We start from the raw sequence: 54,642 nt of genomic DNA, 5'->3' as shown, positions 1-54,642 counted from the left end.
GGGGATGGAATGAAGCTGTGGGGTGGCAAAGGCCGTCGGAAGCCTTCTCCCAAAAAGATCGAAAGCCAAAAGGAACCTTTTGAGATCGATTGGGAGCAGGTGTGGGAGCGGGAAGAGCAGGAAAGAAAAGAACGGCTGACCGGCCACCCGGCATCAAAGGGCAACAAGCAGGGGAAGAAGGCCGGAAAGAAAAAGGGGCGGTTTTGGAAAAGGAGCCTTGTGGCTTTGTTCCTTCTGGCCGGGCTTTACTGTGTGGCGGTGTTTTCGCCCATCCCCTTCATCGCCAAATGGCGGGCCATCTACATTGAAACGGCTATGGGCACCATGACCCACCAGTGGCTGGCCACCGCTTTCATCCCTTCCTTTGTCATCGATGATGTGATGGGGCAGCGGGAACAGGTGGAGAAGGAACAGCAGGGGCTGGAAAGCCAGTGGAAGGAAGAGGGCTTCGGTGAGAGCCAGGCTACGCCCTGGGACAAGCTGCGGGAGGACTTTTTCCAGCAGTATCCCCAGATCGATCAGGCTTCCTTTGAGGAATATATGAAGGAGCATGGGGAGGAGGCTGTTGACGAAGAGGGCTATCTTCTCATCGACAAAGCGGGGCTGGAGGACGAGGACACCGGGATCCGCACCAAAAAGGGAGATCCGGTGCTGGCGGTGGATACCCGCCATGGCATCATTATCTGTAAGGTGACCGGGGAAGGCTATGTGGGACGGCTGGCTCTGGTGCGGGACCCTTCCCAGGTGGGAGTGGCCCTGGCCCCCAGCTACGGCAGCGTGGGGTCTCTGGCGGCAGACATCGCCGAGAAGCGGGATGCGGTGCTTCTGACCAATGCCAGCGGCTTTTATGACCCGGATGGCCACGGCAATGGAGGGGCGGCTCACGGCCTTGTGATCTCCGGGGGTGAAAAGAAAAACAACGCCGTAGGCGGCACTTATAAGACCATCGGCATTGATGAGGAGAACCGGCTGCACATCGGCGCCTCGGAGAGCACTTACCGGGATGCGGTGGAGTTCAAGCCGGCGCTGATTGTCAATGGGGAGCAGGTGGTGGAGGGCAGCGCCGGTTGGGGCGTGCAGCCCCGGACGGCCATCGGCCAGACCCAGGAAGGAACCATGCTGCTTTTGGTGGTGGACGGCCGGGCACCGGGGTATTCCATCGGCTGCACCGTGGGAGACTGCGCCCAGATCCTGGGCCGTTATGGGGCCGTGCAGGCCTGCAACCTGGATGGCGGCTCCTCCAGCATCATGGTCTATCGGGGAAGAGAGATCTCCCGGCCCTCGGCGGCCAACAAGACCCAGGGCCGCCACATCCCCAACGGCATCGCCGTCTATGGAGACTGAAAACCGGCCCTTTTCCCGGGCAATGCCCGGGAAAAGGGCAATGTGCCAGAAATTTTGAAAAAATTTTTGTACAATCTATTGACACAAAGCTGAAAATGATGTATTCTAGTTAAGCGCCTGGAAGAGAATATCGCCCTGGCGTGAACATATATAATGCGATGAAGCTGGAGATTGCCGCCTTTGGCGGGTAACTTTGGTGGAGTATGTCCGACAATCGGGCGGCTGGGAAACAAACAGCACGCGAGTATCCGCGGATGGGAACTGCCTGCATCGTGCAGGAAAGCCCTTTCGGGAAACCAACGGGTGCATAAAATGCCGGAAGATTGCGTCTATGCAGCCGGCTTCTTTCATGCCCAAAGCGAGATACACACGGAAGCGTTGCGAAATTTCCCGCCGAACGCGGTCAACAAAATTTGATTACGTTCGCAAGTCAAGGAGGAACACACAGTGGCAAACACAGAGAAAATCAGAATTCGCTTGAAGGCCTACGATCATCAGGTGATCGATCAGGCGGCGGAGAAGATCGTTGAGACAGCCAAGCGCACCGGCGTGGAAGTCTCCGGCCCCATCCCCCTGCCTACCGAGAAAGAGATCGTGACCATCCTGCGGGCCGTCCATAAATATAAGGACAGCCGTGAGCAGTTCGAGCGCCGCACCCACAAGCGCCTTATCGATATCCTGAAGCCCTCGCAGAAAACCATGGAGGCTCTGACCAACCTGGATCTGCCCGCCGGCGTCGAGATAGAAATCAAGCTCTAAACCAAAAAGAGCGAGGAAGAAAACGCGCAGTACCCGAAATGCCCGCTTTCCGGCGGGAGGGTCAAGTTAAGGGCAGGACCCCCTTAACCAATAACCTGTAAGGAGGAAATACAATGCAGAAAGCCATCATTGGCAAGAAGGTCGGCATGACGCAGATCTTCGATGAAACCGGCAAGGTCATCCCTGTCACTGTCATCGAAGCCGGCCCCTGCACCGTTGTGCAGAAAAAGACTGTGGACAAAGAAGGCTTCGATTCCATCCAGCTGGGCTTTTCCGATGTCCAGGAGAAGAAGCTGACCAAGGCTGAAGCCGGTCACCTGAAAAAGGCCGGTGTCAGCATGAAGAAATACCTGAAAGAGTTCCGTCTGGACGATATCTCTTCTTACAATGTGGGCGATATCGTTTACGCCGATGTGTTCGCCGAAGGCGACAAGGTGGATGTCACCGGTATCAGCAAAGGTAAGGGCTACGCCGGTATCATCAAGCGCTGGAACGCCCATTCCCAGGAACACACCCACGGCGTGGGCCCTGTGCACCGCTCCGTCGGCTCCATGGGCGCCAACACCGATCCTTCCCGGGTCTTCCCCGGCAAGAAGATGGCCGGTCACCTGGGCTGCGAGCAGGTCACCATCCAGAACCTGGACATCGCCAAGGTGGACAAGGAACTGAACCTCATCGCCATCCGCGGCGCAGTCCCCGGCCCCAAGGGCGGCATCGTGTTCATCAAGAACACCGTCAAGGCGTAAGGTCGAGGGAAGGAGGAAGAGACAATGGCTAAAACAAATGTTTACGATATGAGCGGCAAGGTCGTGGGCGAGATCGAGCTGAGCGATGCTGTGTTCGGCATCGAGCCCAACACCGCCGTCATGCACGAGGCCGTGAAGAACTACCTGGCCAACCAGCGGCAGGGCACTCAGAGCACCCTGACCCGGGCCGAAGTTCGCGGCGGCGGCCGCAAGCCCTGGCGCCAGAAGGGCACCGGTCGGGCCCGTCAGGGTTCCACCCGCGCTCCCCAGTGGATCCACGGCGGTATCGCCCTGGGCCCCAAGCCCCGGGATTACGGCTATCATATGAATAAGAAGTCCCGCCAGCTGGCCATCAAGAGCGCCCTGAGCGCCAAGGCGGCCGCCGGCAACATCATGGTCATCGAGAACCTGGATCTGAGCGAAGTGAAGACCAAGAACTTCGTCAAGTTCCTCAGCGATGTGGGCGCCACCGGCAAGTCCCTGGTGGTCACTCCTGAAGTGCGCCGGAATGTGGTGCTCTCCGCCCGGAATATCCCCGGCGTGCGTACCACCATCTCCAGCATCATCAGCGTCTATGACATCCTGCGGGCCGACAAGTTCATCGTCGACAAAGCCGCGGTGGCCAAGATCGAGGAGGTATACGCATAATGAAAACTGCATACGACGTGATCCTCCGCCCGGTCATCACCGAAAAGAGCATGGCTGGCATCGCCGACAAGAAGTATGTCTTTGAGGTGGCCACCGATTCCAACAAGGTGGAGATCCGCAAGGCGATCGAGGAGATCTTCAAGGTAAAGGTCCTGAGCGTCAACACCATCAATGTTCGGGGCAAGGAAAAGAGAGTGGGCGTCCACACCGGCTACACTGCGAAAAAGAAGAAGGCCATTGTGCGTCTGACCGAAGATTCCAAGGGCATTGAGATCTTCGAGGGCATGTTCTAAATAAAGAACGGCCTGGGGAACATTTCCCCTTCTGAATGTATGCCGCTTATGGCGGCGCAAAACAAAAAGACAATAAGGAGTGAAACACAGTGGCTATCAAGACCTTCAACCCGACGACTCCGTCCAGAAGAAACATGACGGTGATCGACTACTCGGGCCTGAGCAAGGTTAAGCCGGAGAAGAGCCTCCTGGAGACTCTGAAGAAAAATTCCGGCCGTAACAGCTATGGCAGAATCACTGTTCGTCACCGCGGTGGCGGCAACAAGAAAAAATACAGAATCATCGACTTCAAGCGGGACAAGATGGACATGGCTGCCACCGTCCTGACTCTGGAATACGATCCCAACCGCAGCGCCAACATCGCCCTCGTGGAATATGAGGACAAAGAGCGCCGCTACATCATCGCTCCCAACGGCCTGAAGGTGGGCGATGTGGTCTATTCCTCCGCCAACGCCGATATCAAGCCGGGCAACTGCCTGCCCATCGCCAACATCCCCCTGGGTACCATCATCCACAACATCGAGCTGTATCCCGGCCGCGGCGCCCAGCTGGTGCGCTCCGCTGGCGGCGCTGCTCAGCTGATGGCCAAAGAGGGCGAAGCCGCTCAGGTTCGTCTGCCTTCCGGCGAAGTGCGGTACATCCGCATGAACTGCAAGGCCACCATCGGCCAGGTTGGCAACATCGATTATGAGAATGTTCAGATCGGTAAGGCCGGCCGTACCCGCCACAAGGGCTTCCGTCCCACCGTGCGCGGCTCGGTCATGAACCCCTGCGACCACCCCCACGGCGGCGGCGAAGGCAAGAGCCCCATCGGCCGTCCCAGCCCGGTGACTCCCTGGGGCAAGCCCACTATGGGTTACAAGACCCGTAAGACCAAGAACCGCACTGACAAGCAGATCGTCAGACGCCGCAACGGCAAATAAAGAAAGGAGACACAACTTATGGGCAGAAGCGTTAAGAAGGGCCCCTTTGTGGCTCCCGAGCTGATCAAAAGGGTCAACGAAATGAACAAGACTGGCGAGAAGAGAGTGCTCAAGACCTGGTCCAGAGCCTCCACCATCTTCCCCCAGTTCGTCGGGCACACCATTGCTGTCCATGACGGCAGAAAGCATGTGCCTGTGTATATCACAGAAGACATGGTCGGCCACAAGTTGGGCGAGTTTGCTCCCACCCGGACCTATCGGGGCCATGCGGGCAGCAAAACATCCAACAACGGCAAATAAGCCTTAGGAGGAAAGACAGATGGAAGCAAGAGCTTATTTGAAGCACGTCCGCATCTCTCCCCGGAAGGTCAAGATCGTTTGCGACCTGATCCGCGGTAAGGATGTCGGGGTTGCCGCTGCCATTTTGATGAACACTCCCAAGGCAGCCTGCGAACCCATGCTGAAGCTGCTCCGGAGTGCAGCAGCCAACGCTGAAAACAACCACAACATGAACACCGATCTGCTGTATGTGGATCAGGTCTTCGTTTGCCCTGGTCCTGTGATGAAGCGGGTCCGTCCCCGCGCTCAGGGCAGAGCGTTCCGCATCCTCAAAAGGACATCGCACATCACGATCGTCCTGAAAGAAAAAGAATAAGGTCAGGAGGTTAGTTATGGGCCAGAAAGTCAATCCCCACGGTCTTCGCGTGGGTGTCATCAAGGGTTGGGACTCCCGCTGGTATGCCAAAGACAACGCCTTCGGCGACCTGTTGGTAGAAGACTATAACATCAGAAAGTTCCTGAAGAAGAAGCTGTATGCTGCCGGTGTTCCTCAGATCGAAATCGAGCGCAACAGCAAGAATGTGAAGATCATCATCCATTGCGCCCGTCCCGGCATCATCGTGGGCAAGGGCGGCGCTGAGATCGAAAAGCTCCGCGTCGAGCTGGAAAAGATGATCGGCAAGAGCGTCAACATCAGCATCGTGGAAGTGAGAAGCCCTGACCTGAACGCTCAGCTGGTGGCCGAGAACATCGCCGCTCAGCTGGAGAAGCGCATCTCCTTCCGCCGGGCCATGAAGCAGTCCATCGGCCGGGCCATGAAGCTGGGCGCCAAGGGTATTAAGGTGTGCGTGTCCGGTCGTCTGGGCGGCGCTGAAATCGCCCGTACCGAGCACTATCACGAGGGCACCATTCCCCTGCAGACCCTGCGGGCCGACATCGACTACGGCTTTGCAGAGGCCAACACCACCTACGGCCGCATCGGCGTGAAGGTTTGGCTGTACAAGGGCGAGATCCTCACCGGCGGTCCTCGGACCACCGAAGTGGAAGCTCCCCGCCGTGACCGCCGTGACCGTCGGGATCGCCGGGATGGCGACCGCCGGGGCGGTGATCGCCGCAACTACAACAACAACCGGGGCTATAACAATAACCGCGGCCAGGGCGGCTACAACCGTCAGGGCGGTTACAACTCTAATCGCGGCCAGGGCGGCTACAACCGTCAGGGCGGCGCTTCGGCCCCCAGAGCTCCCAAAACGGAAGGAGGCGCCCAGTAATGCTTCTGCCTAAGAGAGTAAAATACCGCAGAGTGCACAGAGGCCGTATGAAGGGCAAGGCCACCAGAGGCAACTTTGTCTCCAATGGCGATTTCGGCCTGATGGCGACTGAGCCCGCCTGGATCACCAGCAACCAGATCGAGGCCGCTCGTATTGCCATGACCCGTTATATCAAGAGAGGCGGTCAGGTGTGGATCAAGATCTTCCCCGACAAGCCCGTGACAGAGAAACCCGCCGAGACCCGAATGGGTTCCGGTAAGGGCTCCCCGGAATACTGGGTTGCCGTGGTCAAGCCCGGCAGAGTGATGTTCGAGATCGGCGGCGTCAGCGAGGAAGTGGCTCGCGAGGCTATGCGCCTGGCTGGCTACAAGCTGCCCGTCAAGACAAAGTTTGTGAAGCGTGCGGACTTTGATGAGAAAACAGGTGGTGAAGTATGATGAAGGCAAATGAGATCCGTGAGCTGTCGGCCGAAGAGCTCAACGCAAAGCTCGGCGATCTGAAAAAAGATCTCTTTAATCTCAGACTTCAGCACGCTATCAACCAGTTGGATAACCCCAACAAGATCGCCGAAGTCAAAAGAGATATCGCGAAAGTCAAGACCATCATCCGCGAGCGCGAGCTTGCGGCCCGGTCCTAAGCGGTAAAGGAGGTAACGCAGGTGAGCGAGAGAGCTTTCCGCAAGACGAGGGTCGGCAAGGTCGTCTCCGATAAAATGGATAAGACCATCGTTGTTGCGATCGAAGACAGAGTGCAGCATCCGCTGTATAAGAAGTTCATCAACAGAACATATAAGCTGAAAGCCCATGACGAGAAAAACGAAGCTGGCGTGGGCGACCGCGTGAAGGTCATGGAAACAAGACCCCTGTCCCGGGACAAGAGATGGCGTCTTGTTGAGATCATTGAGAAAGCGAAGTAAGGAGGGTTTGCCGTGGTACAGCAGGAATCTTATCTGCGCGTTGCGGATAACACCGGCGCGAAAGAACTGAAATGCATCCGTGTTCTCGGCGGCTCTACCCGCAGATACGGTAACATCGGCGATGTGATCGTCGCTTCCGTCCGCAAGGCAGCTCCCGGTGGCATGGTGAAGAAGGGCGATGTGGTTCGCGCTGTCATCGTGCGCACCAAGAAGGGCCTGCGCCGTCAGGACGGTTCTTACATCCGCTTCGATGAGAATGCGGCTGTAATCATCAAGGAAGACAAAAACCCCAGAGGAACCCGTATTTTCGGGCCCGTGGCCAGAGAGCTGCGCGAGAAGGATTATATGAAGATCCTCTCCCTGGCTCCGGAAGTACTGTAAGGAGGACGCTATGAATACACTCAATGTGAAAAAGGGCGATACCGTCATAGTGCTTTCCGGCAAAGACAAGGGCAAGAAGGGCAAGGTCCTTTCCACCCATCCCGCCGCTGGCAAAGTGGTGGTGGAAGGCGTCAACTTCGCCACAAAGCATGTGAAACCCCGCAAGCAGGGCGATCCCTCCGGCATCATGAAGCAGGAGACCCCCATCCGCGCTTGCAAGGTGATGCGCGTTTGCCCCAAGTGCGATAAGCCCACCAGAGTCAAACATCAGATTCTTGCCTCCGGCGAGAAGGTCAGAGTCTGCGCAAAATGCGGCGAGACCATATAACGGGAGGAGGAAGAGACAATGGCTAATATCGCTGAGGAAAAGTATGTGCCCCGGCTGAAGGCAAAGTACCAGAGCGAAATCGCTCCGGCCCTGATGAAGAAATTCGCCTACAAGAGCCCCATGCAGATCCCCAAGCTGGATAAGATCACAGTGAATGTTGGCTGCGGCGAAGCCCGCGACAACTCCAAGGCTCTGGATGCTGTGTGCAACGATCTGGCCAAGATCACCGGTCAGAAGGCCCTGGTCACCAAGGCTAAGAAGTCTGTGGCTAACTTCAAACTGCGTGAAGGTATGCCCATCGGTGCCAAAGTCACCCTGCGTGGCGACCGCATGTGGGAGTTTTTGGATCGGTTCTTCAATGTGGCTCTGCCCCGTGTCCGCGACTTCCGCGGCATCAATGCCAACGGCTTCGACGGCCATGGCAACTATGCTGTGGGCGTGAAAGAGCAGCTGATCTTCCCGGAGATCGAGTATGACAAGATCGACAAGATCCGCGGCATGGACATCGTGTTTACCACAACCGCACAGAACGATGAAGAGGCAAGAGAGCTGCTCACACTGCTTGGCGCTCCCTTCGCCAGATAAGAGGGAGGATTGTTGGCATGGCTAAAAAGTCTATGGTTTTGAAGCAGCAGCGCGGCAGCAAGTTTTCCACCAGAAACTACAACAGATGCAAGATCTGCGGCCGCCCTCATGCCTATCTGCGCAACTACGGCATCTGCCGTATCTGCTTCCGTGAGCTGGCTTACAAGGGCCAGATCCCTGGCGTGCGCAAGGCCAGCTGGTAAAAAGCGAGGGGAATCCCCCGCCTGAATGTGAAAGGGGCCCCATGGCCCCGCCCAAAGAAAAGTGGAGATGGCAAGCCAATCTCTAACTTCTGCAAGGAGGATAATAAATGGTTATTACAGACCCTATTGCCGATATGCTGACGCGTATCCGCAACGCCACATCCGCCCGCCACAGCACTGTGGATGTGCCCACCTCGGGCATGAAGCGGGCTATCGCCCAGATCCTGCTGGACGAAGGCTACATCAAGGCCTTTGAGCTGGTGGATGACGGTGCCCAGGGCATGATTCATATCACTCTGAAGAGCAACAAGGAAAAAGCGATCTGCGGCCTGCGCCGCGTGTCCAAGCCCGGCCTGCGCGTCTATGCCGGCGCCGATGAGCTGCCCCGCGTGCTCAAGGGCCTGGGTATTGCGATCGTTTCCACATCCAAGGGCATCATGACCGACAAGAAAGCCCGCGAGCTGAATGTCGGCGGCGAAGTCCTGGCATTTGTCTGGTAAGGGAGGATAACGGAATATGTCCAGAATCGGAAGAATGCCCGTTAGCATCCCCGCCGGTGTCACCGTGGATGTGAAGGGCAATGTGGTGCATGTGAAGGGCCCCAAAGGGGAACTGACACAGGAAATGCACAAGGATATGCTCATCGCTGTGGAAGACGGCCAGGTGGTTGTCAACCGTCCCAGCGAAAACAAACTGCACAAATCGCTTCACGGCCTGACCCGCACCCTGATCGCCAACATGGTGGAAGGTGTGGAAAAAGGCTACAGCAAAGAGCTGGAAGTCAACGGCGTTGGTTATCGTGTTGCCAAGCAGGGCAAGCAGCTGGTGATGAACCTGGGTTATTCCCACCAGGTGATCATGGACGAGATCCCCGGTATCACCATCGATGTGCCCGCCCCCAACAAGATCATCATCTCTGGCCCCAACAAGCAGATGGTCGGCCAGTTCGCCGCTGAAGTGCGGGAAAAGAGACCGCCCGAACCCTATAAGGGCAAAGGCATCAAATATGCTACCGAGGTCGTGCGCCGCAAGGAAGGCAAGGCCGGCGGTAAGAAGAAATAAGGGGGGTGCGCATCAATGGTTAAGAAGATCGACAAGAACGCTCAGCGCCTGAAGCGGCACAAGAGAGTGCGCGCCAACATTTCCGGCACTGCCGAGAGACCCCGCCTGGATGTGTTCCGCAGCGCGAACCACATCTATGCGCAGGTCATCGATGATGCCAACGGTGTCACTCTTGTTTCTGCCTCCACCACCGAGAAGGACTTTGGTTCTTACGGCGGCAACAAGGAAGCGGCCAGAAAGGTCGGCCAGATCGTGGCCGAGCGCGCAAAAGCCAAGGGGATCAGCGTCGTGGTGTTCGACCGCGGCGGCTACCTCTATCACGGCCGCGTCAAGGAACTCGCAGAGGGCGCCCGCGAGGGCGGACTCCAGTTTTAATGGGAGGTAGAATATGGCTCGTATGATAGATGCAAGCACAATGGAGCTGCAGGAGAAAGTTGTCTCCCTGAATCGTGTTTCCAAAACCGTGAAGGGCGGCCGTATCTTCAAGTTCGCGGCTCTGGTTGTGGTTGGTGACCAGAACGGCATCGTGGGCTACGGCCTGGGCAAGGCTTCCGAAGTGCCCGATGCCATCCGCAAGGGCATCGAAGATGCCAAAAAGAACCTCGTCCGCATCTCCCTGGAGGGCACAACCATCCCCCACGAGGTGCTGGGCACCTTCGGCGCCGGCAAGGTGCTGATGAAGCCTGCCGCTCCCGGTACCGGCGTGATCGCCGGCGGCGCTGTTCGTGCCGTTGTGGAAATGGCCGGTATCAAGGATATCCGTACCAAGAGCCTGCGGAGCAACAACCCGCAGAATGTCGTGGCCGCCACCATGGAAGGCCTGAAGTCGCTCCGGGATGCGGAACAGGTGGCTGCTGCCCGTGGAATCCCCACTGAGCAGCTGGCGAAATAAGGAGGGGAATCTGAATGGATAATCTGAAGATCACTCTCAAAAAGAGTCTGTCCGGCAGACTGCAGAAGCATATCGCCACAGCCAACTCCCTGGGCCTCAAGCGCCCCGGGGATGTGACTGTGCAGCCCAATAACGCTCAGACACAGGGAAAGATCGCCCTCATCGGCTACCTGCTCTCTGTGGAGACTTGCGAATAGGAGGTGCGCCCCATGAAATTGCATGAACTCTCTCCGGCGCCCGGTTCCAATCAGGAGCCCAAGCGCAAGGGCCGGGGCATCGGCACCGGCAACGGCAAGACTGCCGGCCGGGGTCATAAAGGCCAGTGGGCCAGAAGCGGCGGCGGCGTGCGCCCCGGGTTTGAAGGCGGCCAGATGCCGCTGGCCCGGCGTCTGCCCAAGCGCGGCTTCAACAACAAGGTGTTTGCCAAGCATTATGCTGAAGTGAATGTGGCAGCCCTCAACGCCTTTGAAGACGGCGAGACCATCTGCGTGGTGGCCATGCTGGAAAAGGGCCTGATCGGCAAAGCCTGCGACGGCGTGAAAGTGCTGGGCAACGGCGAACTGAAAAAGAAGCTGACCGTCAAGGCCGCCGGCTTCAGCAAATCCGCCAAGGAGAAGATCGAAGCAGCCGGAGGCAAGGCGGAGGTGGTATAAGCCATGATAGAAACCATTAAAAATGCGTGGAAGATCCCCGATCTGCGGCGGAAGCTGCTGTTTGTGGTCTTTGCGCTGGTGATCTTTCGGTTTGGCTATGCCATTTATGTGCCTTATGTAGATACCGAGGCCCTGGCCGATGTGTTCAAACAGTACAGCGATACTTTGCTGGGCTATTTCAACACCCTGTCCGGCGGCGGTTTTTCCCAGGCTTCTATCTTTGCCCTGTCGGTATATCCCTATATTAACTCTTCCATCATCATGCAGCTTCTGCAGGTAGCCATTCCGGCCCTGGAGCGTATGGTGAAGGATGGCGGTGAGGAAGGCCGGAAAAAACTGGCTTCCATCACCCGCTATGTGACCATCGCCCTGTCTCTGCTCATGGGTTGGACCTATTATATTATGCTGCGCACCAGCGGCGTTCTGACCCGCACCGATCTGTGGAGCGCCATCGTTATCATCCTGACCTTCACAGCCGGTTCCAGCTTCATTATGTGGCTGGGTGAGCAGATCAACTCCAAAGGCGTGGGCAACGGCATCTCCCTCATTCTGTTCGCTTCCATCGTTTCCCGCGGTCCTTCCGCTGTGATGGGGATCATCAACGGTCTGAAGAGCGGCAGCATGAATGTGATTTCTGTCATCGTCATTCTGGTGGTGGCTGTGGCCATGATCGCCTTTATCGTGTTTATCACAAACGCCGAGCGGCGCATCCCCATCCAGTATGCAAAGCGGATGGTGGGCCGCAAGATGTACGGCGGTCAGTCCACCCATCTGCCCATGAAGGTGAATATGTCCGGCGTGATGCCTGTCATCTTCGCTTCTTCCATCGTCACCTTCCCGGGCACCATCATCCAGTTCCTCAATCCGGAGGAAGGCTCCTTCTGGAGCAATTTCGGCAAGGCTTTCAGCCAGGGCAGTCTGGCCTATATCATCGTTTACGCCTTGCTCATCGTGGGTTTTGCTTATTTCTATGCCACCATTCAGTTCAACCCCATCGAGGTCAGCAACAACCTCAAGCGCAATGGCGGCTTTATCCCCGGCTTCCGTCCGGGCAAACCCACCACCGATTTCATTGCCAAAGTGCTGGGTAAGATCACCCTCATGGGCGCTCTGTTCCTGGGCATCGTGGCCATCCTGCCCCTGATCATGAGCAACATCAAGGGTCTGGGCGGTCTGGCCATCGGCGGCACTTCGGTGCTGATCCTGGTGGGCGTCGCGCTGGAAACTGTCAAGCAGATCGAAGCGCAGATGCTCATGCGTCACTACAAGGGCTTCCTTGAATAAAACGCGCCCCTTTAAGGGACAGTGGAGGCTTTGAAATGAAACTTGTGATTCTCGGGGCGCCTGGCGCTGGAAAGGGGACCCAGGCCGGCCTGCTGGCAGACCGGCTGGGGATCCCCACCATCTCCACCGGCAATCTGCTCCGCGCTGCCATGCAGCAGGGAACGGATTTGGGAAAACAGGTGAAGGAGGCCATGGATGCCGGCAAGCTGGTATCCGATGAGCTGATCATCCAGCTGGTGAAGGAGCGCTTGGGTCAGGAGGACTGTAAAGACGGTTATCTCCTGGACGGCTTCCCCCGCACGCTGGCTCAGGCCAAAGCGCTGAGCGGCTTTGCGAAGATCGATGGCGCGCTGTCCATTGAGGTCAGCGATTCGGAGATCGAACACCGTATGGAAGGCCGGCGCATTTGTTCCAAATGCCAGGCCACTTACCATGTGGAGGACAATCCGCCCAAAGTCGAAGGGATTTGCGACAAGTGCGGCGGTCAGCTGGTCATCCGGAAGGATGACACCCACGATGTGGTGGAAAACCGGCTGCATATCTACCATGAGGAAACCGAACCCGTGAAGGAATATTACCGTCAGGAAGGACTTTTGCTGGCGGTGCGCGGACAAAAGAAGCTGGCGGATACCACACAGTTGGTGTTCGACGCATTGGGGATATCCTTATGATCACCATCAAATCCAAACACGAACTGAAAATCATGCAAAAGGCGGGACAGATCAGCAAGGCGGCACTCCTCGCCGCCGGTGATCTGGTCGCGCCAGGTGTTACCACCCGCCAGCTGGACGAAGCAGCCCGCAGAGTGATCGAGAAGGCTGGGGCCAAGCCCGCATTTCTGGGCTATGCCGGTTTTCCCGCCACCATCTGCTGTTCGATCAACGATGAAGTGATCCATGGAATCCCGGGAGACCGGGTGATCCAGGAGGGCGACATCGTCAGCATCGATACGGGTGCGATCTATGAGGGCTATTTCGGAGACAACGCCGCCACCTTTGGTGCGGGCAAGATCTCGGAAGAGGCCCAGAAGCTGATCGATGTAACACGGCAGAGCTTCTATGAAGGTATCAAATTTGCCCGGAAAGGGCAAAGAATCTCCGATATTTCCCATGCCATCGGTGCTTATTGCGAAGCAAGAGGCTATGGCGTGGTGCGGGAGTTTGTGGGCCACGGCATCGGAACCAAGATGCACGAGGCGCCGGAGATCCCCAATTTTGGGGCGCCGGGCCATGGTCCGCGGTTGATGCCCGGGATGACCCTGGCCATTGAGCCTATGATCAACATAGGCACATGGAAGGTGAAGGTGCTCCCCGACGGCTGGACGGTCAAAACATTGGACGGCAGCCTGTCGGCCCATTACGAGAACACCGTTCTCATCACTGAGGGCGAGCCGATCATACTGACTTCTGTGGGAGACTGAAATGGCCCCGGATATGGAAAGATCGGACATTGTACTGTCGCAGCAGGGCCGGGACAAAGGCCGGCTGATGATGGTGCTTGATACAGATGCCGAATATCTGCTGCTGGCTGACGGCCGGCGCCGCAGAGTCGAGCGCCCCAAGCGCAAGAAAATCCGCCATGTGTCCTTTGTGGCCAAAAGCCGCAGCGAAGAGGGCCGGCGGCTGCGCCAGGGCGAAAAATTGTCAAACAGTGAAGTCCGCAGGGCGCTGCGCCAAGAAGAAGCGCCCACCAATGCAGAATAACCGAGGAGGTAATTTCGTTTGGCAAAAGAAGATATGATCGAAGTGGAAGGTACCGTTATAGAGGCGTTGCCAAATGCTATGTTCCAGGTGGAGCTGGCCAACGGCCACAAGGTGTTGGCCCACATCTCGGGCAAGCTGAGGATGAACTTCATCAAGATCCTGCCGGGCGATAAAGTCACCCTGGAGATGTCCCCTTATGATCTCTCCCGGGGCAGGATCACATGGCGGTTCAAATAAGGGAAGCTTTCTCCCATCATTTGCCGCTGAGACAGGAGGTATACAGATTATGAAAGTGAAACCGTCGGTTAAACCCATCTGTGAAAAGTGCAAGATCATCCGCAGAAAGGGCCGCGTCATGGTCATCTGCGAGAACCCCAAACACAAACAGAGACAGGGCTGATAAATACACAGGAGGTGCTGAAATAAATGGCTCGTATTGCCGGTGTTGACCTTCCCCGCGAAAAAAGAGTGGAGATCGGACTGACTTACATCTTTGGAATCGGCCGCTCCCTTTCCAATGAAATCCTGGAGAAGACCGGTGTGAATCCTGACACCAGAGTCAAGGATCTCACCGATGACGAAGTGGCCAAGCTGCGTGACATCATCGAGCACAGCTATCAGGTCGAAGGCGACCTGCGCCGCGAAAACGCAATGAACATCAAACGGCTGGTGGAAATTGGTTCCTACCGTGGCCTGCGCCACAGAAAGGGCCTGCCTGTGAGAGGGCAGCGCACCAAGACCAATGCCAGAACACGCAAAGGTCCCAAGAAGACCATCGCCAACAAGAAGAAGTAAGGAGGGGCGAGACGAATGGCTAAAGCACAAGCTGCGAAGAAGGGCGTGACCAAGAAGCGCCGCGAACGCAAGAATATCGAAAAGGGTGCGGCCCATATCCGCGCCTCTTTCAACAACACCATTGTGACCATCACCGACCTGGGCGGCAACGCCCTGTCTTGGGCTTCCTCCGGCGGCCTTGGCTTCCGGGGCTCCAGAAAGTCCACTCCCTTTGCTGCTCAGACAGCAGCAGAGACAGCAGCCAAGGCTGCTATGGAGCATGGTCTGAAGACCGTTGAGGTGTATGTGAAGGGCCCCGGTTCCGGCCGTGAAGCCGCCATCCGTGCCCTGCAGGCCGCTGGTCTGGAAGTCACCATGATCAAGGATGTGACTCCCATCCCCCACAACGGCTGCCGCCCGCCCAAGAGAAGAAGAGTTTAATCGGAGGTGTTTTGATCAATGGCGAGATATACAGACGCAACCTGCCGCATTTGCCGCAGAGAGGGCGAGAAACTCTTTCTGAAGGGCGACAGATGTTATAGCGATAAATGCGCTCTGGCCCGCCGGGCCTATGCCCCCGGCCAGCACGGCCAGGGCCGTAACCGGAAGCTGAGCGAGTATGGCATGCAGCTGCGGGAGAAGCAGAAGGCCAGAAAGTACTATGGCATTCTGGAAGGTCAGTTCGAGGGCTATTTCGAGCTGGCTACCAAGAAGCAGGGCATGACCGGTGAAAACCTGCTGAAGATCCTGGAAAGCCGTCTGGACAATGTGGTCTATCGCGCCGGCTTTGCTATGAGCCGTCCCGAAGCCCGCCAGCTGGTGAAGCATTCCCATTTCACCGTCAATGGCAAGAAGGTCAACATTCCTTCCTATCTGCTCAAGGCCGGCGATGTAGTCGCCATCCGTGAGAAGAGCATGAGCCTGGACAAGTTCAAGGCTGTCATTGAGGCCAACAGCTCCAAGCCCGCCCTGAACTGGCTGAGCGTTGACCGGGCCAAGGGTACCGCTACCGTTGTGAACCTGCCCAACCGGGACGAGATCGATCTGCCCGTGCAGGAGCATCTGATCGTGGAATTGTACTCCAAATAACCCGAACCCTCATTGACAATCACACAGGCAACTTTAACGATAGGAGGGTATTCTGATGATAGCGATTGAAAAGCCCCGCATTGAGTGCGCCGATTCTCTGGAGGACGGTTCCTACGGCAAATTCGTCGTGGAGCCTCTGGAGCGGGGGTATGGCACCACCCTCGGCAACTCGCTCCGCCGTATATTGCTCTCCTCGCTGCCCGGCACAGCCGTGACCACCATCAAGATCGATGGGGTGCAGCATGAGTTTTCCACGATCCCGGGCGTCAAAGAAGATGTGACAGAGATCGTTTTGAATGTGAAAGGCATTATCGCCAAGCTGCACAGCGAAGGCGAAAAGACCGTTTACATCGAAAGCACGAACCCGGGGCTGGTGACAGCCGGCGACATCCGCTGCGACAGCGATGTGGAGATCCTCAACCCGGATCATCCCATCTGCACGCTGATGCCCGACGCCAAATTCACCATGGAGCTGACCCTCAATCACGGCCGCGGCTATGCCCTGGCCGAGCGCAATAAGCCCGCCCAGCCGGTGATCGGCCTGATCCCGGTGGATTCCCTCTATACTCCCGTCTACAAGGTCAATTATGTGGTGGAAAACGCCCGCGTGGGTGATATGACCGACTATGACCGGCTGACACTGGAAGTATGGACTGACCGGACCATTGCCGCCCGGGATGCGGTTTCGCTGGCTGCCAAGATCCTCACAGACCATCTGAGCCTGTTCGTGGATCTCTCCGACGAGATCGGCAGCAAGACAACGGTGGTGGAAAAGAGCGAAACCACCCAGGATAAAGTGCTGGAGATGACCATTGAAGAGCTGGATCTGTCGGTCCGTTCCTTCAACTGTCTCAAGCGCGCCGGCATCAACACCGTTGCCGACCTGATCAACACTTCGGAAGAAGATATGATGAAAGTGCGCAACCTGGGCCGCAAGTCCCTGGAAGAGGTCATCAAAAAGCTGGATGATATGGGCCTGAAGCTCAGCTCCGGCGACAACAACTGATCGACAGCGCCGGCATCGGGGCCTCTGCCCCGATGTCGGGAGACCGCCCCCTCCAAAGCCTTGGGGCTTTGGGGCGGAGCATATAAGGAGGTAAAATTATGCCAGGAACCCGCAAACTCGGCAGACCCACCGACCACCGCAAGGCAATGCTGCGCGCCATGGTCACCTATCTGCTGGAGAACGGAAAGATCGAGACCACCGTCACTCGCGCCAAAGAGGTGAGACCTCTGGCCGAAAAGATGATCACACTGGGCAAGAAGAACACTCTGGCTGCCAAGCGCCAGGCTTTTGCCTTTATCACCAAGGAAGCCGTCGTCAAGAAGACCTTTGACGAAATCGCTCCCAAATATCAGGACCGCAACGGCGGTTATGTGCGCATCACCCGCATCGGGCCCAGAAGAGGCGATGGCGCGGAGATGGCCATTATCGAGCTGATCTGATTCTTTCGCAGAAAAGCCAGGAAGGGATTGTCCCGAGCATGATGCCATCGGGACAATCCCTTATTTTATTTTTCCAGACAAAAAAGACGCTTTCAGAAGAAAGCGTCTTTTTGTCTGTCGGGAAACCTTTATCCTGTGGGAAAATCTTTTGATCTACCCTGAATCAATCTGCAAAAACCGGCGACCTGTGCGTCGGTTTTTGCACCTCTCAAGGGGCAAGTGTGGCCGATTGACCGCAGAAGCGGCCAATCGGCTGCATGCAGGTCCTTGCAAAAACTCAAAAAAGTGGCTAAAGCCGCTTTTTTGACACGCTCAAGACGCTTTCAGAAGAAAGCGTCTTTTTGTTTACCGCCGGGCATCTTTGCGCACAAAAGGCGGGGAAACCTTGGGGGAGGAAAGAGCCTGATACAAGCTGGGACGGCGATAGGCGTTGCCGTGCACCTCCCTTTCACGATACCGGCGCATCTGATCCAAAGGGAAGGGGGCCAGATAGATGCCTTCTTTTTCTCCGGCCTCCAGCACCAGAGTATCCCGGCTTTCCACCTGACCGTTTTCGCGCTCCAGATAGGCCATGCCGTCAAAGGCGGTGGAATGGCCATTGCAGTCCGGGTGTCCCATGGGATAGTTGACGGTGGCGATGCCCAGCATGTTTTCGTAGGCCCGTCCCCGCAGCTGGGAAATGCGGTTGATCTCCATGGGGCAGGCGTTGGGAGTCAGAATGATTTCTGCACCGCTCAGCATCAACAGCCGGGCGCTTTCGGGAAATTCCCGGTCATAGCAGATCATGCATCCCACTTGTATGGGGCCTTTGGGTGTTTCCAGAGTGGTCACGGGAAAAGAATCCCCAGGCGTCAGGGCACATTCTTCCCCAAAATCACAGGTGTGCACCTTGGCGTAATCCAGTACCCGCCGGCCCTGGAAGTCAAAAAGGGCAAAGCTGTTGCGGGGAAGAGGAGAAAACTCCTCCAGATAGGTGATCCCGATGGCCATGGAAAGCTCCTTTGCCAAGCCCTGGAAAGCCTGGAGAAAGGAGTGGTCTTTGGGAATGGCTGGTCCATTTCCCTGGGGAGGAAACTGATATCCGGTGCTCCACATTTCAGGAAACAAAGCCACATCGGCCCCCATGCTTCGGGCTTTCCGGCAGGCAGAAAGACCCTTTTCCAGGTTGCCCTCCAGTGTGCCGGTGGGCAAAAGCTGAAGCAATGCAACGACAAATTCCATGGATTTTTCCTCCTTTTTTATATTCTGATGGTATCATTTTTCTTACTGGGGTTCAATACACTCTTTTCCCTGGAAGAAAAGAATGGTATACTGAATAAAAGGAGGGAGAAACAAGATGAAGATCGATTTCTCTTTGCTCTATGAAAAAGCGCGGCAGGCGGCGGGACACCGGGTGCTGACACCCTATACCGAAGCCGGCAGCGTTGGGGCAGCCATCCTGACCAAAAGCGGGAAGATCTATACCGGCGTCAATATCGACACCGCTTGCTCCATGGGATTCTGTGCCGAGCATGCGGCGGCGGCCGCCATGGTGACGGCCGGAGAATGTGAGATCGTCGCCGTGGCTGCGGTGGACGACAAAGGGGATGTGGTACCTCCCTGTGGAAGATGCCGGCAGTTTTTGGTGCAGCTGGGGCCGGAAAATGAAAAAGCCCAGGTGCTGGTGGAAAAGGATAAAGTAATGCCTTTGGAAGAATTGCTGCCCTACGATTGGCGGAAAGTTCGTCCCAGAGATTAAAAAAACGGAGAACCCAGGGGTTCTCCGTTTTTTGTAGGATAGCATTATTTTTCGCTGACCAGCAGGTTATAAGTGGTAAAGTACCACTGTCCGCCGATCTGGGTCACATAAGTAGAGCCGGTCATGGTTTTGCTGCCGTCGTCGCCGGTGATCTTCACATCAAAGTCCACCAGATTGACGGTGGCGGCCTTGGGGAAATCATCCTGCACCGATGCCAGTTTTTCCGATCCTGCATTTTCGCTTTGGTTGACGGTCACTTCTACCTGGAGATTTTCTCCCAGCTCTTCCTGCATCTGCTGGCGGTAGGACAGATAGATGCTGCTGCTGACGCCGCCCATGGTGCTCACTTGCTCGAATGCCTCGCGCAGTTCTTCCGGCATACAGGAAGAGAGCTCATCCAAATCACCGGCATACAGATTGTGATAATATTTTTGCAGCAGCTTCTGGGGATTGGATTGCTCGCCCCGTACAGAGGGGAGAATCAGAAAGATCACAGCGGCAGCCACCAACAGAAGGATGACCGCCAGTGGGATCAGAAGGGCCCATTTGGAATGTGTTTTCTCCGGCTCTTTTGCCTGGACAGTAATTTTACGCATACATAACCACCTTTTCTGGGGCCGCCGGGATCATGCGGGGGCCGGGCCTTTGTTCAACAGCAGGGGCACAGCCTGGCGCAGCATGGCCAGTTGTTCCATGGCCTGTGTTTGGCCATGGCTATGGGCCAGCAAATAGCATTTAATCTTGGGTTCTGTGCCCGAAGGACGGATGGCCAATGCAGCTCCATTGGCCAATTCATAGTATACCATATCAGCGCCCCGAAGGGAAAGGGGTTTTGTTTCATTTTCCGTCAGACAGTGACAAAGTCCGCTTTGGTAGTCCCGCCAGCGGGATACCGGAGTGGTGCCGAGAGTATGGGGCGGATTCTGCCGCAGCCGCTCCATGGTCTGGGCCATACGGGCCTGGGCATCATCACCGGAAAAGGACAGGGAAAAAGCATCCTCCAGATACCAGCCAAAGTCAGCAAAAAGCTGCTCCAGCCGGTCCAGGGGCGTCTGCCCTTTGGCCAGAAGACCTGCGGCTAAATGGCAGAAGGCCAGGGCAGCGGCCAGACCGTCTTTATCCCGGCAGTGGGAGCCGATCATGCAGCCGATAGCCTCTTCAAAGGCAATGACACACCGGCCTTTTCCCTCCTGCTCCAGCTGGCAGGCCAGGGGGGCCATGTGTTTGAAACCGGTGAATGTATCAATGCATGAGGCGCCGTGGTTTTGGGCAATGTCAGAAGCCAGCTTGGTGGTGACGATGCTCTTGATCACCAGGGGAGAAGGGGAGGAAAGTGTTTGATCACTCCGGGCGGAAAGAAGGAAATCGGTCAAAAGAGAGCCGGATTGATGGCCGGACAGGCTATGGTATTCCCCCTGATGCAGCACCTGGAAGGCCACCCGGTCGGCATCGGGATCGGTGGCGATAATCAGGTGGGCTCCCACCCGGCGGGCTTCCTCCAGGGCCAGGTGAAAGGTTTCCGGATTTTCCGGATTGGGGGAGGGGGCAGTGGGAAAGCTGCCATCGGGTGTCATCTGGGAAGAGACACAGTGCACATCGGTAAACCCCTGCTCTTTCAGCAGTCGGGGAAGGAGCAGCCCTCCCACTCCGTGGAGAGGAGTGTAGACAATGCGCAGCCGGGCCCGGTCCTCTGGCAAAGAAACCGGGGGAACATCCTGGACCAAAGCATCCAAATAGGCTTTGTCGGTTTCCTCGCCCAAGGGAATCACCAAAGAGGGATCCCCTTCCGGCAGAGCGCAGGGCAGACAGGTACGGGCCATTTCCTGACTGACGGCGGCACATTCTTCATCGGTGAGCTGTGCGCCGGTGTGGGAATATAGTTTGCATCCGTTATATTCTTTTGTATTATGACTAGAAGTAATATTCATTCCTCCGGCAGCGCCGGTGTGGATCACGGCAAAGGAAAGCTCCGGCGTAGGGCGTGGGTCGATAAAAAAGTGTACCGGGATGCCCAGGGAGGTAAAAGCCTGCTGGGCCGCCTGCGCCAACCCGGGACTGCTCAGGCGGCAGTCACGGCAAAGGCAGATGCCTTTTTGCCGCGCCCGTTCCCCTTGAGAGGAAAGAAGAAAGCGGCCAAAGGCCAGGGCGGCCTGGGTGATGGTAAAGCGATTGACTCCTCCGGGCCCTAAGGCAGCAATTCCCCTGAGTCCAGCGGTGCCAAAGGAGAGGGGTGACTGAAATAGGGGCCGGAGAGATGCAGAAGAAGTGTTGAAAAGAATATTTTTTTCATCCTGGGAAAGAAAGGGGCTTTGAAGCCACCGCTCCAAGATTATTTTCCAATTTTCCATCACAAAGACCTCCTGACAACGGGGATTTTCCTTTATTTATCATATCATGTTCCGGGGAAAAGAGCCAGGCGTCAAAAAAACTTTACGGAAAACTGCTTTTCAAAGAAAAGAAAAACAGGTAAAATAAGGATGGAATAATAAATGGAGTGAAGAAAAATGAAAGCAACACAGTATATTACAGTGGATATGGGGCCGGGGAAGCGGATCGCCCTGGTGGCCCATGACAACATGAAACAGGAAATGATCGACTGGGCCATGGAGCATCGCCAGGAGCTTTCCCAGCATACCCTGTGCGGCACCGGCACCACCGCCGGACTGGTCAGCCGGGCCACCGGACTGACGGTCACGGGGTACCGCAGCGGCCCTCTGGGCGGCGATATGCAGCTGGGAAGCCGGATCACCGAAGGGGAGATCGATCTGATGGTCTTTTTCTGGGACCCCCTGACCCAGCAGCCCCATGACCCGGATGTGAAGGCCCTTTTGCGCATTGCTGCTTTGTATAATATTCCCGTGGCCACCAACCGGGCCACCGCCGATTTTCTTTTGTCCTCCCCGTTGATGCACGAGACATATCCCCGGCGGCTGATGGACTTTTCCCAGCATATGCAGGCCCGTATCGGAGATTAGAAAAAGCCCTTCCTTTCCACTGGAAAGGAAGGGCTTCTGTTTTCATTTCAATATCCCAGATCTTTGAGGGTATCCTGGGCCAGTTCCTTCTGGGAAAGGGGAGCTGCACACAAAACCAGGGTGTCCTCGATACGGGAAAAGGCATAAAAATAATCTTCACAGATAAAGGCTTCCCGTTGTGCATGTTCAGAAGACATGGAAGATCGGCTATGGATGTTAGACTGGATCTTTTCCAGCTCGCTGTTCATAAGGGTAAAGGCGGAGCGGGCCTGATCTTCCAAGGAAAAAGCAAAAAACTGCACATAGCAGCCATCCCGGCTGGCCTCCCAGGCTTCCTCTGTTCCTGTGTATGTAAGGATTGGCTGGGACAGAAGATATCCTTCTTCTTCCATCTGCTGGACAAACTCCTGGGGAAGCAGGGGAGTGGGGGAGAAGAACAGGAGGAAGGCCCAGATACCTCCGGCCGCAAGGAGCAAAAGGGCACCTGCGATGATGGCGGCCCATTTCCATGCCCTTTTCAAACCGGCAGCGCTGCGGGGATTCCTCTCCGGGTGTTCCTGAAGCAAGTGATCCAGTTCCCTCTGGGCCTCAGGGCCGAAGGCCTGAGCAATCCAGTGGGGATCGTATTTGTCATTGTTTTTATTGAAGGAGTAGGCCCGGCGCTTTTCCACAGAATATTTGACGGCCCGTCCTGGCTGAGCAAAAGAAAGGGCATCGATATAGATGGTGAAAAAGCAGAGGATGGGCAGAAGATGCCGGCAGTTTTCCAGAAGGTGAAGGTAATAGATATCCAGCAGATTCCAGGTGTCCAAAGGCTTGGTGATCTGGGCGATTTGCCGGCCGTCCCGAAAAATGCTCACCACATAGATTTTTCCCATAAACCGGGGATAGCAGTCGTATTGCTCTTCTCCATAGCAGATGGTCAGCTGGGAGGTGAATATGCCATCGATCTGGGTGTAGAAGGAACCCTGCTGCCGGCCGGCCTCGTCCAGAATCTCATATTCTTCCACCTGGGCCGATGCGCCCAGGAGAAATTTGTATTTGGTAAGGCTGTGCAGGACATTGTCCAGCAGCCGGTAGGATGTATGGTAAAGCGGCCGGCCCTGGGCATCGGAAAAGGTAAGCCGACGCATGTTTTCTGCCTCCAGGGGCAGGCGCAGATCGGCCCAGGGGGTCTGGGCCTGGAAGAGAAGCTGGCCCCGTTCCTCCACCTGGAACAGATTTTGGCCACTTGATTTGGTTTGACGGATGGTCACAAGCATTGTGATTCTCCTCCCAATGGTATGATTAAACAGTATAGCATAGGGGGTAGAGGATTTCCATCATGGGAGGCAATAAAATCCCCCTTGCCCATTGCAAATCCGGGCGTCAGCGAGTAAACTAAAGGCAGCAGGGCTTCTGCCCAAAAACGCCGGACCATGGCCCGGAGAAAGAGGAAAAACTATGCTGAAACTGCTGAAAAACTGCGATGTATACGCTCCCAAGCATGTGGGAATGCGGGATATCCTGCTGGCCGGAGACAAAATCATGAAGGTGGCCGAGAAAATCGAAGGCTATGAGGGCCTGGACGGGGTGGAGGTCATGGATCTTCATGGCGCCATTGTCACTCCTGGTCTCATCGATATCCATGTCCATGTGACAGGGGGCGGCGGGGAACAGGGCTATCATAGCCGTACCCCGGAGCTGAATCTCAGCGAGCTGATCCGCAGCGGTGTCACCACTGTGCTGGGTCTGCTGGGCACCGACGGCACCTCCCGCAGTCTGGAAAACCTGCTGGGCAAGGTGACGGCCTTGGAAACCGAAGGCATCAGCACCTATATGCTCACCGGTTCTTATCAGTATCCCACCGTCACTCTCACCGGCAGCGTGCTGCGGGATATTATGCTCATCGATAAGATCATCGGCGCCAAACTGGCCATGAGCGATCACCGCAGCTCCACCATTACCGATGACGAAATGACCCGCCTGGCCAGCGATGTGAACATGGGCGGCATGCTCAGCGGCAAGGCCGGATTGCTCACTATCCACACCGGCGTGCGGGAAGGGATGCTGGACCCCATCTTCCGGGCGCTGGAAAAATCCGATGTGCCTATCGAAACCTTCCTGCCCACCCATGTGGGACGGAATTACAAACTGCTGGATGAGGCCATCAAACTGTCCAAAATGGGCGGCAATTTTGACCTGACAGCCCACGGTTCTTTGAAGGAGGATGGAGAGAGCGCCGCTGATATGGTGGCCTACTGCATCAAAAAGGGTGTGGATCTGGATCACCTGTCCATGTCCTCCGACGGCAATGGCAGCCAGCCTCGTTTTGACGAAAATGGCCGCTGCATCGGCCTGACCTATGTAAGCCCGGCAGTGCTGCTGTACGAGCTGCGCCGGGGTGTGCTGGAGCTGGATGTGCCCCTGGAGGAGATGCTGCGCATCTTCACCACTTCTCCCGCTCTGCGTCTGGGAAAAGAAGGAGTCAAGGGCTGCATTCAGGAAGGGGCCGACGCCGATCTGTTGGTGCTGGATAAGGAGCTGAATATTTCCTCGGTGATTGCCAAGGGCAAACTGGCAATGTGCGAGGGCAAGGTGCTGCTGAAGGGCACCTTTGAGGAATAAGAAGGAATCACGAAGGGCCTGCCGCAAACTGCGGCAGGCCCTTTTGGTTTCAGAGAAAGAGAGGGAAATAGGTTGACGGATGAGGAAAAGAATGGTATTTTAAAGATAAAGTGAGTTGTTTTGCTACATACTCATTTAAAAATTTTCAAAGGCAGGAGGGATGGATATGAAAAAGAACATCACGCAAAAAGCCGGTTGGATTTTTGTGGGGAGCTTTGCCGGGCTTCACCTGCTGCAAGGCCTTGCGGAAATGGCCCGGCGGCAGATGGTCCTCAGCGGCTCGGCAGAGGGAAGCAGTATGGTGTATCAGATCCTGGAGCAGATCAGCACCTTTCTGCGTTATTTTCTGGCGGGGCCCAGCCTGAAAGCCGATCCGCTGACCCCTAAAATATGGCCCCGGGACATTGGTGGCGCCACTCTCATCGGTTTGTTTGTGGTGGCGGTGACGGTATGGCTGCTGGCACATTACGGCTGGAAGCGAACCTATCTTTATTGGGGTGCGGCCCTGGCCCTTTCCATCGCTCTTTGCTTTGCCCTCGATCTGATGGCAGGATCGGGGATTTCCGATCCGGCCATTGGCAGCAAAAACCTGGCAGAAGTCCCCTTGCGGTGTGCCGGGTATGTGATTTTTTATCAGATTCCCGCCTGGCTTTTGTATGAAGGAAGCCGGTATCTCGCCCGGAACATCCAGAAAGAACGGGAAGGATAAAGGGAGGGATCATCATGAAGAGCAAGAAAAGAGCTGTAGGCGGCTGGATTTTTGCGTTTGTGTTTGTGGCAGTGCAGCTTTTGTACTGTGCATTGGATCTTTGGCGGAAAGTGAGTATGCGTACGCCGCCCTTTGACGACATCGAAACGCCCATAGGGGAGATGATCGACCAGGTGATCGCCTTTCTCCGCCACTTTCTGGCAGGGCCCAGCCTTGTGTCCTCTCCATCGGAAACATTGGTGCCCCGGGAGATCGGCGGCGCCTGCCTGATCGGTTTGTTTGTGGTGGCGGCAAGCGTATGGCTGCTCAGCCGGTATGGCTGGAAGCGGACCTATCTCTACTGGGGTGCGGCCCTGGCCCTCAGTTTGCTGCTGTGCAACATCATGGGGAATGTGGTGGCCAGCCGGTTTTCCTCTTTGGTGATTTTTCCATGGGAGAGCATAGAGGTGGCCCGCCGCAGCGCCGGATATGTGCTGCTGTATCAGATCCCCGCCTGGTTTTTGTATACCGGTCTGCGCAAGATTTTCCGGGATGCCGGGGAGGACGAAAGGGCAAAAACAGAATAAGAAAAAAGCACTCCAACGGGTGCTTTGAGCATGTCGAAAAAGTGGCTTTTACCACTTTTTCGAGTTTTTGTAAGGGCCTGCATGCAGCCGATTGGCCGCTTCTGGCGGTCAATCGGCCACACTTGCCCCTTGAGAGGTGCAAAAACCGACGCACAGGTCGCCGGTTTTTGCGAATTGATGAGGGGGAAAGCAAACCTCTTTCCTCGGGCTACATCGGTTTATCGACAGGCTGAAATAAAGCACCCTAACGGGTGCTTTATTTCAGGCCCAAGGCCAGTTTCTTACTTGCGCAGTTCCTTGACGGCTTTTTCGATCCGCTGGCAGGCGTCCTCCACAAAGGTGCGGGGGCAGGCCATATTCAGACGGCGGAAGCAGGTGCCGGTCTGGCCGAACCAGGAGCCCACATTGGCGGCAATGCCCACCTTTTCGGCAAACCACTTGCCCAGCTCTTCTTCGGTCATGCCCAGGCCGCGGCAATCCAACCACATCAGATAGGTGGCTTCGTTCATGCGCACCTTCAGCTCCGGGCAGTGCTCGTGGATGAAGTCCACAAAGTACTGGCAGTTGCCCCGCAGCACATCGATCAGCTCATCCAGCCACTGTTCGCTTTCGTTGTAGGCGGCGATGGTGGCGGGGCCGGCGAAGATGTTGGCGCTGGCGTGAGCTTTGGCTACCTGAGCCTGGAACTTCTTCCGCACTTCCTCGTTGGCGATCAGGATATTGGAGCCCTGGATGCCGGCCAGGTTGAAGGTCTTGCTGGGAGCGGTGCAGATGATGCAGTTCATCTTGGCATGCTCGGACACATTGCCGTAGACGATGTGCTCGCCGGAGAACACCAGGTCGTTGTGGATCTCGTCGGCGATGACGAAAATGTTGTGCTTTTCGCAGAAAGCATCCAGCTTACAGAGTTCTTCTCTGGTCCACACACGGCCGCCGGGGTTGTGGGGGGAGCACAGCAGCATGGCCCGGGTCTTGGGGGTGACTGCCTTTTCCATGGCATCCCAGTCCATGGTGTAGTAGCCGTCCTCGTCATGGAGGGGCACATCCAGCAGCACACGGCCTTCATCGGTGGTGGCGCCAAAGAAGGGGCCGTATACCGGAGAGCACATCAGCACTTCGTCGCCGGGCTCGGTGACGGAGTTGACCGCCATGTGCAGAGCGGTGACAATACCGGGGGTGAAGGTGATCCACTCTTTCTGGATCTCATAGTTGTGGCGGCGCTTCATCCAGCCCACAACAGCTTCATAATATTCATCGGTCAAGAAATCATAGCCAAAGACCAGATTCTGCACTCTCTTCTGCAGAGCGGCCACAATGGGAGGGGCCACAGCGAAATCCATATCGGCGATCCACATGGGCAGCAGGTTTTCTGCCACACCGCAGCCATAGAGGGCATCGGCCTTATCCCATTTGATGCAGCCTTGATCTTTCCGGTGAGGAGCGTTCTTGAAATCGTACATTTTGATCCCTTCCTTGTCTTTTATAGATATTTTTGATAGGTGTTTAGCATCTAAAAATAGAATATCATTCCCCCATTAAAAGTCAATCCTTTTTTGCCATTCTGTTTACAAACCGTCCACCCGGGAAGGGAAAGAAACTGGTATAATAGCCGCAAGCGGCTATTATACTGATTTTGCGGCCGTTTTCTCGTCCCTTGGGGGACAACCGAAAACACGGCCAATATACCATGTTGCTTCGCTCCATGGTATAATACAAACAGTACATATCACGGAAAAAAGGAGGGGGACTATGATCCCGCTTTTTACAGCCCAGGAAACCCGGCATCTGGAGCAGATGACCTACGAACGGGGTATTTCCTACTTGCAGATGATGGAGAATGCAGGAAGAGCCTGCTGCGAGACCCTCCAGGCCCAATGGGGCGTGGGAGACAAGCGGGTGTGCGTGATCTGCGGAAAAGGGGGCAACGGAGGCGACGGCTTTGTGCTGGCCCGCCATCTTCAGCTGCGGGGAGCCATGCCTTTTGTACTATTGCTTCAGGAACCCACCCATCCCGACGCCCAGGAGATGTACCGGAGGTTGGGCAGCATCCCGGTGTACCGGCTGCCGATAGGGGAAACAGAGCTGGAAAAGCTTTTAATGGGCAGCGACATCATTGTGGATGCCGTTTACGGCATTGGGATGCGGGGCCAGCTGCCGCCCCCGGTGGCCCATATCTTCTCTCTGTGTGAAAAAAGTCCGGCTCAGAAGGCCGCCATCGACATTCCCAGCGGCGTGGGGGGAGACGACGGCAGCCGGGCGGAAGGGGCCTTCCAGGCCCAGGTGACCATCGCACTGGGCTGCTATAAAATCGGCCATTTTTCCCAGCCAGGCAGTGATCATTGCGGCAAAGTGGTGCTGCGCAGCTTTGGAGAGGAGGAAGAGGACCGGGAAAACTGCGCCGCCCGGGCCTTTACTGTGACGCCCCGAAGCTGTATTTCCCTGCTTCCGCCCAGGGATCCGGCGGGGAACAAAGGCACCTTTGGCACGGCCCTCAATATCGCCGGAAGCCGGGGCATGAGCGGCGCGGCCATTTTGTCCTCCAAGGGGGCGCTGCGCTGCGGCGTGGGCCTTTTGCGCCTGGCCGTGCCCAAAAGCATTCTGCCCATTGCCGCCGGAGCTCTGGCCGAACCGGTGATGATGGAGCTGGAGGAAAGTCCGGAAGGACAGAGCATGTGGAATGAAGATCTGGCCAGGTGGAGTCAGAAGGCTTCGGCTATTTTGGTGGGATGCGGACTGGGCACCGGGCTGGAGGGCGGTCAGCTGATGCAGAATCTGCTCCTTTGCCGCAAAGCGCCTTTGATCGTGGATGCCGACGGCATCAATATTCTGGCAAAATGGCCTGAACTACTGGGAAAAACAGGGGAAAACCTGCTGCTGACTCCTCACCCCTTGGAGTTTTCCCGGCTCACCGGCAAAAGTGTGGAAATGATCCAGCAAAACCGGGCGGCAGTGGCCTTGGAGTTTGCGCAAAAAACCGGGGCTGTACTGCTGCTCAAGGGAAGCCGTACCCTGGTGGCCTCTCCCGATGGCCGGTTGTATGTAAACCGGACGGGGAATACCGGCCTTTCCAAAGGAGGAAGCGGGGATGTGCTTTCGGGGATGATCCTGTCCTTTGCCGCCCAGGGAGTGCCTTTGTTTGAAAGCGCCGTGCTGGGGAGCTGTCTCCACGGGGCCTGTGCCGACATGCTGGCCCTGGAGCGGTCGGTTTACGGCATTCTGCCTTCCGATATTGGGGAAAATCTGCCCTTTCTTTTGAAGCGGCTGGAAAAGCCTGAGGAAATGCCCCGGGGCTGAGGAAAGGGGCGAAAGACAGAAAGCAGAAGAAACTTGCCCTTTTTGCTGAAAATAGGGAGAAAGTCTGCGGATGTTGCGTCTGCTCTTGACAGCACCCGGAAGAGGGGGTAGGCTCTTTTTGCGGCAGTGCCGCAGAAAGAGAGGAAATATCCATGAAATTATCGGAAAAGCAAGGCGGCGTGCTGCTCATGCTGCTTTCGGCCCTGTTTTTTTCTGCCATGCAGGCGGCGGTCTCTTATTCCGGCAGCCGTATTCCGGTGATGGAACAGGTCTTTTGCCGCAATCTGATCAGCCTGGTGGTGGCCTTTGTGCTCATCCGGAAAAACAAGCTGTCCCTTTTCGGAGATAAAAATGTGCAGCCTTTACTCTTTGGCCGGTCCTTTTTTGGCTTTGTAGGGGTGGTTTCCCTGTTTTATGCTTCCAGTCATGCCCGTCAGGCCGATGTGAGCATTCTCAGCAAGATGTCCCCCTTCCTGGTCACATTGCTGGCCTGCGTGTTCCTTAAAGAGAAGCTGTCCAAGGTTCAGCTGCCCGCCCTTCTTCTGGCCTTTGCCGGTGTGGTCATCGTGGCCGGCCCCACCTTCCATTCGGACTTTCTGCCCTTGTCCATGGCCTTTTTCTCTTCGGTCACATCGGGTATCGCCTATACCTTGCTCCGCTATTCCAAAGGCAAGACCGACGGTATGACGGTGATCATGCACTTTTCCACCTTCAGCGCCGTGTGCTCCATTCCCTTTATGCTGGGCAATTTCGTCATGCCCAACGCCAAGGAGCTGATGGCCCTGGTGCTCATCGGTCTGTTTGGTTCCTTGGGCCAGATCGCCCTCACCTATGCCTATCGCCTGGCGCCCGCCGGAGAAGTGAGCATCTACAACTATTCCGGCATCTTGTTTTCCATGGTGCTGGGTTTCCTTTGCCTGGGAGAAGCCATCCCGGCCACTTCTTTTATAGGAGGGGCCTTGGTTATTGCCGCGTCGCTATTGGTGTATGTCTATTCCCGCCGGCAGGAAAAGAAACACGCATAACAGAAAACAGGAAAGCCCCTCTGGAACATCCAGAGGGGCTTTTTGCAAAAGCAAACATTTTGTGAAGCGCCTTGACAATAGGTGACTACTGTGATAGTATATCCTCGTAATCTTACTATTGCAATAGTCATTACACAAGGAGAGACAAACAAATGGAAGGAAAGCTCTTTGATTCCGAACGGAAAGTGATGGAGGTTTTGTGGAAGGAAGGGGACATGACCGCCGGCCAGCTGGCCAAGCGGCTGCTGGAGGAAGCGGGATGGAACCGGAACACCACTTATACCGTCATCAAAAAATGCATTGCAAAGGGGGCCATTGAGCGCAGAGAGCCTAATTTTTTCTGTAAAGCGCTGCTCACCCGCCGGCAGGCCCAGCGCCAGGAGACCCAGGCCCTGATCGGCCGCTTGTTTCACGGTTCGGCGGAAGAATTTTTCACCGCTTTTCTCCGGGATGAGAAGCTGAGCCGGGAGGAACTGGACCGTTTGCGTCAGCTGATAGAGGAGAAGGAGGAGCAATGACATTGCAGCAAATTCTCTTTTGGTCCCTGCGGGGCAGCGGCCTGATCCTTTTGGGGATGCTGCTTGGGCGCCAAAAGCAAAAGATCCCTGCCAAGGGGATGCTGCTATTATGGCAGGCAGCCATTTTGCGTCTTTGCCTGCCGGGACAGATTGCTTTGCCTGTACCCTGGATGGAGGCGGATGTTTCGCAGCGTGCACAGGAGGGAGGGCAGATGCAGATTTGGCTATGGGCCTGCGGCGTTTTCGTCGCAGGAATGGCGCTGGCTTTTCGCTGGCAGAGGGGCCGGCGCCTTCTGGCAAAAGCCCGTCCCTTGTCCGATGCCTCTTGCCGTCAGTGGCTCGGCGGAGGGACAAAAAGGAAAGTGAAAGTGATGCTCTGTCCGGGGATCAGAACTCCTTTGGCAGCAGGACTGCTGCGGCCATATATCCTCTTGCCCCAGGATATGGACCGACAGGACAAAGAACGGCTCCGGTTTGTAATCACCCATGAGATGGTGCACATCCGCAGATGGGACCTATGGTGGAAAGGACTGGCGCTTTTGTGCAGATGCCTTCATTGGTTTAATCCATTGGTGTGGCTTTTGCCCGCCTTGCTGGAAGGAGACATGGAGCGATCCTGTGACGAAGCGTGTCTGGAGCATCTGGGCTCCGGGCAAAAGAAAAGATATGCCCTGGCTCTGTGGTCCCTGGCCCAAGAGCAAAGCGCCTTTTGGGAAGGGGCCTGCGGCTTTGGAACAAGTGGATTGGAAGAAAGGATCGGTTTGATTATGAATTACAAAAAGATTTCCCGGGTTACAATAGGCCTGTGCGCTCTGGGTGTGTGTGCTGCAGCCGGTGTGTCGGCAGTGGCTCTGGTTCCGGAGAAACACGGCAGCTATGCCATGAAAGTGCAGGGGGATCAGGTGGTATTTGAGCCTGTTTCCGGCGAAGAGACAGGGAGCAACATCTATTTCATGGAAAAGACAGAGGAAGGCTTCCTTTTGCGCATGGCGGACAACTAAAGGTTTCTTTGACCCCCGGCTTACCGGGGGTCAAAGTATGTCTGAAAACCGATGTTTCCTGCTTTGTTTCATCGAATTGTCTGGGCCTCGGGCAGTATGGGAGTCCAGGCACTGGACCGGGGGCCTTTTTTCTGCCAAAATGTCCCCTTCTCTTGCGGCAGAGAGCAAAAAAAGGTATAATCAAAGCATCATATTTTGTTTGGGAGGTGCCCCATGAGGAAGGATAACAAAATGCTGCGGCGCATGGCTGCGGGCTCTTTGGCGGCTGTGATGCTGCTGGGCAGCGCTTCGGCAGCTGGTTTTACCGATACCGATGGCCATTGGGCCAAAAGCTATGTTGACTCTCTCAGCGCAAAAGGGATGATCCAGGGCTATGAAGATGGCTCTTTCCGTCCGGATGGCCAGGTGACCTATCTGGAGACTCTGACCTTTGTCTCCCGGCTGTACAGCCGGGAGGGAGTGCCCACCGATACCATTGTGAAAAAGTGGCAGTCTGTCATCGAGGACGCCATGCAGGGCAGCGCTGCCTGGTCCTATACCAACCTGGCTCTGTGTCTGGAAGCAGGGGTGCTGACCCAGGCCGAACTGCAGGAGCTGACAGAAGCAGGGCAGATCAGTGAGGCCGCAGACAGAGAGGATCTGGCGGTTTATCTGACCCGGGCCATGCAGCTGGCCCCAGTGGCCGCCACGCTGCGCACTTATTCCCTCACTTTCCCCGACGCAGCCAAGATCTCCAAGGATGCCATGGCTTCGGTGTATCTGCTCAACAAGATCGGCGTCATCGAAGGCATGGACGACGGCACCTTCCAGCCCCAGGGCAAGGTGACAAGAGCCCAGGTGGCCACCATGCTTTCACGGGCCATCAATTATATGGAGGCCAACGGTCTGGAAGCGGTATTCCCCAACTATACCACCTATACCTGTGAGGGCGGCACCGTGACGGCATGCACCCAGGAGGAAAGCGGCCTGAAGCTGACCATTCAGCTGCCCGGCGGGGAGAGCCGCACCATTTCGGTGCCCACCAGTGCACTGCTCATTCAGGACGGGGCCAAAACCACCGGACAGAACATCATGGCCGGCGCTTTTGCCCGGATTCGTTACACCGCGGCTGACACAAAAACAGTGCAGCAGGTCTGGCTGCTTTCCACCCCCAAAACCGCAGAGGGCGCAGTACAGCAGGTGGATGAAAACTATCTGGTGATCAAAGACAGTGCCGGAGTCACTCGCACTTATCTGCTGGACCGCCTGACTCAGGTGTGGGCCGGCGGAAAAGCAGGGGACCGGAGCCTGATCGATCCGGAGGCCGGGTATGCGTATGCCGACTGCATCACCGACGGCACAGGGCGTATTCTGTCTCTTCATCTCCAGGGCGGAGGGTACAAAGAAGAGGGCATCCTGACCCAGGCTGCCGATGGACAGCTGCTGCTCACCGGTGTTTCCGGCGCCCTTTCCCGGTATAGCCTGCCCGCCAGTGCATTCATTCAGGTGAACGGGGTTTCGGGCAGCTTGACAGAGGACCTGGTGGGCCGTTGGGTCACCCTGCGTCTTTCCTACGACACCAATCAGGTGACTTCCGTTTCGGTGGATGGCAAAACCCAGTATGTGCGGGGCGTTCTGGAAAGCACCGCATCCTATCAGGGCAGCCAGACCATCCGCATCACCGATATATCCACTGGTGAGAGCGTGGGCTACCGTCTTGTGGCAAATTGCCCGGTGACCTATGATGGGAAGGAAACCACTCTTTCCAATCTCAATAACGGCAGCCTGCTGACCCTGAAGATGGAGGGCAGCGAAGTTGCCCAGATCCAGGGAGCTTCCGGCAGCTGGACGGTTACCGGCTCCATGGCCCAGCTGACCTTTGGCGACAACATCCTGCTGGAAGTGCAGCCGGAAAACGGCCCTTCCCAGCTGTTTTCTCTGGAAACCAAAAACCTTCCTGCCATTTACCGGGATGGGGAGAAAAGCTCCATTGACCGTCTTTCCAGCGCCGATACCCTGACAGTGGCTGTGGTGGGAGGCAAGGTGTCCCGCATCGATGCCAAAACCCAGAGCGTCACTTTGACCGGTACGGTGGATCGGGTGTCCTTTGAGGCCCAGGGCAACTTGCTGTATCTCCGGGCCGCTGACGGCACAGTGCAGAGTTATGTGCTTTCCGCCGGTGTTCAGGTGGTACGGGGCAGCACCACCATTCAGCTTTCCGATGTGGTGGGGGGACAGGTGACCATGACAGTGGTCAACGGCCTTGTGACCCGGGTGGAACTGGAGGATTCCGCTGCTGCGGCCGGAGAACTCACCGGCAAGGTGCTGTATGTCAACACAGGCGATCGGGTGATCCTGCTGGAAAGTGACAACGGCCAGGGACGGGTATCGGTTTCGGTGCCCACTTCCGCCAAGATCATGCGGGTCACCGGTACCACAGTCAGCCTGAACAGTCTGGAGACAGGAGCCAGCCTTCAGATCTTCGGCAGTTACAAAGGCGAACAGTTTGAAGCCACCATGGTTTTGGTGAAATAACACAGGTCTTCCAAAAAAGCGGGGAGATGTCCCCACTTTTTGGCAGAAGGGCCTGGGGATGCTTCAGGCCCTGATAAATGAACAGCCCTCCGGAAGGACGGCTGAAAAAAAGAAAGGGATGGATCGTCATGTTGGAAACAATCGCCACAAAGGCCGTGGAACAAAATGAAGCGGTGCTCACCGATCTTGCCAAAAAGATCTGGGACTGCCCGGAAACGGCTTTTAACGAAGTCAAAGCCTGTGAATGGACAGCCCAGGTGCTGAGAGACGCAGGCTTCCAGGTGGAAGTGGGCTGCGCCAATCTGCCCACAGCCATTCGGGCCACTTGGGGAAAAGGTCATCCAGTCATCGGATTTTTGGGAGAGTATGATGCTCTGCCCGGCCTGAGCCAGAAGGTGAGCACCGAAAAAGAGCCGGTGACTCCCGGTGCGGCCGGCCAGGGCTGCGGCCATAATCTGTTGGGTGTGGCCTGTGTGGGCGCTGCTCTGGGGCTGAAAGCCGAGCTGGAAGCCACCGGAAAAGAGGGTACTGTGGTCTTTTATGGCTGCCCTGCGGAAGAAGTGCTCACCGGTAAGGCATTTATGGCCAGAGAAGGGGCTTTCACCGATCTGGATGTGGCTTTCTCCTGGCATGGCTCCAGCACCAACAACCTGTCTGTAGGCACCATGACCGGCCTCAACAGCGCTATTTTCCATTTCAGCGGCGTCACCGCCCACGCCGGCGGCGATCCTCACAACGGCCGCTCCGCTCTGGATGCCTGCGAGCTGATGAGCGTAGGGGCAAACTACCTGCGGGAGCATGTAACCAGCGATGTGCGCATCCACTATGTATATAAAGAAGGAGGCACCGCTCCCAATATTGTTCCCGATAAGGCCAGCGTCTGGTACTATGTGCGGGCAATGAGCCGCCAGGCCATTGAGGACACCTATGCCCGCCTGGTGAAGGTGGCCGAAGGCGCCGCTCACATGACCGAGACCAAGCTGGATGTGGAATTTTTGGGCGGCTGCTACAACACCCTCAATCCGGTGATGCTGACCAATCTGACCCATGATGTGATGGAGCAGATCGCCATGCCTCAGTGGACCGAGGAAGAGAAGGCCTTTGCTGAAACTCTCAACGAGAAGAGCCAGCAGTACGAAAGAGTGAAGGCCAGCGGCGTGCTGGAAAACGGCCCTCTGTGCACCTTTGTGGAGCCGGTGGAGAAGCGGGACGGCTATGGTTCCACCGATGTGGGCGATGTACAGCACATCGTTCCCTGTGTTCAGGTGATGACCGCCACTTGCAACCTGGCGGCTCCCGGCCACAGCTGGCAGATCACGGCCTGTGCCGGTATGAGCATCGGCATGAAGGGAATGCTCTACGGCGCCAAGGTCATGGCCGCCACCGCCATGAAGCTTGTGGACGATCCCAAACTGGTGGAGCAGGCCAAAGAGGAATTTCTGCAGAGCATGAAGGGGCAGAGCTATAAGTGCCCCATTCCCAAGGAAATCCCCATTCCCCAGCCTCAGAAATAACAATGTGCAGCCGCCCGGCGAAAACCGGGCGGCTGAGCGTGTCGAAAAAGTGGCCGAAGGCCACTTTTTCGAATTTTTGCAAGGGTCTGCATGCAGCCGATTAACCGCTTTTAGCGGTTAATCGGCCACACTTGCCCCTTGATAGGAGCAAAAAGCCACGCACAGGTCGCGGCTTTTTGCAGATTCATAGGGGTAGGGCAGACGATCTTTTTTCATTATAATATAGGATAATATAGGTTTTTCGACAGTCTGAGCCGCCCGGCGAAAACCGGGCGGCTGTTTTGCTGCCGGGAAAAGAGGTGGGAGCAGAGAAAAGATTGGCGCTTTTCTCCATTGCCAGGAAAAAGCGGACCATGCTATAATGCTTGAGGAAAAGGGAAAAGGAGGCAGAGAAATGGATTTGGATACCGGGATCTTTGTGTTTGAAATTCTAGGGGTCATTGCCTTTGCTTTTTCCGGAGCTATTTTAGCCATTCGAAAATGCATGGATCTGCTGGGAGTCATTGTTCTGGCCGTGACCACTGCTGTGGGCGGCGGGATCATACGGGATGTGATTCTGGGAACAAATCCGCCCATGGCCTTTACCAGTCCGGAACAGACCGCCATTGCTTGTCTGGTGGCGGTGGTCATTTTCTGCGCAGTGGCCTATTGTCAAAAGAAAGGCATTGACAGCCTGTTTCACAAGCTGGACCTGTATATGACCATTTTTGACGCCGTGGGATTGGCCGCTTTTACCGTCACCGGGGTTTCGGTGGCCCACGGAAGCAGCGATGGATACAATCTGTTCCTTTATGTGTTTGTGGGAACGCTGACCGGTGTGGGCGGCGGCGTACTGCGGGATGTGATGGCCGGTGTGATGCCTTCCATTTTTGTGCGTCATGTGTATGCCCTGGCTTCTGTTCTGGGAGCGGCCGTGTGCAGTTTGTTGTGGCAGGTCAATTCGGCGCTGGCGATGGTGCTGGGAGCCGGAGTGGTGGTGCTCATCCGGGCCCTGGCTATCCACTACCACTGGAAGCTGCCCCGTATCAAAAACCCGGACAAGGTGGGCATCAAATAATAGCAAAAAGCAAAGCGGAGAGGATACTGTCCTCTCCGCTTTTTCGTTACCTGGTTTCTCGCAGCGTGCGGAAAAATTCTTCCAGCAGGCAGGAACATTCTGTTTCCAGCACCCCGGTCACCACCTGGGGACGGTGATTGAAATCCTCCCAGAACAGATCCAATACACCACCCATGGCACCCCCTTTGGGGTCCCGGGCTCCAAAAAACACCTGGGGGATACGGGATTGCAAGATGGCTCCGGCACACATGGGACAGGGCTCCAAAGTCACATACAAAGCGCAGTCGGAAAGCCGCCAGCGGCCCAGAGTCCGGCAGGCCTCATCGATGGCTTCGATCTCGGCATGGAGAAGGGCATTTTGCCTTTCTTCCCGCCGGTTGCGGCCCCGTCCTACCACCCGCTCACCCTGCACCACCACGCATCCTACCGGCACATCTCCGGTATCCAGAGCTTGCCGGGCCAGTTCCAGGGCCTGCAGCATATAATCTTTGGGTTTCATAAAAAAGCCCCCCTTTTGACAGCAAGGATCATTTGCATTATACTGCAAAGAAGCAAAGAAAAAAAGGTGGTACAGCATGGATGAGATGAAGGAAGAAATGGAGAAGATCCTCCGCACATTGAAAGAAAAAGAGGTGGATTTTGAGGAATATCACCACGAGGCACTGGAGAATGTATTGGAGCGGGAAGAAAAAGACCTGTGCTTTGACGCCGCGATCTGCAAAAATCTGTTTGTCACCACGCGGAAACGGGACCGGGTGTTTCTGGTAATGGTGGAAGCTCATAAAAAAGCCGATCTCCACCGGCTGGCCCAGGCCCTGGGTACCACCCATCTGGGTTTTGCGCCCCAGGAGCTGCTGGCGGAGCGGCTGGGACAGAAACCCGGAGCCGTAGGCCCTCTGGGCATCCTCCACGACCGTCAGGGAACGGTGGAAGTGGTGTTTGACGAAAGCCTGCGTACAGCCCGGCGGGTGGCCATGCATCCCAGTGTCAATACAGCCACAGTGGTGCTTCCTTTTGCCCAGCTGGAAGGGTTGATCCGAAAGAATGGAAATTTAATCTACTTTATGAATTTTTAACAAAATGGAAGAAGAAAACCCCTTGTTTGCTTTCTTTTTTGGTGCAGATAGAACAAGAAATCGGTAAAGAGAAAGAAAAAAGTTTGCAATTTGTTTGTAGAATCTGAGGGAGGATTGTATTATAATGTGTCATATCATGTGTAAGTTCGGCCATCGCCGGAAATACAGGCTCCCGACCGCCGGCATAGACCGGCCAGACAGAAAGGGGAAGATTCCTGATGGAGACCCTGATGAAATACAAGGTCAAGCCTTTGTTCTCCCGTTTCAGAGGCAAGGATCGCGCTGCTGAAAAAAGAGGCAAGGGCGGCAATGTGCTCAGTTTGGCGCCAGTCCAGATTTTGCTGTTGGCCCTGGGACTCAATCTTTTGATCGAATTGCTCAATCACAAGGGATTGGGCGGGCTGCTGTCCTTCATTGGCGAGCACCCGTTGGCCTTTTTTGCCAATTATTTGATCATTCTGGTGACATTGGCTCCGGCTCTGTTTTTCAAACGGCGCATATTCTATATGGGTATTGTGGGCATTGTTTGGGCCATTGGCGGCATTGCCAACGGCATCATTATTCTCAACCGTATGACGCCCTTTACCACAGCGGATCTGGCGGTGTTTGCCACCGGCTTTGAGATCCTGCCCACCTATTTCACCAAGTTTGAAATGGTGCTGTTGGTTCTGGCTGCTGTTGTGGTGATTACAGCGGTGGTCCTGCTCTTTTTGAAAGGACCCAAAAGTAATATCCCCTTATCCCGCCGTTTGCTGGCAGGCGTGGCGGCCACTGTGCTCACAGGCTGTGCACTGGGCCTGACCATCCGGCAGGGACTGGAGGGCGGCGGCCTTTCCACCATCTTCAGCAATCTGGCCTATGCCTATGAGGATTATGGCTTTGGCTATTGTTTTGCCAACACCTGGCTCAATGTGGGTATCCGCACTCCTAAGGATTATTCTGCGGAGGATATGGGCCGGATCATGGGAGAGATGGAAGACAATGCTGCGGCACTCCCCCAGGGCGAAGCTATGACCGATGTGAATGTGGTTTATGTGCAGCTGGAATCCTTTTTTGATCCGCAGCAGATCAAGGGGTTGGAATTTAACCAGGATCCGCTGCCTAACTGGCATGCGTTGCAGGAAGAATATACCACAGGCTTCCTCACGGTACCGGTGGTGGGAGCTGGTACCGCCAACACAGAGACCGAAGTGCTCACAGGCATGAGCACACGGTTTTTTGGACCTGGAGAATATCCTTATAAAACGGTTCTGACGGAAAATACAGCCGAAAGCGTGGCCTATATCCTGAAAGATCTGGGATATGCCACCCATGCGGTACACAATCACCGGGGCGTGTTTTACGGCCGGAACAAGGTCTATAAAAACCTGGGCTTTGATACCTTTACATCCTTGGAATACATGGCCAACACAACCATGACTCCCAAGAACTGGTGTAAGGACAAAGTGCTCACCGGGGAAATCGAAGCGGCGTTGGATTCCACCGATACGCCTGACCTGGTGTATACCGTTTCGGTGCAGGGGCACGGCAAATACCCCACTTCGCCGGAATTGGAAGACCCGGCTATCACCGTGGAGAGCATTCCCAATGAGGACCAGCATTACTCCATGGAATACTATGCAAACCAGATCCATGAGATGGATGAATTCATCGGCCAGCTGGTGGAAATGCTGGAAAACCGGGATGAAAAGACCATCCTGGTGATGTACGGAGATCATCTGCCTGCTTTGCAGATGGACGAAGATACCCTGCTGACCCATGACCTGTACAAGACTGAATACCTGATCTGGAACAATTTCGGTCTGGAAAAAGAGGACGAAGGACTTAAAGCTTACCAGTTGACATCCAAAGTGCTGGCCAGCCTGAATATCAGCGACGGTATCTTTAACCGGTATCATCAGACCTGTGAGGATGAGAGCACCTATCTGCTGGATCTGCGGAAACTGCAGTACGACCAGCTGTATGGGGAGCGTTATGTCACCGGAGGCGAGCCGGCCTGTGAGCCCACCGACATGAAGATGGGTGTGCGGCCGATTCTGGTCACCGGCTATATCAAGCTGGAGGAGACCTGGTATCTGGAGGGTGAGAACTTCACGCCTTACAGTAAGGCCACGGTCAATGGCAAGATTCTGGAGACCGAATATCTCAATGGCCACCTGTTGCGAGTGATCGACGATAAGCTGATCCAGGAAGTGGATGAGGTGAGCGACATCAAGATCAGCCAGGTGGAAAAATACAAAGAAGTGCTCAGTGTAACAGAATAAAGCGAAAAGGCCGTCCCGGATGGGGCGGCCTTTTTTTAAAAAATTTTTGAAAAAAGTAAAACCAGGACGGTTTCCCATGTCTCTTATCCATTGTCAGGCTTTGGTGAAAAAACAAAGATTGACCGAGGAAGAAAAATTTCTTAAAATGAATAAGAATGAAACGATATGGAGGACTTGAGATGAAAAAGCCAAGCAAAAAAATAGTGGCCGTCCTGGTGGGACTCTTGGTTGTGCTGGCCGGAGTGGGGGTCTGGTGGTACCGCTCGCCCCAGGGGATCATCTGGCGGGTAGAGCGGGTGAATGAGTATAACCGCAGCGAAGAAGAGTGGATTCAGCTCATCGGGGCTTATGAAAAGCTGGGGGAGAAAGAAAAGGCCCGGGAAGCGGTGAATCTGGGATTTTCCCGCTTGTCGGACAGTGCCGCCCTGGCCCAGTATGCCAACAAGTATTTATACAGTATGCCGGAGCCCTCTATGAAGCCGGGAGAATATGAGCAAGCCATTGAACTGGTTTTCGATGGCCAGGGCAGCCATCAGGGGGAACTGTGTGTGCTGGTAAATTGGGGATTGACCCCGGAAGAAGCGGTGGAGCAGGGGCTGGAAACCGATTTGCTGGACGGAGTCTTGGTGGCCGAATATCCTTCGGAGGAGGATTTTGTCTTTCCTCTTTGTCTGATCGGAGAGCACAAGGTGCAGGCCTTTGTAGCCCGGGGCGGCCAGATCGTCACGCCGGTGTTTGAGGGCACATATACCCTGGGTGCAGGGAGCGGCGTGAAAAAATTTGATATTTCCGAAAAAGAGGGGAGCTATGACCACATTCTGGAGATGGAATTTGTCAACACCCAGGACGGTTGGGTGCAGTATACCACCGATGGCACCGATCCGCTGGGGGTGGATAGTAATGGAGAAGTAACGCTGTGCCACGGAAGCAGTGTCGCAGACGGGAAGATCACCCTCTATTCCGGCACCACCACCATCACGGCCCGGTGCGTGAGTCCCTCCGGCCTGGTAAGCCCGCTGCTCCAGAAGACATTTACTGTTTTCCCGGCCTTTGACAGCATCAGCTCCCGGGTGGGTGAGGCAGGCCAATATGAATTTGTCAGCGGAGAAGACGGGCTGTGGCGGTATGACAAAGAAACCGGAGAAAAAGAACAGCTGCTCCAGGGAAGCACCGGGGCACTGCTGGTGAATACTTATAAGACCACCCGGGGTGAGGCGCTGGGGGATGAGGCCGATGTGTACAAGCAGACCCACGCCGATCTGGCTCTGAAAATGGAGGAAGAGATCCAGGTCACACGGGTGCTGGTGGAGAGGACCGGCGTCCAGATGGAGCAGCTGCTTTTTGAGAGGGACCAGCTGTTGCGGGAGGAAAACCGGTACGGCGGCATCCCCCAGGTTCTAGCCTGGAGCTGGATCAAAACGGGGAATGCGGCGATATGGGATTCCGATGAGCCGGAAGTGGGCACCAAGGAAGTAGCCCGCCAGGCCACCATGCTCACCCAGAAATATGCCTTGTATCGCAAGCTGGGTGAACTCAGTGTTTCCCAGCCGGATGGAAGCGGGGAGCGTCTGCTGTGGACAGCGGAGGAAAGTCCGGCCTACTATATTCATGCTCTGTATGGGGATGACCTGTTTTATGAGACCCGGGAAGGGGTGCACATGATCTATAACATTGCTACAGGAGAACACCGGGAAAACAAGATGGTACCGAAAAAAGCCAGCATCGTGGGATATACCACCAGTGCCGTCTTCTATCAGGAAGCTGGCTCGGAAGAGATCCAGCGGGTAGAGATGGACTACAATGCTCTTTGAAAAATAGTGCATGGATAAGAAAAGCGAGCAGGCCTATCTTTTTGAATGCATCTTTTATCTTTTATAATGATCTAAAAAACGCACCGCAGACTATCGTCTGCGGTGCGTTTTCTGTTATTTTTTCACTTCATGATCAGGACAAAAACAGAAGGGAGAATCTACATTGCTTCTTCTTGGAGATATGCACATGATACAGGGGAAGAAGTAGAGCTATTCCTTCTTTTCCTTCTTTTTGTTGCCCAGGATCAGAGTCGTAATCAGACCGGCTGCAAAGAAAACCATCAGCAATGCATACAGCGTCATATTGGATTCATCGCCGGTCTTGATGGCAGAATCCTTGGGATCGTCGGACGTGCCGGAATTGTCCGGAGTCCCGAGGTCATCGGGCGTGTCAAGGTCATCGGGCGTGTCAGAATCGGTAACCGTGTTGACAAAGGCAGCTTCGGTCACGGTATCCTGGACAATAAGCCCGGTCTGACCGGTGGCAGAAGAGATAAATCCATCCGGGACATCTTCACTTACCATGTAAGATACTCCCGCCGGCAAACCCACTGCAATGACGGACTGGCCGTGTCCCAAGGAGAAGGAAGCTACGCCATTTGCGAAGGTCAGCTCACCATAGATGCCGTTGATGGAGGTATCGCTGAGAGTGACCTCCACCATGGCAGCTACCGGCGTTTCAGTGCCGGCCCCGCCTGGATCGCTGGGATCATCTGTCCCTTCCTGGGGCAGTACATCCAGCTGAGCAGTCAGTACCCCGGTTCCGGTACCGTCCACCGTCTGTTCCTGGGGTTCCCATGTGACAGACAGCGGAGAAGGGTCTGCGGCAAAGATCAATTCCGATGAGGGCAGCAGGTTGAACAGCATATATGCAGCCAATACGGGTTTTCAGACTGCGGTTTTGTTTCATCACAATTCTCTCCTTTTCAACAAATGAGCTATAAAGAAAAGCGGTAAAGTATTGTCGGATGGAAATTATGTGCCGGGTTCTTCCCGCACCAGTCCGTGGCAGACAAAGCGGGCGTTTTCGAAGGTGTAATCGCAGGTGGAAAGGGTAATGACCCGGTCTGAGGGGGAGGGAGTGATGTTGCTGGCAAAACAGGAACGGGACTGAATTTCTGTCAGCCATGTTCCGTATTCTTCGTCAGAAGAAAAAGTGAGATCCCATGGGTTCCCATCGGTTTCGGTGACATAGGCCGAAAACAATTCAATGGTCAAGGTTCCCTCCGGAGTCAGCAGAAACAGGGTGGGATGGGCGTCATAATAAGATTGGTCTTTATAATGTTCCAGATAGGCAAATTGGGTGTCATTTTTCATGTTGTGGCCGTAAATGACACTGTTTTTCCCCTCCAGGCCCTGGCAGAAACTATCCAGGAAAAGGCATCCCGCACTGTTTTTCGTGCCGTCAAACAGATGATGAAGGCAGTAATCATTGTCCTCTCCCTGAACCACCGGATAGGACAAATCGGCGTCCGGACAATACAGCCAGCCAACTACCTGGGGATTGATGGCCTTTAAAGCGTCAAAATCCACTTGAGGAAGAGGAACCTCCGACGATGCCTGCACAGAGGTTTCACCGGCGTCCTCCGGGTATTCCGGCGGGGTGATCACCTTGTCGGTCAGCGTCTGGTAGGAGGATTCAGCAGAACGGCGTTCCATCCACTGGCGAAGGAACATCCCGCTGCTGACAAGCAGGCCCAGGGAGCACAACACCACGCTGACCCAATACAAAATAGGTTTCTTTTTCATTTCTATCCCTCCTGCTGCTGGTGCTGGAAAGAGCGGCCGGAAAGGGGAGGGGCGGACCGATCATATATCACTAGAAAGCGTCTTTTGCCGTGCCGATTCCGTATCGCACGGGACCCAATCGCAGATGCTCTTCCTTTCCAACTGGCAAAGGTGCTTTTGCAGATGCAGATACATACTGGGGCAGTCCATATTGGTTCCGGCTGCCATGCGATCAGAGATGTATCCTATTGATGACGCCCGGTGTAAGGGCGTTCTATGTCTCCCGCGGTTCAGTGAGAGAATTTTGGAAAAAGGATTTGGAGGCTCTACTGCTTCAATCCTAAGTCCCTTCGGGATATATAAGGGCAAAAGTCCAGCTTGAAATAATTGGTATTTTTACATGTTATGTTAAAAATTGCAACATATTTTTTGCTTTACAACAAGTGCAGGCGTTATGAGGATATTCGACAAGATTTTTGGATATTTTACAAATGTACGGCAAATCAGATGGAGAAAAAATAAAATGACATAAAAATAGGCGGAAAAAAGGCCCTACCCGGGCTGAAACGCAGCGAGGGCAGAGCCTTTTTTGTTTTGCTAAATATGGAAAACGGACAGGTTGGGCCTGTGGCCGCCAAAGCAGGAAAAGTTTTACTTTGTCAGATAGCTGTAAGCGGCCTGGGCATAGGCAGCGGCGCCGGCGGCCAGACCGTCCTCGTCGAAGATAATCTTGGGATGGTGCAGGGGATAGACCTGTTCCTGGTGGCTGGTGCTGCCCACAGAGAAGGAGCAGGAGGGCACCCGGGAGCTGATAAAGGAGAAGTCCTCGCTGCCCATGCTCTTGGTGTGGGACATGGGAGGAATGTCCACTCCTTCCTGGCCGATGGTCTCCTGGAGCCAGGTGTGCAGCTGCTGGCTGAACTCCGGATCGTTGATGAGGGGAGGAACGCCCCGGGGACGGTCAAAGGTCAGCTGGCAGCGGTAGGCGTCGGCAATGCTCTGGGCCACTTGCTGCATCCGGTCCAGGGTGAACTGACGGGCTTCGTCATTGAAGGTACGGAGAGTGCCGGTAAACTCGCAGTCTTCGGGGATGATGTTGCTGGCTGTGCCGGAATGGAAGGTGCAGATGGACAGGGCGGTAGGCTCCTGCACATCCACTTCATAGCGGCCGATGTCCCCGAAGGCCTCGGCGATCTTGATGGCGCAGGTGATGGGATTGATGGACTGATGGGGCCGGGCGCCATGGCCGCCTTTGCCGTGGAGATGCACCACGAACCGGTCGCTGGAGGCGCTGCAAGGGCCGCTTTTCAGCATGATCTGATTGGTCTTGACAATGTCGGAAGCCATATGGGCCATCACAGCCACATCGGGCTTGTATTTGTCCAGAAGGCCGTTTTCCACCATCATCCGGGCGCCGGTGCCGTCGGTGCCCTCTTCGTCAGGCTGGAACATGAGAATGACCTGGCCCTGCAGCTCCTCTTCGTGCTTTTTCAGCAGGGCGGCAGCGGTGAGCAGCATGGAGGTGTGGCAGTCGTGGCCGCAGGAGTGCATGACGCCGTCACATTCCGAGGCAAAGGGCAGGCCGGTTTCCTCGCCCATGGGCAGAGCATCCATATCGGCCCGGAGCAGGATCTTTTTCCCTTCTTTTTTGCCGATGACGCCCACGATGGCGCAGGGGCCGATCTCTTCCCAGGAAATGCCCATGTCATCCAGGGCTTTTTTCACCAGAGCGGTGGTCTGGGGAAGACGGCAGCCCAGCTCAGGATGCTGGTGGATCTGGCGGCGCCAGGCCAGCAGCTGCTGGTTCATTTCTTTGGCTTCTTTGTACATCATGTGGTTGCACGCTCCTTTTCTTTTTATTTCAGATAGGACAGGGCGGCCTGGGCATAGGTGGCGGCTCCATAGGCAAAGGCTTTTTCGTCAAACTGCACTTTGGGATGGTGAGCGGGGAAGTGGGGAATATCCGGATTGGAGGCCCCCAGGCTGAGAGAGCAGGAAGAGATCTTCTGGGATACATAGGCAAAATCCTCGCTGCCCATCATCCGGCTGCTGTCCAGGGGAAGCACTTCCACTCCTTCCAGATCCCGTTTCAGCATGGCATACAGCTCATCGGAGAAGGTTTCTTCGCTGTAATTGCTGGGGGTGGAGAAGTCGTTATAAAATTCATAGGTGCAGCGGTAGAGAGAGCAGATCTTTTCCACCGTCTCCTGGATGCGGCTGAGCAGATTGGCCCGTACTTCTTCATTGAAAGTGCGCACGGTACCACGGATCTCGCAGTCGTTGGGAATGATGTTATAAGTGGTGCCTGCATGAATGGAGCAGGTGTTGACCACGGTGGGCTGCTGAGGATCCACCTCATAGCGGCCGATGTCGGTAAAGGCCTCCACGATTTTGGCAGCGGCAAAAATGGGGTTGATGCTGTTTTGGGGAGAAGCTCCGTGGCCGCCTTTGCCGTGGAGAATGATCCGGTAATTGTCGCTGGAAGCGGCAATGGTACCCCGGCTCAGTTTGACCTGGCCGGTCTGATAGGGCTCACCGGCGATATGGATGGCCACAGCGTGATCGGGCTTGGGATTTTCCAGGCAGCCATCCTCGATCATGGAGCGGGCGCCGGACAGGGTTTCCTCACCCGGCTGGAACATCAGGATCACAAGGCCCTGGAGCTCTTCTTCATGGGCTTTCAGCAGTTTGGCTGCACCCAGCAGCATGGCGGCATGGGTGTCATGGCCGCAGGCGTGCATTTTTCCCGGGCACTGGGATGCATAGGGCAGGCCGGTGTCCTCGGTGAGGGGCAGAGCATCCATATCTCCCCGGAGAAGGATGCTTTTGCCTCCTTCTTTGCCGATGTAGCCCAGCACGCCGCTTTGGCCGCAGGGACGGAAACGGACGCCCATTTTCTTTAGCTCTTCCTGGACTTTGGCGGCGGTTTTGGGCAATTCCAGCCCCAGTTCGGGATTTTCATGGAAATACCGGCGCCAGCCGATGATCTCTTGCTCCATGGCCTGGGCTTCCTGCAAAAGGCTCATAGGTAACACTCCTTTTTGGATTATTTTCTTGTTTTATTCCGCATTGTTTAAATAGGAAAGGGCGATCTGCACATAGGCGGCAGTGCCATAGACAAAGCAGTTTTCGTCAAATACCACTTTGGGATGGTGGCCGGGATAGGCCTGACCCTCCGGGCTGGTGCTGCCCAGGGAAAGCATGGCCGAGGGGATGCGCTGGGTGACAAAGGAAAAGTCCTCACTGCCCATGGCCTTGCCGGTCTGGAGGGGGACCAGATCGATTTCCGGCAGATCCTTTGTCAGCAGGTCCTGGAGTTTCTGGCAGAAGTCCGGGTCGCTCTTGGTGCTGGGAGCGCTTTGGCCGATGTACCACTCGGCCTGGCAGCGATAGAGCTCAGCCACCTGGTGCATGGCCTTCTGGAGCCGGTCCAGCAGCCAGGTCCGCTCTTCTTCGTCAAAGGTGCGGATGGTACCCATTACCTGGCATTCATTGGGAATGATGTTGTAGGTGGAGCCGGCGTGGAGGGCGCAGATATTCACCACAGTGGGCTTCTGGGGATCGATTTCATAGCGGGCAATGTCCTCAAAAGCGCCGATAAGTTTGACGGCAGCATAGATGGGGCTGATGCTGTCCTGGGGAGAAGCGCCGTGACCACCCTTGCCGGTGAGGGTCACCCGGAAGCCGTCGCTGGAAGCCATGCAGTTGCCGCTTTTGATGGCCAGCTGGCCGGTTTGCAGACGGTCGGCGGCAATGTGGATGGCGATGGCCCGCTCCGGTTTGGGATCTTCCAGGCATCCGGCGGCGATCATATCCCGGGCGCCGGTAAGCCCTTCTTCGTCGGGCTGGAACATGAGAATGGCAAGACCGGGCAGCTCATCTTCATGCTCCTTCAGGATTTTGGCCGCGCCCAGAAGCATTGCGGTATGGGTGTCGTGGCCGCAGGAGTGCATGGCCCCGGGGCACTGGGAGGCAAAGGGCAAGCCGGTTTTTTCCTCCATGGGCAGTGCATCCATGTCGGCCCGCATCAATATGCTGTGGCCGCCCTTTTTGCCGATATAGGCCATAAAGGCGTTGGGGATCACTTCCCGGTATTCCACGCCCCATTCATCCAGCTTCTGCCGCACCAAAGCGGCGGTCTGGGGCAGATTTTGCCCGATCTCCGGGTGCTGGTGGATCTGCCGCCGCCAGGCGATGATTTCCTGTTCGATGGCACGGGCTTCCTCAAATGCGTTCATAACATCTCCTCCTTTTGCGGATACACTTTTCTATTTTTCGGAAAGAATCTCCAGAATGGTCTCTTCGGTATGGGTCATGCCGGGACAGGCAATGCGTCCCATGTTCTGCATGGTTTTTTCCGGGGTTTGCCCCAGGATGCTGTGGCGGCTGTCCACGGCCAGAGATTGAAGGGCCAGACGGCTCATATCCCAGGCGCATTGCACACCGGCTCTGGCTTTGAGGGCACAGCCCTGGTTTCCACCATGGCAGATCATGCCGGTGAGGGAAGCGGCCATGTTCTGCACCGCCAGGGCGATCTGCTCATCGCTTCCCCCGAAAAGCAGTACCAGGCCGCAGGCCGTACCGGTGCCGCCGGCCAAAGCGCAGCCGCACAGGGCGGACAGGCGGCCGGAATATTCTTTGATGTAAATGGTCACAAGACAGCTGAGAGCCAGGGCACGCAGCAAGTCTTCCCGGCTGGCGTTTTCTTTTTGGGCGGCGCCCAGCAGGGGCATGGTGGCCAGAATGCCGTGGCTGCCGCTGCCGGTCAGGCTCATGGCCGGAGCCGAGGCCCCACGGACCCGGGCTTCGATGGCGCCGCAGGCCAGATAGGTCATCTCATCCAGGATGCTCTCCCGGTTTCCCGCCAGCGCCCGGGTCAGAGGCAGCTTATTTTCCTGCTCCCCCGCCTGCAAAAGGGCCTGGTTCATGGCCAGGGCATCCTCCAAAAAGAGAAATTCTTCCAGGGGAGTCTGGCGCACATACTGGCACAGCTCCTTCAGGGTATAGCCGCAGATCTCCTGGCAGGGGTCCTGCTGCTGGGGAGAAGGGGGATCGTTTTTCAGCACAACGCCGTCTTTTTCCAGATAGGTCAGGCCGGTGTGGGTGTTTTCCAGCCGGGCCACACCCCGGTGGCCGCCGCCTTCCACCCGGGCTTCGATGAAGATCTCCGGAGCCAGGCGGCACATTTCCACGGTGACGGCTCCCTGTTCCAGCAGGGCCTGGGCATGGGCATGGACATCTTCCGACAGGTTTTCCAAAGCGGCCAGGCCTTTTTCGGCGTCCCCTCCCAAGGCGCCCAGAGCCGCTGCCCAGGCGCAGCCTTCTTCTTCTGTGCCGGGAATGGCGCAGGTGAAGGCGTTTTTATAGATGCCCGAATTGACTCCCAGCCAGATGCTTTCCACCTGGGGCACCTGGGCGCGGGCCAGAGCGCAGGCATAAGCAATGGCTCCCGGTTCGGTGACGCCATAGGCCGGGGCCATGTCCTGGTGGATCAGTTGGGCCAGCTGTTTCATAAAAGCTCTCCTATAAATTCAGTATGCGGACAAATTCCACTTCCCATGATACACCCCCAGGGGAAAAGGTTCAACCGATTGGGGAAATTTACCTGGGATATCCCAAAAGATCCCGCAGAGCAGGGGTGATGGCCTCATCACATTCTGCCGGGGAAAGGCCCTGGTTCTTCAGCTTCTGCCGCCGCTCTTTCAGCTGCCGGTAGACCGTCAGCAGCTGCTCATCCCGGTAAAGGAGAGCCACGGCTTTGTCTTTGAGATCTTCCTCCCGGGCCAGTTGGGAGGGGAGGAAGGCCGGATCGATCCACACCGATACACCATAGTGCCCGGCTACTTCATAAAGGGCCTTTTCCAGTTGGGGAAGGGCCTTTTGGTCAATGGGCGGGGAGAGGGCCAGTTTTTTTACCCCTTGCTGCACCATTTCGCAGAAGGCCGCCGCCATGCCCAGCTGAAAAGAAAGCAGATCAAACTCTTTGTAAGACGATGTCATGCGCCATTCCTCCTTGGGTGATTATGAATAAAAGAGGGGGGATTCATCAATAGAAACGATTGGACATATCAATAAAACTGTGGTATCTTGTAATCACAGCAGCGAGACAGGAACGGGAGCCTGTTTCTCAAAACTCCATCATTTAAATGGCAAAACCCAGGGCAAAGCCCTGGGTTTTGTGTTTTATTATGCTTCTTTGGTGGCGGCGCACACCGTGCCGGTGGCAGCATCCAGCGTGACGCAGGAGCCGCTCTTCAAAAGGGCGGTGGCATTGACAGCACCCACCACGGCAGGGATGTCCAGAGCCAGGGCCGAAGTGGCGGCATGGGAATCCAGCCCTCCCTGCTCGGTGATCAGACCGGAGAGACGGCGGATAGCGGGCATCATTTCGTTGGTGGTATAGGGAACGGCCAGGATGTCACCGTCAGAAATGCTTTTCAGCGCTTCCTGGGCATCTTTGCACACCACCACAGGACCGGTGACGCATTTCCGGGTGACGCCGGTGCCCGAAAGCAGCAGATCGCCGATAACTTCCACTTTCAAAAGGTTGGTGGTGCCCGAAACCCCCAGAGGCAGACCGGCAGTGAGCACCACCATGTCGCCGTTTTTCACAAGCCCGGCCTTTTGGGCGGCTTCCACTGCACCGGCAAAGAGGGCATCGGTGCTGTCGGCTTCCGGAACCACCAGGGGACAGACGCCCCACACCAGGCTGAGCCGCCGCTGGCTGCGCAGGCTGTTGGTGCAGCAGATGATGGGCACAGGGGGACGGAAGCGGGAGATCATCCGGGCGGTGCGTCCCGATTTGGACACCGGGATGATGGCCGCACAATGCAGACTGGTGGCTGTGGTACAGGTGGCGTAGGAAATGGAGCTGGTGACGCTGGGCACCGCCGAAGGGGCCTCTTCCCGCAGCCGGTTCTGATAGTTGATATTTTCCTCGGTGGAAAGGGCGATGGCCGCCATGGCCTCCACGGCCTCCACCGGGTACAGGCCCGCTGCCGTTTCGCCCGAGAGCATGACGGCGCCGGTGCCGTCATAGACGGCATTGGCCACATCGGAAACCTCCGCCCGGGTGGGGCGGGGATTTTTCATCATGGAATCCAGCATCTGGGTGGCGGTGATGACGATTTTTCCTTGGTTGTTGGCCTTTTTGATCATCATCTTCTGGATGGGGGGCAGCTTGTCAAAGGGGATCTCCACCCCCATATCGCCCCGGGCCACCATGACGCCGTCGGACACAGCCAAAATCTCGTCGATGTTCTCCAGGCCTTCGGCGTTTTCGATTTTGGAGATGATCTGAATATCGCTGCCGGCCTGGCGCAGGATGCGCCGCACCTGCATCACATCGTCGGCCCGGCGGACAAAGGAAGCGGCGATATAGTCATAATCGTTTTTGACGGCGAAGAGCAGGTCTTCTTCGTCCTTTTTGGACAGATAGGGCATGGAAAAGCGTACGCCAGGCAGGTTGACCCCTTTCCGGTCGGAAACCGTGCCGCCGTTGAGCACCCGGCAGACGATATCGGTGTTTTCCACCTTTTCCACCGTCAGGCCGATCAGGCCGTCGTCCAGCAAAATGGTGCAGCCGGGCTGCACATCTTCGTACAGACGCTCATAGGAAATGCCGCAGCCTGTTTCATCCCCCGGTTCATCGGTGCGGCGCAGAGTGAACAGCTGGCCTTTTTCCAGCTGTACTTTTTTATTGGCAAATGTCTTGAGACGGATTTCCGGCCCTTTGGTGTCCAAGAGGGCGGCCACCGGCAGGGAAAGCTCCCGGCGCAGGGCATCAAAGCGGTCAAACCGCTCCTGCTGCTCTTCGTGGGTGCCGTGGGAGAAATTGAATCGGGCCACATTCATGCCTGCTTCCATCATCCGGCGCAGAATATCCGGATCGTCACAGGCGGGGCCCAGGGTGCAGACAATTTTTGTTTTTCGCATCATCTTTTTCCTCTTCTTTCTTTCCGCGCGCCTTTTTCGGCAGCGGCCCGGCGCGGTCGGGCCGATCTGCTCACGGGATAAAGCCATATACAAAGATATGGTACCACCCCCCATTGGCCATCGTCAAGGCAAATCCACCAAACAAAGGGCAAAAAAGACTTTTCAAATTCTTAACAAATTGCACATGACAGAAGGAGTCTTTTATCATATGATATAAGTGAAAAGAATGGCCTTTGGCAAACCCTCTTTGCCGGCTTGATCCGGCCTGCAAAATCTTTTAGGAGCTGATGAAGAAAATATGCTGCTCATTCCCCACATTCGCATTGCCCGTCGTGTCAGCACAGTCCTTCAAGAGCGGTTTCAGGTACGCCTGTCCCCGGTGGTCTTTGCTTTCGGAAGCATTTTCCCCGATCTGGCGAAAAATGCCGTCACCGGTTATCACGACATCAATGAAGCGGTGAGTCGGGTGGAAGGGTTTTTGGCCAAGCGTCCCAAAAGCCGTCTGGCCCAGAGCTTCCGCTTGGGAGAGATTTGTCACTATACGGCCGACAGTTTCTGTCGGGTTCATATCCATCACGATCAGTATACCCTGAAAGAGCATATGCTCTACGAAATGCGTCAAAGCCGTCAGATGAAACGGCAGCTGCCCCTGGCCGGAAGACTGGCCATGGAAGATGTGTATCCTTCCCGCAGCGGCGCTTTGGAGCGGTTTTTCAGCGAGCAGCGGGAATTTGCCGCAAAGAAGCACAGCTATGAAGAAGAAACCAATGCCGTGGTTCGCGGCTGTGTGCTGGTGCTTCACAGTCTGGCCCGTCAGCCTTGGGAGGAAGCCCATCCTGTGGCGCTGGCCCAGGCCGGATCGTAAAACCAGCGCTCTGCCCTGGAACAGAGCAAACGCCGCCATGCCATAAAATTTTCTGACAGCCGAAAGCCGTACCCACAGTGGTGCGGCTTTTTTGATAAAAAGGAGGAATGCGCAATGAGAACAAAAGAGGAGTATTATCAGCTTGTGCTGGAAAACCGGCGGTTGGCCGGGCAGGAAGAAGTGACCCGCTGTACTTGCCCCAATACCCTGTGTGATTGGCATGGAAAATGCAAGGAATGTGTGGCACTGCACCGGTATCATGGGGATCATGTGCCCTATTGCCTTCAGCCGCTGCTGAGGGATAAAGTGGAGGCGCTGGCCAGTACAGTGGAAGCCTGCCTTTCTGCCAAACCGGCCACTCCCCTGGAATACCGGCATTATGTGCGGGAACGGGACGAAGAAGAAAATAAAAACAAATAGTATTTATTATACTTTAATATCCCATTCGTCATTTCCAAATTGTAAACTTTTCCACAGAGGGGAAGAAAAACGAAAAAATGGTTTTTTCCAGTCCAGTTTTCCTGTATAATAAAACAGTTGGGAAAAAGAATACCAACTGATTATCTGGAATACAAGCAAAGGGAGAATGATACAGTGGAAAGATTAGTGGGAACCGTTTCCCGGGGCATTCGGGCCCCCATCATCCGGGAAGGGGACGACATCAGCAAGATCGTGGTGGACAGTGTTCTGAATGCCGCAGAAAGCAGCGGTTTTCAGATCCATGACCAGGATATCATCGCCGTGACCGAAGCGGTGGTAGCCCGGGCCCAGGGCAACTATGCCACCGTGCAGCAGATCGCCCAGGATGTGAAGAGCAAATTCGGCGGAGAGACCATGGGCGTGATTTTCCCCATCCTCAGCCGCAACCGTTTTGCCATGTGCCTCAAGGGCATCGCCATGGGCGCCAAAAAAATCGTGCTTATGCTCAGCTATCCTTCCGATGAAGTGGGAAATCATCTGGTGGATCTGGACGCCTTGGATGAAAAGGGAATCAATCCCTGGACCGATGTGCTCACCGAAGAGCGTTTCCATCAGCTGTTCGGGCCGGCCCGCCACACCTTTACCGGGGTGGACTACATCGCCTATTACAAAGAGCTGATAAAGAGCTGCGGCTGTGAGGTGGAGGTCATTCTGGCCAACGACTGCCGCACCATTCTGGACTATACCAAAAAGGTTCTTTGCTGCGATATCCACACCCGGGCCCGCACCAAGCGGCTTTTGCAGAAGGCCGGGGCTGAGGTGGTTCATTGCCTGGACGAGATCCTCACCCAGCCGGTGGATGGCAGCGGCTGCAATGAGCAGTTTGGTCTTCTGGGTTCCAACAAGGCCACCGAAGAGCGGGTCAAGCTCTTCCCCAGAAACTGCGCTCCGGTGGTGGAAAGCATCCAGAAGCAGATGAAGGAGCGCACCGGAAAGCATGTGGAAGTGATGATCTACGGCGATGGCGCTTTCAAAGATCCGGTGGGCAAGATCTGGGAGCTGGCCGATCCGGTGGTGGCCCCGGCCTATACCGCCGGCCTGGAGGGCCAGCCCAACGAAGTCAAGCTGAAATACCTGGCGGATAACGATTTTGCCGATCTGGAAGGCCAGGAGCTGAAGGACGCCATCTCTGATTACATCCGGAACAAGGATGCCGATCTCACCGGCAAGATGGTTTCTCAGGGCACCACACCCCGCCGTCTTACCGATCTGGTGGGCTCTCTGTGCGATCTGACTTCCGGCAGTGGCGACAAGGGTACTCCCATCGTTCTGGTGCAGGGTTATTTCGACAATTACACAAAATAAACAGGGCAAAAATCACAAAAAAACAGAGCCAAATTTGGCTCTGTTTTTTATTTCCAAATATTGACGGGGGGGGGGGGTAAT

The 54,642-nt window shown here is 55.8% G+C and carries 65 protein-coding genes; 51 read left to right on the top strand and 14 right to left on the bottom strand.

The window, feature by feature from the left end; translation table 11 throughout:
- Positions 1–9 precede the first annotated feature (9 nt).
- The 33 genes from H6A25_RS00325 to rplQ all read left to right on the top strand — a co-directional run bounded on the left by H6A25_RS00325 (position 10) and on the right by rplQ (position 17,579).
- The gene (locus H6A25_RS00325; protein ID WP_204750036.1) at positions 10–1,344 is read left to right on the top strand and encodes a phosphodiester glycosidase family protein; all 1,335 of its coding nucleotides are present in this window, start codon (positions 10–12) and stop codon (positions 1,342–1,344) included.
- 447 nt (positions 1,345–1,791) lie between these two features.
- Positions 1,792–2,103 carry a 30S ribosomal protein S10 gene (gene rpsJ / locus H6A25_RS00320; protein WP_118428460.1) on the top strand — a complete coding sequence of 104 codons (312 nt, stop codon included), beginning with the start codon at positions 1,792–1,794 and terminating at the stop codon, positions 2,101–2,103.
- A 113-nt stretch (positions 2,104–2,216) separates the two neighbouring features.
- On the top strand, positions 2,217–2,849 hold the full coding sequence (gene rplC / locus H6A25_RS00315) for a 50S ribosomal protein L3 (RefSeq protein ID WP_118428459.1): 633 nt from the start codon (positions 2,217–2,219) through the stop codon (positions 2,847–2,849).
- Positions 2,850–2,873: 24 nt separating this feature from the next.
- Positions 2,874–3,497: a 50S ribosomal protein L4 gene (rplD, locus tag H6A25_RS00310; RefSeq protein WP_204750035.1), complete on the top strand. Its 624-nt coding sequence runs from the start codon at positions 2,874–2,876 to the stop codon at positions 3,495–3,497.
- Positions 3,497–3,790, top strand: coding sequence for a 50S ribosomal protein L23 (gene rplW / locus H6A25_RS00305; RefSeq protein WP_118428457.1), 294 nt, complete (start codon positions 3,497–3,499; stop codon positions 3,788–3,790). Before rplD ends, rplW begins: the two co-directional genes overlap by 1 nt.
- Positions 3,791–3,879: 89 nt before the next feature.
- Complete coding sequence (rplB, locus tag H6A25_RS00300; RefSeq protein ID WP_118428456.1) at positions 3,880–4,713, top strand: 50S ribosomal protein L2; 834 nt, start codon at positions 3,880–3,882, stop codon at positions 4,711–4,713.
- An 18-nt stretch (positions 4,714–4,731) separates the two neighbouring features.
- Positions 4,732–5,013, top strand: a complete 282-nt coding sequence (gene rpsS, locus H6A25_RS00295; RefSeq protein WP_118428455.1) for a 30S ribosomal protein S19 — start codon at positions 4,732–4,734, stop codon at positions 5,011–5,013.
- Positions 5,014–5,032: 19 nt separating this feature from the next.
- Entirely contained in the window at positions 5,033–5,368 is a 336-nt protein-coding gene (gene rplV, locus H6A25_RS00290) for a 50S ribosomal protein L22 (RefSeq protein ID WP_118428454.1), read from the top strand.
- Positions 5,369–5,384: 16 nt separating this feature from the next.
- Complete coding sequence (gene rpsC, locus H6A25_RS00285) at positions 5,385–6,263, top strand: 30S ribosomal protein S3 (RefSeq protein WP_204750034.1); 879 nt, start codon at positions 5,385–5,387, stop codon at positions 6,261–6,263.
- Positions 6,263–6,700: a 50S ribosomal protein L16 gene (rplP, locus tag H6A25_RS00280; RefSeq protein ID WP_118428452.1), complete on the top strand. Its 438-nt coding sequence runs from the start codon at positions 6,263–6,265 to the stop codon at positions 6,698–6,700. The genes rpsC and rplP overlap by 1 nt, the downstream gene beginning before the upstream one ends.
- Positions 6,700–6,900, top strand: coding sequence for a 50S ribosomal protein L29 (gene rpmC / locus H6A25_RS00275; RefSeq protein WP_118428474.1), 201 nt, complete (start codon positions 6,700–6,702; stop codon positions 6,898–6,900). Before rplP ends, rpmC begins: the two co-directional genes overlap by 1 nt.
- A gap of 21 nt (positions 6,901–6,921) precedes the next feature.
- Entirely contained in the window at positions 6,922–7,179 is a 258-nt protein-coding gene (gene rpsQ / locus H6A25_RS00270) for a 30S ribosomal protein S17 (protein WP_118428451.1), read from the top strand.
- A gap of 12 nt (positions 7,180–7,191) precedes the next feature.
- A complete protein-coding gene (rplN, locus tag H6A25_RS00265) occupies positions 7,192–7,560 on the top strand; it encodes a 50S ribosomal protein L14 (protein WP_118428450.1) in 369 nt (122 codons plus the stop codon).
- A gap of 10 nt (positions 7,561–7,570) precedes the next feature.
- Complete coding sequence (gene rplX, locus H6A25_RS00260; RefSeq protein ID WP_118428449.1) at positions 7,571–7,888, top strand: 50S ribosomal protein L24; 318 nt, start codon at positions 7,571–7,573, stop codon at positions 7,886–7,888.
- Positions 7,889–7,906: 18 nt separating this feature from the next.
- Complete coding sequence (rplE, locus tag H6A25_RS00255; RefSeq protein WP_118428448.1) at positions 7,907–8,473, top strand: 50S ribosomal protein L5; 567 nt, start codon at positions 7,907–7,909, stop codon at positions 8,471–8,473.
- Positions 8,474–8,490: 17 nt separating this feature from the next.
- Complete coding sequence (locus H6A25_RS00250) at positions 8,491–8,676, top strand: type Z 30S ribosomal protein S14 (protein ID WP_118428447.1); 186 nt, start codon at positions 8,491–8,493, stop codon at positions 8,674–8,676.
- Between the two features lie 107 nt (positions 8,677–8,783).
- On the top strand, positions 8,784–9,176 hold the full coding sequence (rpsH, locus tag H6A25_RS00245) for a 30S ribosomal protein S8 (protein ID WP_118428446.1): 393 nt from the start codon (positions 8,784–8,786) through the stop codon (positions 9,174–9,176).
- A gap of 16 nt (positions 9,177–9,192) precedes the next feature.
- Entirely contained in the window at positions 9,193–9,738 is a 546-nt protein-coding gene (gene rplF, locus H6A25_RS00240) for a 50S ribosomal protein L6 (RefSeq protein WP_204750033.1), read from the top strand.
- 15 nt (positions 9,739–9,753) lie between these two features.
- Positions 9,754–10,113: a 50S ribosomal protein L18 gene (gene rplR / locus H6A25_RS00235; RefSeq protein WP_204750032.1), complete on the top strand. Its 360-nt coding sequence runs from the start codon at positions 9,754–9,756 to the stop codon at positions 10,111–10,113.
- Between the two features lie 13 nt (positions 10,114–10,126).
- Positions 10,127–10,630, top strand: coding sequence for a 30S ribosomal protein S5 (gene rpsE, locus H6A25_RS00230; RefSeq protein WP_204750031.1), 504 nt, complete (start codon positions 10,127–10,129; stop codon positions 10,628–10,630).
- Positions 10,631–10,644: 14 nt separating this feature from the next.
- On the top strand, positions 10,645–10,827 hold the full coding sequence (locus H6A25_RS00225; protein ID WP_118428442.1) for an uL30 family ribosomal protein: 183 nt from the start codon (positions 10,645–10,647) through the stop codon (positions 10,825–10,827).
- A 12-nt stretch (positions 10,828–10,839) separates the two neighbouring features.
- Positions 10,840–11,283, top strand: coding sequence for a 50S ribosomal protein L15 (gene rplO, locus H6A25_RS00220; RefSeq protein WP_118428441.1), 444 nt, complete (start codon positions 10,840–10,842; stop codon positions 11,281–11,283).
- Between the two features lie 3 nt (positions 11,284–11,286).
- Positions 11,287–12,567 carry a preprotein translocase subunit SecY gene (gene secY, locus H6A25_RS00215; protein WP_204750030.1) on the top strand — a complete coding sequence of 427 codons (1,281 nt, stop codon included), beginning with the start codon at positions 11,287–11,289 and terminating at the stop codon, positions 12,565–12,567.
- A 35-nt stretch (positions 12,568–12,602) separates the two neighbouring features.
- The gene (locus tag H6A25_RS00210; RefSeq protein WP_204750029.1) at positions 12,603–13,238 is read left to right on the top strand and encodes an adenylate kinase; all 636 of its coding nucleotides are present in this window, start codon (positions 12,603–12,605) and stop codon (positions 13,236–13,238) included.
- Positions 13,235–13,987, top strand: a complete 753-nt coding sequence (gene map / locus H6A25_RS00205) for a type I methionyl aminopeptidase (protein ID WP_204750028.1) — start codon at positions 13,235–13,237, stop codon at positions 13,985–13,987. The genes H6A25_RS00210 and map overlap by 4 nt, the downstream gene beginning before the upstream one ends.
- Position 13,988: 1 nt before the next feature.
- Positions 13,989–14,270 carry a hypothetical protein gene (locus H6A25_RS00200; protein ID WP_204750027.1) on the top strand — a complete coding sequence of 94 codons (282 nt, stop codon included), beginning with the start codon at positions 13,989–13,991 and terminating at the stop codon, positions 14,268–14,270.
- Positions 14,271–14,288: 18 nt separating this feature from the next.
- Entirely contained in the window at positions 14,289–14,507 is a 219-nt protein-coding gene (gene infA / locus H6A25_RS00195) for a translation initiation factor IF-1 (protein WP_118428436.1), read from the top strand.
- A 49-nt stretch (positions 14,508–14,556) separates the two neighbouring features.
- A complete protein-coding gene (rpmJ, locus tag H6A25_RS00190; protein WP_118428435.1) occupies positions 14,557–14,670 on the top strand; it encodes a 50S ribosomal protein L36 in 114 nt (37 codons plus the stop codon).
- A gap of 26 nt (positions 14,671–14,696) precedes the next feature.
- A complete protein-coding gene (gene rpsM, locus H6A25_RS00185) occupies positions 14,697–15,065 on the top strand; it encodes a 30S ribosomal protein S13 (RefSeq protein ID WP_204750026.1) in 369 nt (122 codons plus the stop codon).
- A 15-nt stretch (positions 15,066–15,080) separates the two neighbouring features.
- Positions 15,081–15,485, top strand: a complete 405-nt coding sequence (gene rpsK / locus H6A25_RS00180) for a 30S ribosomal protein S11 (protein WP_204750025.1) — start codon at positions 15,081–15,083, stop codon at positions 15,483–15,485.
- Positions 15,486–15,503: 18 nt separating this feature from the next.
- Positions 15,504–16,133: a 30S ribosomal protein S4 gene (gene rpsD, locus H6A25_RS00175; RefSeq protein WP_204750024.1), complete on the top strand. Its 630-nt coding sequence runs from the start codon at positions 15,504–15,506 to the stop codon at positions 16,131–16,133.
- A 55-nt stretch (positions 16,134–16,188) separates the two neighbouring features.
- A complete protein-coding gene (locus H6A25_RS00170) occupies positions 16,189–17,139 on the top strand; it encodes a DNA-directed RNA polymerase subunit alpha (protein WP_204750023.1) in 951 nt (316 codons plus the stop codon).
- A 98-nt stretch (positions 17,140–17,237) separates the two neighbouring features.
- Positions 17,238–17,579: a 50S ribosomal protein L17 gene (gene rplQ, locus H6A25_RS00165; protein WP_118428430.1), complete on the top strand. Its 342-nt coding sequence runs from the start codon at positions 17,238–17,240 to the stop codon at positions 17,577–17,579.
- 345 nt (positions 17,580–17,924) lie between these two features.
- On the opposite strand, the gene H6A25_RS00160 is transcribed toward rplQ, so the two are convergent.
- A complete protein-coding gene (locus tag H6A25_RS00160) occupies positions 17,925–18,800 on the bottom strand; it encodes a carbon-nitrogen hydrolase family protein (RefSeq protein WP_204750022.1) in 876 nt (291 codons plus the stop codon).
- Between the two features lie 115 nt (positions 18,801–18,915).
- Between H6A25_RS00160 and H6A25_RS00155 the strand changes: the two genes are divergently transcribed.
- A complete protein-coding gene (locus tag H6A25_RS00155) occupies positions 18,916–19,317 on the top strand; it encodes a cytidine deaminase (RefSeq protein ID WP_204750021.1) in 402 nt (133 codons plus the stop codon).
- Between the two features lie 44 nt (positions 19,318–19,361).
- On the opposite strand, the gene H6A25_RS00150 is transcribed toward H6A25_RS00155, so the two are convergent.
- Together H6A25_RS00150 and H6A25_RS00145 are read right to left on the bottom strand one after the other, a co-directional pair.
- Positions 19,362–19,913, bottom strand: a complete 552-nt coding sequence (locus tag H6A25_RS00150; protein WP_204750020.1) for a hypothetical protein — start codon at positions 19,911–19,913, stop codon at positions 19,362–19,364.
- Positions 19,914–19,943: 30 nt separating this feature from the next.
- Positions 19,944–21,665, bottom strand: a complete 1,722-nt coding sequence (locus H6A25_RS00145) for a phospho-sugar mutase (protein WP_204750019.1) — start codon at positions 21,663–21,665, stop codon at positions 19,944–19,946.
- Between the two features lie 156 nt (positions 21,666–21,821).
- Here H6A25_RS00145 and H6A25_RS00140 point away from each other — a divergent pair, with 156 nt between their 5' ends.
- A complete protein-coding gene (locus tag H6A25_RS00140; RefSeq protein ID WP_204750018.1) occupies positions 21,822–22,292 on the top strand; it encodes a methylglyoxal synthase in 471 nt (156 codons plus the stop codon).
- A 47-nt stretch (positions 22,293–22,339) separates the two neighbouring features.
- On the opposite strand, the gene H6A25_RS00135 is transcribed toward H6A25_RS00140, so the two are convergent.
- Positions 22,340–23,554, bottom strand: a complete 1,215-nt coding sequence (locus H6A25_RS00135; protein ID WP_204750017.1) for a hypothetical protein — start codon at positions 23,552–23,554, stop codon at positions 22,340–22,342.
- A 181-nt stretch (positions 23,555–23,735) separates the two neighbouring features.
- Here H6A25_RS00135 and iadA point away from each other — a divergent pair, with 181 nt between their 5' ends.
- From iadA to H6A25_RS00120, 3 genes are all read left to right on the top strand, one after another.
- Positions 23,736–24,899 (top strand): beta-aspartyl-peptidase, encoded by a 1,164-nt coding sequence (gene iadA, locus H6A25_RS00130; RefSeq protein ID WP_204750016.1) that lies wholly within the window; start codon positions 23,736–23,738, stop codon positions 24,897–24,899.
- Between the two features lie 166 nt (positions 24,900–25,065).
- A complete protein-coding gene (locus tag H6A25_RS00125; protein WP_204750015.1) occupies positions 25,066–25,608 on the top strand; it encodes a hypothetical protein in 543 nt (180 codons plus the stop codon).
- Positions 25,609–25,622: 14 nt separating this feature from the next.
- Positions 25,623–26,174: a hypothetical protein gene (locus H6A25_RS00120; protein ID WP_204750014.1), complete on the top strand. Its 552-nt coding sequence runs from the start codon at positions 25,623–25,625 to the stop codon at positions 26,172–26,174.
- Positions 26,175–26,455: 281 nt separating this feature from the next.
- Here H6A25_RS00120 and H6A25_RS00115 read toward each other — a convergent pair whose 3' ends face one another.
- On the bottom strand, positions 26,456–27,634 hold the full coding sequence (locus H6A25_RS00115; RefSeq protein ID WP_204750013.1) for a MalY/PatB family protein: 1,179 nt from the start codon (positions 27,632–27,634) through the stop codon (positions 26,456–26,458).
- A gap of 289 nt (positions 27,635–27,923) precedes the next feature.
- Here H6A25_RS00115 and H6A25_RS00110 point away from each other — a divergent pair, with 289 nt between their 5' ends.
- The 7 genes from H6A25_RS00110 (at position 27,924) to H6A25_RS00080 (ending at position 37,097) form a co-directional block, all read left to right on the top strand.
- A complete protein-coding gene (locus H6A25_RS00110) occupies positions 27,924–29,468 on the top strand; it encodes an NAD(P)H-hydrate dehydratase (RefSeq protein ID WP_204750012.1) in 1,545 nt (514 codons plus the stop codon).
- Positions 29,469–29,620: 152 nt separating this feature from the next.
- Positions 29,621–30,493 (top strand): DMT family transporter, encoded by an 873-nt coding sequence (locus tag H6A25_RS00105; protein WP_204750011.1) that lies wholly within the window; start codon positions 29,621–29,623, stop codon positions 30,491–30,493.
- A 152-nt stretch (positions 30,494–30,645) separates the two neighbouring features.
- The gene (locus H6A25_RS00100) at positions 30,646–31,011 is read left to right on the top strand and encodes a BlaI/MecI/CopY family transcriptional regulator (RefSeq protein ID WP_204750010.1); all 366 of its coding nucleotides are present in this window, start codon (positions 30,646–30,648) and stop codon (positions 31,009–31,011) included.
- Positions 31,008–32,012 carry a M56 family metallopeptidase gene (locus H6A25_RS00095; RefSeq protein WP_204750009.1) on the top strand — a complete coding sequence of 335 codons (1,005 nt, stop codon included), beginning with the start codon at positions 31,008–31,010 and terminating at the stop codon, positions 32,010–32,012. Before H6A25_RS00100 ends, H6A25_RS00095 begins: the two co-directional genes overlap by 4 nt.
- Positions 32,013–32,225: 213 nt before the next feature.
- A complete protein-coding gene (locus tag H6A25_RS00090) occupies positions 32,226–34,526 on the top strand; it encodes an S-layer homology domain-containing protein (RefSeq protein WP_204750008.1) in 2,301 nt (766 codons plus the stop codon).
- A gap of 128 nt (positions 34,527–34,654) precedes the next feature.
- Positions 34,655–36,040: an amidohydrolase gene (locus H6A25_RS00085; RefSeq protein ID WP_204750007.1), complete on the top strand. Its 1,386-nt coding sequence runs from the start codon at positions 34,655–34,657 to the stop codon at positions 36,038–36,040.
- A gap of 394 nt (positions 36,041–36,434) precedes the next feature.
- Positions 36,435–37,097 carry a trimeric intracellular cation channel family protein gene (locus tag H6A25_RS00080; protein ID WP_204750006.1) on the top strand — a complete coding sequence of 221 codons (663 nt, stop codon included), beginning with the start codon at positions 36,435–36,437 and terminating at the stop codon, positions 37,095–37,097.
- A 46-nt stretch (positions 37,098–37,143) separates the two neighbouring features.
- On the opposite strand, the gene H6A25_RS00075 is transcribed toward H6A25_RS00080, so the two are convergent.
- The gene (locus H6A25_RS00075; RefSeq protein ID WP_204750005.1) at positions 37,144–37,596 is read right to left on the bottom strand and encodes a nucleoside deaminase; all 453 of its coding nucleotides are present in this window, start codon (positions 37,594–37,596) and stop codon (positions 37,144–37,146) included.
- Positions 37,597–37,672: 76 nt separating this feature from the next.
- Between H6A25_RS00075 and H6A25_RS00070 the strand changes: the two genes are divergently transcribed.
- From H6A25_RS00070 to H6A25_RS00060, 3 genes are all read left to right on the top strand, one after another.
- Complete coding sequence (locus H6A25_RS00070) at positions 37,673–38,173, top strand: YbaK/EbsC family protein (RefSeq protein WP_204750004.1); 501 nt, start codon at positions 37,673–37,675, stop codon at positions 38,171–38,173.
- Between the two features lie 218 nt (positions 38,174–38,391).
- Positions 38,392–40,437: an LTA synthase family protein gene (locus tag H6A25_RS00065; protein ID WP_204750003.1), complete on the top strand. Its 2,046-nt coding sequence runs from the start codon at positions 38,392–38,394 to the stop codon at positions 40,435–40,437.
- A 179-nt stretch (positions 40,438–40,616) separates the two neighbouring features.
- Positions 40,617–42,248, top strand: coding sequence for a hypothetical protein (locus H6A25_RS00060; protein WP_204750002.1), 1,632 nt, complete (start codon positions 40,617–40,619; stop codon positions 42,246–42,248).
- Between the two features lie 210 nt (positions 42,249–42,458).
- On the opposite strand, the gene H6A25_RS00055 is transcribed toward H6A25_RS00060, so the two are convergent.
- The 8 genes from H6A25_RS00055 to pyk all read right to left on the bottom strand — a co-directional run bounded on the left by H6A25_RS00055 (position 42,459) and on the right by pyk (position 51,911).
- Positions 42,459–43,115 (bottom strand): DUF7601 domain-containing protein, encoded by a 657-nt coding sequence (locus H6A25_RS00055; protein WP_204750001.1) that lies wholly within the window; start codon positions 43,113–43,115, stop codon positions 42,459–42,461.
- A gap of 108 nt (positions 43,116–43,223) precedes the next feature.
- A complete protein-coding gene (srtB, locus tag H6A25_RS00050) occupies positions 43,224–43,997 on the bottom strand; it encodes a class B sortase (RefSeq protein WP_204750000.1) in 774 nt (257 codons plus the stop codon).
- 630 nt (positions 43,998–44,627) lie between these two features.
- Positions 44,628–45,809, bottom strand: a complete 1,182-nt coding sequence (locus tag H6A25_RS00045; RefSeq protein ID WP_204749999.1) for a M20 metallopeptidase family protein — start codon at positions 45,807–45,809, stop codon at positions 44,628–44,630.
- 23 nt (positions 45,810–45,832) lie between these two features.
- A complete protein-coding gene (locus tag H6A25_RS00040; RefSeq protein ID WP_204749998.1) occupies positions 45,833–47,002 on the bottom strand; it encodes a M20 metallopeptidase family protein in 1,170 nt (389 codons plus the stop codon).
- Positions 47,003–47,035: 33 nt separating this feature from the next.
- On the bottom strand, positions 47,036–48,214 hold the full coding sequence (locus H6A25_RS00035) for a M20 metallopeptidase family protein (protein ID WP_204749997.1): 1,179 nt from the start codon (positions 48,212–48,214) through the stop codon (positions 47,036–47,038).
- A 30-nt stretch (positions 48,215–48,244) separates the two neighbouring features.
- Positions 48,245–49,489 carry a serine dehydratase subunit alpha family protein gene (locus H6A25_RS00030; protein WP_204749996.1) on the bottom strand — a complete coding sequence of 415 codons (1,245 nt, stop codon included), beginning with the start codon at positions 49,487–49,489 and terminating at the stop codon, positions 48,245–48,247.
- An 88-nt stretch (positions 49,490–49,577) separates the two neighbouring features.
- The gene (locus H6A25_RS00025) at positions 49,578–49,976 is read right to left on the bottom strand and encodes a hypothetical protein (protein ID WP_204749995.1); all 399 of its coding nucleotides are present in this window, start codon (positions 49,974–49,976) and stop codon (positions 49,578–49,580) included.
- A gap of 186 nt (positions 49,977–50,162) precedes the next feature.
- Entirely contained in the window at positions 50,163–51,911 is a 1,749-nt protein-coding gene (pyk, locus tag H6A25_RS00020) for a pyruvate kinase (RefSeq protein ID WP_204750206.1), read from the bottom strand.
- 298 nt (positions 51,912–52,209) lie between these two features.
- Between pyk and H6A25_RS00015 the strand changes: the two genes are divergently transcribed.
- The 3 genes from H6A25_RS00015 to H6A25_RS00005 all read left to right on the top strand — a co-directional run bounded on the left by H6A25_RS00015 (position 52,210) and on the right by H6A25_RS00005 (position 54,561).
- The gene (locus H6A25_RS00015) at positions 52,210–52,776 is read left to right on the top strand and encodes a zinc dependent phospholipase C family protein (protein ID WP_204749994.1); all 567 of its coding nucleotides are present in this window, start codon (positions 52,210–52,212) and stop codon (positions 52,774–52,776) included.
- A gap of 114 nt (positions 52,777–52,890) precedes the next feature.
- The gene (locus H6A25_RS00010) at positions 52,891–53,196 is read left to right on the top strand and encodes a hypothetical protein (RefSeq protein ID WP_204749993.1); all 306 of its coding nucleotides are present in this window, start codon (positions 52,891–52,893) and stop codon (positions 53,194–53,196) included.
- A gap of 174 nt (positions 53,197–53,370) precedes the next feature.
- Positions 53,371–54,561, top strand: coding sequence for a coenzyme F420-0:L-glutamate ligase (locus tag H6A25_RS00005; protein ID WP_204749992.1), 1,191 nt, complete (start codon positions 53,371–53,373; stop codon positions 54,559–54,561).
- Positions 54,562–54,642: the final 81 nt, after the last annotated feature.

Source organism: Intestinimonas butyriciproducens (genome assembly GCF_016901775.1).
Taxonomy (GTDB): Bacteria; Bacillota; Clostridia; order Oscillospirales; family Butyricicoccaceae; genus Pseudobutyricicoccus.
Note: the sequence above shows the minus strand (reverse complement) of the source record. Positions and strands in the feature narration are given on the sequence as shown.

Excerpts from the sequence above, each read along its gene's own strand:
- H6A25_RS00325 (WP_204750036.1), top strand. The coding sequence starts at position 10 with ATGAAGCTGTGGGGTGGCAAAGGCCGTCGGAAGCCTTCTCCCAAAAAG.
- rplC (WP_118428459.1), top strand. The coding sequence starts at position 2,217 with ATGCAGAAAGCCATCATTGGCAAGAAGGTCGGCATGACGCAGATCTTC.
- rplD (WP_204750035.1), top strand. The coding sequence starts at position 2,874 with ATGGCTAAAACAAATGTTTACGATATGAGCGGCAAGGTCGTGGGCGAG.
- rplW (WP_118428457.1), top strand. The coding sequence starts at position 3,497 with ATGAAAACTGCATACGACGTGATCCTCCGCCCGGTCATCACCGAAAAG.
- rpsS (WP_118428455.1), top strand. The coding sequence starts at position 4,732 with ATGGGCAGAAGCGTTAAGAAGGGCCCCTTTGTGGCTCCCGAGCTGATC.
- rplV (WP_118428454.1), top strand. The coding sequence starts at position 5,033 with ATGGAAGCAAGAGCTTATTTGAAGCACGTCCGCATCTCTCCCCGGAAG.
- rpsC (WP_204750034.1), top strand. The coding sequence starts at position 5,385 with ATGGGCCAGAAAGTCAATCCCCACGGTCTTCGCGTGGGTGTCATCAAG.
- rplP (WP_118428452.1), top strand. The coding sequence starts at position 6,263 with ATGCTTCTGCCTAAGAGAGTAAAATACCGCAGAGTGCACAGAGGCCGT.
- rpmC (WP_118428474.1), top strand. The coding sequence starts at position 6,700 with ATGAAGGCAAATGAGATCCGTGAGCTGTCGGCCGAAGAGCTCAACGCA.
- rplX (WP_118428449.1), top strand. The coding sequence starts at position 7,571 with ATGAATACACTCAATGTGAAAAAGGGCGATACCGTCATAGTGCTTTCC.
- rplE (WP_118428448.1), top strand. The coding sequence starts at position 7,907 with ATGGCTAATATCGCTGAGGAAAAGTATGTGCCCCGGCTGAAGGCAAAG.
- H6A25_RS00250 (WP_118428447.1), top strand. The coding sequence starts at position 8,491 with ATGGCTAAAAAGTCTATGGTTTTGAAGCAGCAGCGCGGCAGCAAGTTT.
- rpsH (WP_118428446.1), top strand. The coding sequence starts at position 8,784 with ATGGTTATTACAGACCCTATTGCCGATATGCTGACGCGTATCCGCAAC.
- rplF (WP_204750033.1), top strand. The coding sequence starts at position 9,193 with ATGTCCAGAATCGGAAGAATGCCCGTTAGCATCCCCGCCGGTGTCACC.
- rplR (WP_204750032.1), top strand. The coding sequence starts at position 9,754 with ATGGTTAAGAAGATCGACAAGAACGCTCAGCGCCTGAAGCGGCACAAG.
- rpsE (WP_204750031.1), top strand. The coding sequence starts at position 10,127 with ATGGCTCGTATGATAGATGCAAGCACAATGGAGCTGCAGGAGAAAGTT.
- H6A25_RS00225 (WP_118428442.1), top strand. The coding sequence starts at position 10,645 with ATGGATAATCTGAAGATCACTCTCAAAAAGAGTCTGTCCGGCAGACTG.
- rplO (WP_118428441.1), top strand. The coding sequence starts at position 10,840 with ATGAAATTGCATGAACTCTCTCCGGCGCCCGGTTCCAATCAGGAGCCC.
- secY (WP_204750030.1), top strand. The coding sequence starts at position 11,287 with ATGATAGAAACCATTAAAAATGCGTGGAAGATCCCCGATCTGCGGCGG.
- H6A25_RS00210 (WP_204750029.1), top strand. The coding sequence starts at position 12,603 with ATGAAACTTGTGATTCTCGGGGCGCCTGGCGCTGGAAAGGGGACCCAG.
- map (WP_204750028.1), top strand. The coding sequence starts at position 13,235 with ATGATCACCATCAAATCCAAACACGAACTGAAAATCATGCAAAAGGCG.
- H6A25_RS00200 (WP_204750027.1), top strand. The coding sequence starts at position 13,989 with ATGGCCCCGGATATGGAAAGATCGGACATTGTACTGTCGCAGCAGGGC.
- rpmJ (WP_118428435.1), top strand. The coding sequence starts at position 14,557 with ATGAAAGTGAAACCGTCGGTTAAACCCATCTGTGAAAAGTGCAAGATC.
- rpsM (WP_204750026.1), top strand. The coding sequence starts at position 14,697 with ATGGCTCGTATTGCCGGTGTTGACCTTCCCCGCGAAAAAAGAGTGGAG.
- rpsK (WP_204750025.1), top strand. The coding sequence starts at position 15,081 with ATGGCTAAAGCACAAGCTGCGAAGAAGGGCGTGACCAAGAAGCGCCGC.
- rpsD (WP_204750024.1), top strand. The coding sequence starts at position 15,504 with ATGGCGAGATATACAGACGCAACCTGCCGCATTTGCCGCAGAGAGGGC.
- H6A25_RS00170 (WP_204750023.1), top strand. The coding sequence starts at position 16,189 with ATGATAGCGATTGAAAAGCCCCGCATTGAGTGCGCCGATTCTCTGGAG.
- rplQ (WP_118428430.1), top strand. The coding sequence starts at position 17,238 with ATGCCAGGAACCCGCAAACTCGGCAGACCCACCGACCACCGCAAGGCA.
- H6A25_RS00160 (WP_204750022.1), bottom strand. The coding sequence starts at position 18,800 with ATGGAATTTGTCGTTGCATTGCTTCAGCTTTTGCCCACCGGCACACTG.
- H6A25_RS00155 (WP_204750021.1), top strand. The coding sequence starts at position 18,916 with ATGAAGATCGATTTCTCTTTGCTCTATGAAAAAGCGCGGCAGGCGGCG.
- H6A25_RS00150 (WP_204750020.1), bottom strand. The coding sequence starts at position 19,913 with ATGCGTAAAATTACTGTCCAGGCAAAAGAGCCGGAGAAAACACATTCC.
- H6A25_RS00145 (WP_204750019.1), bottom strand. The coding sequence starts at position 21,665 with ATGGAAAATTGGAAAATAATCTTGGAGCGGTGGCTTCAAAGCCCCTTT.
- H6A25_RS00140 (WP_204750018.1), top strand. The coding sequence starts at position 21,822 with ATGAAAGCAACACAGTATATTACAGTGGATATGGGGCCGGGGAAGCGG.
- H6A25_RS00135 (WP_204750017.1), bottom strand. The coding sequence starts at position 23,554 with ATGCTTGTGACCATCCGTCAAACCAAATCAAGTGGCCAAAATCTGTTC.
- iadA (WP_204750016.1), top strand. The coding sequence starts at position 23,736 with ATGCTGAAACTGCTGAAAAACTGCGATGTATACGCTCCCAAGCATGTG.
- H6A25_RS00125 (WP_204750015.1), top strand. The coding sequence starts at position 25,066 with ATGAAAAAGAACATCACGCAAAAAGCCGGTTGGATTTTTGTGGGGAGC.
- H6A25_RS00120 (WP_204750014.1), top strand. The coding sequence starts at position 25,623 with ATGAAGAGCAAGAAAAGAGCTGTAGGCGGCTGGATTTTTGCGTTTGTG.
- H6A25_RS00115 (WP_204750013.1), bottom strand. The coding sequence starts at position 27,634 with ATGTACGATTTCAAGAACGCTCCTCACCGGAAAGATCAAGGCTGCATC.
- H6A25_RS00110 (WP_204750012.1), top strand. The coding sequence starts at position 27,924 with ATGATCCCGCTTTTTACAGCCCAGGAAACCCGGCATCTGGAGCAGATG.
- H6A25_RS00105 (WP_204750011.1), top strand. The coding sequence starts at position 29,621 with ATGAAATTATCGGAAAAGCAAGGCGGCGTGCTGCTCATGCTGCTTTCG.
- H6A25_RS00100 (WP_204750010.1), top strand. The coding sequence starts at position 30,646 with ATGGAAGGAAAGCTCTTTGATTCCGAACGGAAAGTGATGGAGGTTTTG.
- H6A25_RS00095 (WP_204750009.1), top strand. The coding sequence starts at position 31,008 with ATGACATTGCAGCAAATTCTCTTTTGGTCCCTGCGGGGCAGCGGCCTG.
- H6A25_RS00090 (WP_204750008.1), top strand. The coding sequence starts at position 32,226 with ATGAGGAAGGATAACAAAATGCTGCGGCGCATGGCTGCGGGCTCTTTG.
- H6A25_RS00085 (WP_204750007.1), top strand. The coding sequence starts at position 34,655 with ATGTTGGAAACAATCGCCACAAAGGCCGTGGAACAAAATGAAGCGGTG.
- H6A25_RS00080 (WP_204750006.1), top strand. The coding sequence starts at position 36,435 with ATGGATTTGGATACCGGGATCTTTGTGTTTGAAATTCTAGGGGTCATT.
- H6A25_RS00075 (WP_204750005.1), bottom strand. The coding sequence starts at position 37,596 with ATGAAACCCAAAGATTATATGCTGCAGGCCCTGGAACTGGCCCGGCAA.
- H6A25_RS00070 (WP_204750004.1), top strand. The coding sequence starts at position 37,673 with ATGGATGAGATGAAGGAAGAAATGGAGAAGATCCTCCGCACATTGAAA.
- H6A25_RS00065 (WP_204750003.1), top strand. The coding sequence starts at position 38,392 with ATGGAGACCCTGATGAAATACAAGGTCAAGCCTTTGTTCTCCCGTTTC.
- H6A25_RS00060 (WP_204750002.1), top strand. The coding sequence starts at position 40,617 with ATGAAAAAGCCAAGCAAAAAAATAGTGGCCGTCCTGGTGGGACTCTTG.
- H6A25_RS00055 (WP_204750001.1), bottom strand. The coding sequence starts at position 43,115 with ATGCTGTTCAACCTGCTGCCCTCATCGGAATTGATCTTTGCCGCAGAC.
- srtB (WP_204750000.1), bottom strand. The coding sequence starts at position 43,997 with ATGAAAAAGAAACCTATTTTGTATTGGGTCAGCGTGGTGTTGTGCTCC.
- H6A25_RS00045 (WP_204749999.1), bottom strand. The coding sequence starts at position 45,809 with ATGATGTACAAAGAAGCCAAAGAAATGAACCAGCAGCTGCTGGCCTGG.
- H6A25_RS00040 (WP_204749998.1), bottom strand. The coding sequence starts at position 47,002 with ATGAGCCTTTTGCAGGAAGCCCAGGCCATGGAGCAAGAGATCATCGGC.
- H6A25_RS00035 (WP_204749997.1), bottom strand. The coding sequence starts at position 48,214 with ATGAACGCATTTGAGGAAGCCCGTGCCATCGAACAGGAAATCATCGCC.
- H6A25_RS00030 (WP_204749996.1), bottom strand. The coding sequence starts at position 49,489 with ATGAAACAGCTGGCCCAACTGATCCACCAGGACATGGCCCCGGCCTAT.
- H6A25_RS00025 (WP_204749995.1), bottom strand. The coding sequence starts at position 49,976 with ATGACATCGTCTTACAAAGAGTTTGATCTGCTTTCTTTTCAGCTGGGC.
- pyk (WP_204750206.1), bottom strand. The coding sequence starts at position 51,911 with ATGCGAAAAACAAAAATTGTCTGCACCCTGGGCCCCGCCTGTGACGAT.
- H6A25_RS00015 (WP_204749994.1), top strand. The coding sequence starts at position 52,210 with ATGCTGCTCATTCCCCACATTCGCATTGCCCGTCGTGTCAGCACAGTC.
- H6A25_RS00010 (WP_204749993.1), top strand. The coding sequence starts at position 52,891 with ATGAGAACAAAAGAGGAGTATTATCAGCTTGTGCTGGAAAACCGGCGG.